This is a genomic window from Nitratireductor sp. ZSWI3 (genome assembly GCF_024655565.1).
Classification (GTDB): Bacteria; Pseudomonadota; Alphaproteobacteria; order Rhizobiales; family Rhizobiaceae; genus Nitratireductor.
Genome location: NZ_JANKOF010000034.1, coordinates 1 through 44,557 on the forward strand (window position 1 = coordinate 1; position 44,557 = coordinate 44,557).

The window sequence follows — 44,557 nt, forward strand, 5'->3', positions numbered from 1 at the left end:
GCCGGAGGCCGCGTCGTAGACGCGGCCGTCCCCGTTGGCCTCGACGCCCATATCGAAATGCAGAAACTCGTCCTGCACCACATATTCGGGCGTCGCCCCGGCCGGCGACAGGGCGCTGGCGTCGAGGATGGCGTCCTGGTTGCCGCCCAGATAGCCGGAAAAGATGGTGCGCACCTTGCCGACATTCACCTGCGGCAGCCGGCGCAGCGACTTGCGCATGTTGTGGGGCATGAAATAGACGGACGGGCAGCCCGTCGGGCGGACGAAGGAGAAGCCCTGATCCTTCAGGAAACCCGCCGTCTCGTGGCCACGGGTGAGGAAATAGTGCTCCCTCTCCTTGAGCACCCTGAGAAGCCGCTTGGTGCCTTCCGGCAACTGGTTTTCCAGATCCTTGCGGTTCTGCAGGCCGATGCCCAGCATCACCACCGGCATCTTGAGCTGCGCCAGCACCTCGGCCTCCGCGTCGGCCGACAGGCCCTTGCGCAGGAGATTGGCGCAGGTGAACACGCAGATGTCGAAATTCTTGTTGAACTCCTCCAGCCCCACGCCGTTCTTGCAGCTGTTGTGGAGATGCCAGAACGGGACCTGCCTGGCATGCGGGGCAAGCGCCCGCAGCGCCCCCTCGCCGATCAGGTAGTTGCCCGTGTTGCTGATGTTGCGGAGTTCCTGGAGGAACTCGTCCTTTGTCTCAGGCTGCTTCTGCCGCTCCGAATAGGAAACGGCCAGTCCGTGCGCGCCATTGGCGAGGCGCGTGTAGTGACCGGGGACGCCCGTGACGAGGATTCTTGGAGGCATGCAAATCGACCTTTCTTACTCTTGCTACCGGCCGGGCGCCTCAGCCTGCGATGGCGATTCCGGGGGCGGTTGTCTCGCGGTCCCGCAGCATGGTGGCGCGGGACAGGGATGCGTTGCTCACCGAGCCGTCGCACCAGGCGATGAACTCGGAGAAGGAAGAATTCCAAGAACGCCGCGCCGCCGTTCTCAGGCAGCCCTCCATGAGAGGCGCCAGCTTGCGGCGGTTGGCTGCCAGGTCCTTGATGACCGCGACGACGTCGCCGATGACCTGGGCATCGGCGGTGGAGCGGATCAGCAGCCCGTCCTCGCCGTCGGTGATCAGTTCGTCGACGGCGCCGACCGCGGTCGCGACGGGCACGCAGCCGAGCTGCTGCGCCTCGGTGATCATCAGGGGAGCGCCCTCCCAGCGTGACGGCATGATGAGGACGTCGGCCCAGCCGAGCGCCTTGATCAGGTCCTTGCTGGCGAAGACCGGCGGACGCACATCGACATCGAGGTCCTTGAGGCGGTCCGACCAGGAGACCGTCGAATCGGCAAGGATCTCGCCGCCGATCGCCCTCGCATCGAAGGGCACGCGCGCCGCCCGCAACTGAGCGATCGCCGCGGCCAGGCGGTCGATGCCCTTCTGCTGGTCGAGCCGGCCCATGTAGAGCACCCGCAACCGGTCGTCCTTGCGCTCGATGCGCCGCACCGACAGAACCTCGCTCAGCACCTTCGGCGGCACCGAGAAGCTTGCCCCGTTGGGCACCGTGAAGACCTTTTCGAAGGGAACGCCGTAACTGTGCAGATAGGTCTTGAGCTGCTCGGAGCAGGTCAGGAAGGCATCGTAGCAATGCTCGTGGGCGATCGCCGCGAAGGGCTGGCCGGCCGGCCGCTTGAAGGGCGTGTTGTCGACCACGTGGAGATAGCAGGCCGTGCGCGTGCCTTCCGACCGCAACCGCGCGATCAGCGGGTGCATCGCCATCACGTGGTTGTTGATGACCAGGTCGAAGCCGGAAAGCAGGCCCTTCAGCGCCTCCCAGTCGACCGGATGCTGCTCCGAGATGAAATCATGCCCGATGAAGGAGCCGGAACCGCCCCAGACGGGAACGCCCTCGCGCCAGAAGTGGATGTAGTCGAAGCTCGCGTCGAACTCGTCGATCACGTCCATACGCGCGTTGCCGAGCACGAACAGATGGGTTTCGTAACCGGCGGCCTTCAACTCGCGCGAGGCGGCGTAGACCACCTTTTCGGCACCGCCGAAGGAGGCGTTCGGCACCAGCAATGCGGCAGTGCGCTTGCCCGCCTCATTGTGCCCGAGCGGCAGGACGGGCGAGCCGCCCAGCTCCTTGCGCAAGGCCTTGTGCAGTTCCGTGTAGGGAACGAGCCGCGCCGGGCGCCAGGTCCAGCGCTTGCCCGCCGTGCGGCGCAACGGGCTGGTCGCAACGGCGTTCACGCAATTGATCATCGCCTGCTGCGGGGAGATGAGAGAGCGGCGCGGCAGCGTCCTTGGAAAGGGAAAGCGCACCTTCACGACACCCAGTGTCGGCCAGACCTGCTCGTTGCCGATGGAGCCGAACCAGTCCAGCGCGCCGTTCTGGATCACGTCGCGGACGAGCGAGCTCGACAGGAAGATGAGGTCGGCCGGCGCAACGTTCTGGGCGCCGGCATCGTGGAGCGTCGGCTCGATCGTGCGCTCGTTGGCGTTGTTGCGCAGCTGGACGAACACGACGTTCGTCTTCTCGCTGAGGCGCTCCAGATGGGCAAGCAGGCCGGGCAGCATGCGCGACCGCTGCAGCAGGTCGAGCGTGTTGCCGCTGCCGGCCATCATGAAAGGCGGGAAATGCACATTGTCGGGCTCGCTGATGCATGCCCAGAACGCCGGGATGACGTCGTCGAGGCTGAGCATCCTGCGCGGCTTGGTCGGATCCGTGAAGAAGGAGATCGCCGCATCCTCCGTCCGCACGAAGGCGTAGCGCGGAGCTTCCTCGTGCTCGAAATCGACCAGCATCGGGCGCTGGAACAGCGCCTTGTGCCGGCTTCGCAGGAAGCTGACGGAGGCCGCGCGGTCGCGGTTCGCCTCCTTGAAGCGGCTTTCCGCCCTCAGGCGGTACTCGAAGGTCGTGTCGTGGCAGGGAACGCCCACAAAGCCGTTTTCGATGCAGGAGAGCCAGAACTCCCAATCCTCGAAGCCGTTCTGACGGTCGTCGTTGAAGCGGACGCCGGAGCGGAACACGTCGATGGAGATCATCGAGCCCGTGTCGCAGATATTGTCGGTGATGCAGTGGACGAGGCGCGAGTAGCGATTGCCATAATGCGCGCGCCAGCTCACCGAGAAGGTGTCGATGTTGGTGTAGACCCAACCCGCACCGCTCTCCACCAGCCTGTGGTAGAGCGTCTCCACCGTTCCCGGCACCACCCGGTTGTCGGCGTCGAGGAAATAGACGGCCTTGGCCTCCGGCAAGTGCTCGAGCACATGGTCGATGGCCCTGTTGCGGGCGGCGCCCGGTCCGGCATTGGCGCCGAAGATCACGTGGATGTCGGGGTGGGCGGCCGCATAGAGCAGGAGTTGATCGAAGGTTTCCCGCCGCGGATCGCCGTCGACCGAGACGACGATGGCGATCCGGCAACCCGAGAGGTTCGAGGCGAGCGCCGATTCAATCGCCTCGAGAGCGAGAGCCGCATGGCCGTAAAGCGGCATGGCGATGGCGACGAGGTCCGGGCGCTTGTCCTTGCTAGACATGCAGCGCCTCCCGGCGATCCTGCTGCACCGATTGCTTCACCAGGCGGAAGCCCGACACCTTGAGCCAGGAGAAATCGACGGATTCGCCGACCGCACGGCTGAGGATCATCAGGTCCATGGGACCGCTCAACGGCTCGTCGAGCTGCATGTTGATGTTGACCGGACTGTCCGGCCCCACCTCCCGCCAGCCGCTGAAGAAGGTGGTGGGGCTCGCCGAATCGCGACGCGCGATTTCGGCCACTTCGGCGCGTGGATTGGAGTTGGCAGGCGCCAGAAGCAGGCTGACCGCGGCCGGCGCACCTTCGCTGTGGTCGATGACCGCGCTGGCCGAAAACGATGTGGTGCCGGGCTCCACCGCGCGGATGATGGCGCCGGCGGAAATGCCGGACGGCAGCGGATGGCAGACGACGGCGTTTTCATGCTCGAGGAAACGGATCGTCTGGAATTCGGGAACGATGGGGCTGACCGAAACGTCGATGATCTGCCTTAAGAGATCGATCGGTAACCGGTAGTCCTCGATGAACTGGCCGTCGAGCAGCGCCGTCGGCGCGATCATGTTGGGGACGGGAGACGGCTTGACGCCGGGCACGCCGGTGTAGACGCGGAACGCCAGCGGACGAAGATCGAGATCGGGATGCGGATGCTCGGAACTGGCCGTATAGCGCTCGCTGGCGATCGGATGGCCGAGCGACAGGCCGACAGTCTCCGCCCCGCCGGCGGAGATGCGCAGACGCAGCGTCTTGCCGCCGCCACCGCAGGATTGCGGCAGGGCGAGATAGTTCCAGTCCGCCGCGAGATCACGGAACGGGACCACCCATTCGGCAACCCCCTCGCCGGTCTCCACATAGGAGAGCGAGACGACGAGTTCGCCGCCGTCCTTGGGCACGGAATGCATGTGCAGCGCGATGCCAGCGACGCCATGGCTCGACACCGGGAGGAGCTGCTCGACGCCGGCAGTCGCCAGGAGATGGCCGATGCCCTCGTCGCGCGGATCGACATAGGGATCGTGGGCGAAGATCTCGGCCACCGGCTCCCAATTGCGCGCCTGGAAGGCATTTTCGAGAGCACGGTAGTTCTCGAGCAGGGTTTCCCGCTCCCGCCGCAGCATGGCGAGCTCCGACGTCACCGACGCCGTGAAGGACGAGAGACGGCCGACACCGCCCTCCAGGAGAGCGGCGATCAAGGCGCAGCTTTGCGCGCCATTCTTCGCATCGAGGCGCTGAAGGGGAACGTCCGGAATGGTTCCCAGCGAGCGGATCGCCGCCAGATCCTGCTTCAGATCGGCCTCGGCGGCATCGGAGAACGCCACGGCAAGCAGCGGAAAAATATCCTGGAGGACTGCCTTGGTCCGCGCATCGGCATCGAAGAAGAACACCAGATGCTCTATGGCGGTGCCTTCAATGCTTGACCGATCCCGCTCGGACGCCACAACCAGCCGTCGTCTCGACGGCACCTGCCTCACACCAGAAGACATTAAATCCCGCATCGTCCTTGTTAACTGAATGGTTTTGACATGAATAATCGTCACATAATTCAGAGAAATGTGGCGGATTGCGGAGAACGTAACAACGATTTTTGCAGCGCACAATCAAAAAATATTATGAAAATTTAATGACATGCCGTAACTGTACTTCAAATTTTGAAGTATCATTTGAAATCAAGCCAAGAGACTGAAATCTAACCCTTCACCACCGCTTCGATCAGGGCGCGCTGCCGCTTGAGGCAGTCGTCGAGCCGGAAATCCTTCTCGATCGTCAGGCGTGCGGCCGTCCGCATCGCGTGATGCGCCTTCGGGCTCTTCAACGCCCCCAAAACCGCCTCGGCCAGCGCGTCCGTATCGAAGAACGGCACGAGCAGGCCATTGTCGCCGGAGCGGATCACCTCCTGCACCGGCGCCGTGTCCGAGCCGATGACCAGCGCGCCGCAGGCCATGGCTTCGAGCACCGACCAGGACAGCACGAACGGATAGGTGAGATAGACATGCGCCAGCGATATGCGGAACAACTGCCGCAACACCGCGTGAGGCACCGGTCCCGGGAAAAGCACCCTCTCCTTCGGGATGTCGAGCGAAGCCAGGAGATGATCCTTCCAGGCTCCACCTCCCGGTGGCGGGCGGCCATAGCTGACGCCGTTGCCGCCGACGAAGACGAACAGCGCATCGGGATGCCGGCGCAGCACCTTGGCAGCGGCTTCCAGCGCCTGCGGAAAGCCGCGATAGGGCTCGAGGTCGCGCGCCGCGAAGGTGACGATCGGCGGATCTCCCGCCTTCAGCACGCGCCCGTCGGGCAGCTTGAGGGAGGCGGCAGGGTCGGGTCGGAAACGCTCCGTGTCGATCCCCTCGTGGCAGACGGCAATGCGCCGCCTGGCCTCGGCTGGATAGAGGCTTTTCTGCCAGCGGGTCGGGCTGATCCCGCCATCCATAGCCTCCAGCGACAGAAGTTGCGCAACGTTGCGAAGCCGCATCCGCTTGCGGGTGTCGAGATCGGCTTCCTCGCCGGAAGCAAAGCCGATGTCGGCGCCTTCCGCCCGGTAGAAGAATTCGCAATATCCAAGGGCCGGCGCCCGCGGCAGCACGTCCTTGACGAACATCATGCTGCCCCAGCCGATATGGCCAATGACGAGATCGGGCGGCTGCCCTTGTCCGCTCATGGCATCGAGCGTCTCCGCGACGCGATGGCCGATGCGGACATGATGGTCGGCGACTCCGAGATGCCTTGCCATGCGCGCGTCCGGCCGCGGGCCGGGCTCGGCCCGGTGGCGAACGACGCGAATTCCCGGTATCCGCTGATCCACCGTCTCGGTGATCAGGCTGACTTCATCGCCCGCACTGGCGAAATGGGAAGCCAAGGCGGCGAACTGGCCGTAGCCACGCCGATGAACGAACGCAACATGCATACTGACACTCTCGGCCCTGCACCGGGATCAACCGGCGGACGGCATCAGATCCCGTACCGCGCGGCATTGCCCCAGATGACCTCGAGCCGATGCAGCGTGTGGAAGGCGATCTCAAGATTGCGCCGATCCTCGTCACCTTGCGTGAGAACGCGCTCATAGGCGTTTGCCGCATCGCGCAAATCCGCGCAGAGCTTGCTGCCCTTCTTGGTCAGCCGGATGCGGGCGGACCGCTTGTCCCGCTGGGAAGCAACGCGATCGATGTAGTCGCCATCGGCCAGTTGCTTCAGATAATAGGAGATGTTGGATCCCACATAGTGACCGCGATCCAGCAGGTCTCCGACGGACAATTCCATATCGCCGATGGCGAGGAGAACCATCGCCTGAGCAGGGCCGATGTCGTCGGCGCCGAGCCGCGTCAGCTCCGCTCGTAACAGGCCTGAGAAGCGTCTGCTCGCCCGCTCCATCATGCGCGCCAGCTCGAAATAGCTCACAAGCGGATTGCTGCCGGTTTGCTTATGCCCGCTATGGTTGAGAGCTTCGCGAGAGGTCTCGCGTCCAGATCGGGGCTTTATCAAATCTTCAGAATCCATGAATGGATAAAGAAGTTTCGGACTCATCCATCTCTCCATTTAGGACATACTTCAAATCTTGAAGTAATATTTCAGACAGCTCCCCCGTCCTCAAAACCCCTAAATTGAGAAGTCACCTTTTTTATGTCATATTCGCGGAAGAAATATTTACTACTCTTCCGGAAACGAACAGATTGACCCTCCATTGACCAAAGCTGCGCTATCTCTAGGCAAATCGCCCATGCGTGATACTCGTCGAAAATCAGCAAATGGCAAGGGCGAAAATAGCCGACAAACTATTTCCGGCAACGCCCTCAATCCCAGGTTGCTCATTTTGCAGGCACGCCGTATCTTCCTGATGGCGCTTCTTTATGCGGGCCTGCTTAGCGCCTGCACAACGCTGCTGCAACTCACGGTACCTCTCTATATGTTGCAGGTGCATGACAGGGTGCTGAACAGCCAGAGCACCGACACGCTGATCATGCTCACCGTTCTGGCGCTCGGCGCGCTCGTCGTCTTCGGCGTCCTCGAGTACATCCGTGCCCTCTCCTTCCAGGCGATGGGCGGCGCAATGGTGCGCTGGCTCAACCTTCCGGTCCTGACCGCCGCGGTGCAGGCCTCCGTGGACCAGGGCCTCTCGCGCGCAACGCAGTCGCTCCGCGACCTGACGGAGCTGCGCAGCTTCCTCACCTCCTCCGCCGTCAGCGCACCGCTCGACGCGGCCTGGTCGCCGATCTTCCTCGGCGTCCTGTTTCTCCTGCATCCGGTTTACGGCCTGATCGGCTCGGTCGCCGTGGTGCTGCTCCTGTGCTGCGGCCTGGTGACCGACCTGCTCACGCGGCGGCTCATGAAAGAGGCAAATCAGGCTAATATTGAGGCAGTCTCGAAAGTCGGTGCGACATTACGTCACGCCGAAGCCATCGAGGCGATGGGCATGCTGCCTGCACTTGCCAGGCGCTGGCGCACCATGCAGGTGAACGCCCTCGGTCTCCTGGAGGCCGGCGGCAGCCGCGCCCGCGCCATGACCTCGATCACCCGCAGCCTTCGCTTCTCCATCCAGGTGTTCGTGCTGTGCATGGGCGCCCTGCTCGTCATGGAACAGGCCATCACACCGGGCACGCTGATGGCCGCCACCGTCCTCATCGGGCGCCTGCTCCTGCCTTTCGATTCGGTGATCGAGAACTGGCGGCAATGGGTAAACGCCACGGCGAGCTGGCGGCGCATCGAAGCTGCGCTCAACGAGGATCTTGCCGTGCGCCAAAGCATGCCGACCCCGCGCAGCGAGGGCGACCTGGTGGTCGACAAGCTGATCTATGCGGTTCCGGGTCTCGACGTGCCGATCATCAAGGGCATCTCCTTTTCCCTGTCGCCCGGCGAGGTGCTGGGGGTCGTCGGCCCGTCCGCAGCCGGCAAGTCGACACTGGCCCGACTTCTCGTCGGCATCGCCAAGCCCACCTCGGGCGGCGTCTTCCTCGACGGCAACAACGTCTATCTGTGGGAGCGCGGCTCCTTCGGCTCGGTGGTCGGCTATCTTCCGCAATCCGTCTCGCTGCTCGAAGGCACGATCCGCGAGAACATCGCGCGCATGGAGGAAAGCGACCCGCACCAGGTGCTCGAGGCGGCCCGCCTCGCCGACGTGCACGACATGATCGGACGCCTGCCGCGCGGCTATGATACGCCGGTGGGCGACGGGCACCTGACGCTTTCGGGCGGCCAGAGGCAGCGCATCGCCCTTGCCCGCTGCCTCTACAACCGGCCGCGGCTGATCGTGCTCGACGAGCCCAACGCAAACCTCGATGCGATCGGCGAGCGGGCGCTCATCCGCGCCATCGAGCATGCGCGACGGGACGGAGCGATCATCGTCATGATCGCCCATCGCCCAACCATCATGCAGGCGGCCGACAAGCTGCTGGTCCTGGAGAACGGCCGCATCTCGCAGTTCGGACCGCGCACCGACGTGGTGGCGTCCATCATGCCCGGCGATGCGCCGCGGGAGGTTGCAGCATCATGACGACAACCGGAAAACACGTACCGGCCCGCACCGACGCGCGACGCGGCATGGAGGCGATGCGTGGTGCCGGCGCCCGGCTGCCGGCACCGATCCCGGCCCACCAGCCGGTCGACGCGGTCGAACTGGAGCTGCGCGAGATGGGTGCCCATTCGCCGCTGCGGCGTCTGGTGATCGCCGGCGTGACGACAGTCGTCATCGCCTTCGGCGGTTTTCTCGGCTGGGCCTTCGCCACGGAACTCAGCAGCGCCGCCGTCGCCATGGGCACGGTGATTGTCGATTCGAAGCGCAAGACGGTGAGCCATTTCGAAGGCGGCATCCTCAGCCGCCTGCTCGTCCAGGAAGGCGATGCGGTGAAAGCCGGCCAGCCGCTGATGAAGCTCGACGACACGCGGGCCCGCTCGGACGTGCAATCGCTGCAGGCGCGGCGCATCGGCCTGACGGCGAAGCTTGCCAGGCTGCGCGCCGAACAGGCCGGAGCGGAGGAGATCTCCTTCCCCGAGAACCTGGCCGACGGTGACGCGGCGGCGGCGAGCGATGCCGTAACGGCCGAACGCGCCTTCTTCGACAAGCGCAAGGAATCTCAGAAGGGTCGGATCGACGTTCAGGAGAAGACCATCGAGGAATTTGCCGAACAGGCCAAATGGCTCGCCGTGCAGGTCGAGGCGACGGACCGGCAGATCGAACTGATCAACACGCAGCGCGATGCCATCTCCCGCCTCGTCGACAAGGGGTTCGCCCAGCGCTCCAAGCTGATCGAGATCGACACGCAGCTCAGCCAGCTCGCCAGCACGCGCGGCGAACTGGCCGGCGACCTGGCGCGGGCGGAAAAGGCCAAGGCCGGCGCCGAACTCACGCTGACCGGTCTTGCCAGCCAGTTCCAGTCGGAGATCGCCGGCGAGATCACCACCGCCCGCGTGGAGCTATCCGACGTGCAGGAACAGCTGATCAAGGCGCGCGACGTCCTCAACCGGCTCGAAATCCGCTCGCCGCAGGCCGGCATCGTCACCAACATCCGCCTGCGCACGCCCGGCAGCGCCGTCACGCCGGGCGAGCCGCTGCTCGACATCGTTCCGGAGAACGAGCCGATGGTCGTCGAGATGCGCGTCAACCCGCGCGACATCGACAGTGTCGGCGTCGGGTCGAAGACGCAGATCAGGCTGACCTCCTACAATCAGCGCTCGCGCCTGCCGCTCGACGGAGAGGTCGTCTATGTGGCCGCCGATCAGTCGGTGGACGAGAAGTCCAACACGGCCTATTTCGTCGCCCGCGCGCAGATCGGGCCGCAATCGATGGCAGCCAATCCGGACGTGCAGCTCTATCCCGGCATGCCCGCCGAAGTGCTGATCGTGCACAAACCACGCCAGGCGATCGACTATCTTCTTTCGCCCATTACGAGAAGCTTCAATCGCGCTTTCCGCGAAGATTGAGCGAGCTCCATTCATGATGGTAATTTATTTCAAATCTTGAATTGATTTACCGTCAGTAATGGCACATTGTTTGTTAAAGCAATATTACAGGCCATCAAAAATATCACGTTTTATGCTTCCATAATTCACTTTTTGACCAATAAGTACGATAGTTTTACGCCTCGCTGCTGTTGATTTCCTTTTTATTGCAGCGCACACTAACGGCGCATGGTGGCTGGCCCGTGCCGGTGATGCATGCATGCAACGAGGAATAGGAGAAGCAGATGGCCACTTTGGAAGGCGGCGCCTACGACGACGCTCTTTTCGGCTCCCGCTTTGATGATTTTATCCGCGGCAATGCCGGGGATGACTTTATCAACGGCGACAAGGGAGACGATGTCTTATTCGGTGACGAAGGGGATGACTACATCCTCGGCGGAAAGGGTGACGATGTCCTCAGCGGCGGCTGGGGCAACGACCTTCTTTTCGGCGGCAAGGGGGACGACGTCCTCCTCGGCGGCCGGGGAGAGGATCTCCTGGACGGCGGCAAGGGCGACGACGTCCTGATGGGCGGCGCCGGCAACGATGTGCTGAATGGCGGTGCCGGCGACGACACGCTCGTCGGCGGCCAGGGCAGCGACGTCTTCGTCTTCGACGGCGGCGGCGGCAATGACGTCATTCTCGACTTCACGGCCGGCGAGGACATGCTGCAGATATCGAAGGATATCAACGGCCTCGATATCAGCTCGGCGGAAGACCTCGCTTCGCGGGTCACGCAGGTTGGCGGCAATGTCGTGATCGATCTCGGCCACGGCGACACGCTCACCCTCGTCAATGCCGATGCCGAAGACATCCAGGCAAACCCCGACAGCTACTTCACGGTCCACTGACCCTGAAGCGGGCGCCCCGCCTCCTCCCGCGGGGCGCCCTTCCTCCTTTGCTCGTCCAGAGAGGTAGCGTGTGAGTTTCGACCGTTCGAGCGGCGCTGGCGGTGACTATCAGAACGCTCAGGCCTTCCGGCTTTGTTCGGACGTCGCCGTCGTTGTCTGGGACCTGCCCCGGCAGGCCCCCACCGCAACCCGATGCACCCTCGCCGCGCAGCGGCAGCCGGTTCCCCTTGTCAGCCTCATGCTGCCGCTCACCGACGGCCGGCGGCGCATCCTGTGGGCCATGCGCACCGGCGAGACCGCCGAAGAGCTGGAGATCCAGGCCGGCGGCGCCGACACCCTGCAGCGTCTCGTTCTCGAGCCGGTCACCGATCTGCCGCCGGTCGATCTGGACGACCTGTTCGCGTCCCTCGCGCCCGAAGGCAGAATCAAGTTTCTGAACAATCTCCTGTCGACCTGGCGAAGCGCGTTCCGCCTCTCACGGGATCAGATATTCGCCAGCGTCGTGCGCGATGCCGTCTTCACCCTGATGCCGGCGCCCCGACCGGCGCGGGTTGCCTGCCGGATGGTGGAGAAAGACTACCTCCTCGAGACCAGCGTCGATGCGGCGCTCGCCGAGATCAGCGCCGTCTACGCCGTCGCGGAGGGGTCCGTCGCGCCGCTGCCGGCCAGATATGTGATGAACGGTGGAGCGGCTTCGACATGGCGGCACTGCCACCTTCTCATCGAGGCGTCCCGCCCGCCCTCTTCCCCTTTGCTCCTGATCCTGCAGGGCAAGAAGGGAATCGCAGTCCGCGAACTGCTCGATGCTCCGGCGCGGGTTCCCGATTTCCAACAATGGTGGTCGCAGGAAAAGCGCCCGCCGGAGCTGCGCGAGTTCGTCGTCCGGCAGCTTTCGCAGCGCTCCGACAGCGGCACCGCAGCGGCGGTCGACCTGCAGTTGCGCGCGCCCCTGCCGGCGCGCCGCATCGCCAAATCGTCGGCCCATCCGGGCGCCGAGGTCGACCTTGCCGTCGCCAGCAGCGGCGGCCTCCTGGCAGGCGGCTGGACCCACGATCCGGCGTCCTCCCTCGCCGGCGTCGATTTCCTGAAGGAGGACGGGAGCACCGTCGCGCTGGACCGGCTCTGGTACGAGTACCCCGGCTGGGCGCGCATGGCGACGGATGCTCCCAAGACCGAGGTGACGGGCTTCGTCGCCTGGCTGCCGCTGAAGGAACCGGTCGGCGCCCTGCTTCAGCCGCGCTTCCAGCTGCGGCTCAAATCCGGCACGGTGAAGCCGCTGATCCCCAACCCTCAGCCTGTCGAGCCGGCGGCGCAGCGGGCGCGCATCCTGCGCGCCGTGCCGCCCCAGCACGCGATCGACCAGACGTTCAAGGACATCCTGGCCCCCGCCCTTCAGGAGACGGAGCGCCGGCTGGGCGAAAGCGTCGCCGTCCGCCGGACCAAGGATTACGGGCTGCAGCAGAAGGCACCGCTCGTCTCCATCGTCGTGCCGCTTTATCGGGTGCTCGATTTCCTGCGTTTCCAGATGTCCGCCATGGCGACAGATCCTTGGCTGGTCGCCAATGCCGAGCTCATCTACGTGCTCGATTCACCGGAGATCCAGGACGAGACGGAGCATCTCCTCGGCGGCCTGCACCTCTTGCACGGCCTGTCGATGAAATTCGTCGTCATGAACCGCAACAGCGGATATGCGCGGGCCTGCAACGCCGGTGCGCGGCATGCGCGCGGCACCATCCTGGTGATGCTCAACTCCGACGTCGTGCCGTGCGCGCCCGGCTGGCTGCAGCCGCTGTCGAACGCCCTCCTGGAGCGCAAGAAGCTCGGCGCGGTCGGGCCGAAACTCATCTTCGAGGACGGCTCACTGCAGCATGCCGGGCTCTATTTCGCCCGCGACCACCGCGGCACCTGGCTGAACCATCACTTCTACAAGGGCATGCCCGGTCACTATGGACCGGCACAGGAGGCGCGGGACGTTCCCGCCGTCACCGGCGCCTGCCTCATCACCCGCCGGGACATTTTCGAGCTCGTCGGCGGCTACACCGAGGACTACGTGATCGGCGATTACGAAGACAGCGACCTGTGCCTGAAGATCCGCCAGATCGGCTTCCAGATTTCCTACGAGCCGGCGGCGAGCCTCTACCATTTCGAGCGCCGTTCGATCCGCCGCAGCGACGACTACATGCGCGGCGTGGCGAGCCAGTACAATGCCTGGCTGCATGGGCAGCGCTGGAACGCCGACATCGGCGAACTGATGACACGTTTCCTCGGCGAAGCCGCCGACGAAACCATAGCCCCCTTCAATCCCGGCAAGACAGCGAGGAGTGCCGCATGAGCGAGGTCGTTGTCCTGCGCAAGAAGAAGCGCGAGGTCATGCCGCCGGTCGATGAGGAACGGGTGCGCTGGCTGACGCAAGCGGTGCTCAACAACCGCTTCCTGCCGCAGCCGGGCGCCGACACCGTCTTCGTCGGAGATGGCGATTTCCGGTCGATCGGCGCCGAGTATCTCGGCCATTTCATCCGCCTCGGCGGGCTGACGGCAGAAAGCCGCGTGCTCGACATCGGCTCGGGCATCGGCCGGATGGCCGTTCCCCTGACGCAGTATCTCGACCCTGAGAAGGGCGGCTATTGCGGCATCGATCCCGTCCGCTCGGGCATCACCTGGTGCCAGGAGGCGATCAGCCCCGTCTATCCGAACTTCCGCTTCGAGCATCTCGACATCGCCCATGCGCTCTACAATCCCAAGGGCGCGATCAGCGGCCGGACGCTGAAGCTGCCCTTTCCCGACCGGCAATTCGATTTCGCCATCATGACCTCGGTCGTCACGCATCTGCCGCCCGACGAGGTGATCGTCTATGTGCGCGAGGTCGGCCGGCTGCTGAAGCCCGGCGGACGGCTGTTCATGACGGCCTTCGTCGTCGATCGCGTCGCCGAGGCCAACGAGAACGGCAGGAGGGATGCGCGGCTGGCGTTCCGCCGCTACCGCAACGGGCCGTGCTGGCTCGTGCCCGAATTGCCGCCGCTTGCCGCCGTCGGTTTCGACGAGGGCTTCCTCGACCGGGTGCTTGCCCAGGCCGGCCTCGCCGTCATGCGCAAGTCGCGCGGCCACTGGCGCGGCGAGAGCGCTGCGCATTATCAGGACGTGTTCGTCGCCGAGCATCGCGGGGAGCGCAGATGAGCCAGCGGATCCTCGTCGCCGCGCACAACCACCCGTCCCTGCATCCCGGCGGCACGGAGATCTTTGCGCACGACCTGTTCCACGCCTACAAGCGGATGGGGCACCAGGGACTGTTTCTCGGCGCCACCAACCAGATCCACCGCGAGGCGCGACCGGGCACGAGCTTCCAGGGGATCGGCACGGAGGGCGACGAGGTTCTCCTGTGGTCCGGCCATTTCGACCGCTTCTACATGAGCCAGATCGACCTTTACGGCGTCGTCTCGGACGTCGTCGAGCTGCTGCGCGATTTCCGGCCGGACGTGGTCCACCTCCACCACCTGCTGCTGCTCGGCGCCGAATTTCCCCACATCGTGCGCCGAACGCTGCCCGACTGCCGCATCGTCATGACGCTGCACGACTATTATCCCATCTGCCATCATGACGGGCTGATGGTGCGCCCGGGCACCCGGGAACTGTGCCATGCGGCAAGCCCGGACCGGTGCCATGCGTGTTTCAAGGACATTCCGCTCGACCGCTTCGCGCTGCGCAAGCGCCACCTGACTGCACTGCTGAGCACGGTGGACCGCTTCGTCTCGCCGAGCCATTTCCTGCGCCAACGCTACATCGAATGGGGACTGCCGGAAGAAGCGATCAGCGTCATCCCGAACGGATTGCCGCCCCGCCCGGCACCGACCGCCGGCAAGCGCCCGGACGATGGGCGCCCGGTCTTCGGTTACTTCGGCAACCTCAATCCCTGGAAGGGAATCCCCGTCCTGCTCGAAGCGGCGCGCCAGCTGATCGACGACGGCGTCGACTTCGAGCTGCGGGTCCATGGCGGCGCACCGTTCCAGAGCGAGACCTTCCTGGAGGAGATCGAGCGCCTGTTCGCGGCGACCGCCCCGACGGTGCAGCAGCGCGGGCCTTACCGGCGCGAGGACATCGGCAATCTGGTCGCCGCCGTCGATTGCACCGTGGTGCCGTCCATCTGGTGGGAGAACGCGCCTCTGGTCATCCAGGAAGCGCAGGCGCAGGGCCGGCCCGTCGTCACCAGCGCCATCGGCGGCATGGCCGAGCTTATCGAAGACGACATCAACGGGCTGACGGTGCCGCCGAACGACCCGCGTGCGCTGGCCAACGCCATCCGGCGCCTCGCCGAGGAGCCGCAACTGCGGCAGCGCCTTTCCGGCAACGCGCGCACGCCCGACGACATCGACACGTCCGCCCGACGCTATCTGGACCTCATCAGGTCGATCGCGCGGGACCACACCGAAGCAGCATAGGAAGTTCCCGCAATGCCAGACGTTGCAGAAGCCCTTAAAACGAAGGCCGCCCCCGAGCAGGACAATGTCCAGCCCATGAAGGGGCGCGTCGACGCGATCGACCAGGGACGGCTCTATGGCTGGGCCTTCGATCCGGGCGAGCCGGGCGCGCGGCTCGGCATCCGGGTCCTGCAGGGCAGCCAGGTGATCGCCGAGACGGTGGCCGACCGCAACCGCGCCGATCTGCGCCGCAACGGCATCGGCGACGGCAACCACGCCTTCGAGATCCTGCTGCCGGAAACCGCCCTCGCCCGTCCGGCGGAGCTCGTGGTGGTTGCCCGCAACGGCAAGGGCACGGAAGAAAAGCTGCGCGTGCCCAATGCCGACGAGCAGGCCGCCGAGGCGCTGATCGCCGCTCCCCTCACCCAGGTTCTCGACAAGCTCGACCTGCTGATGGCCGCTCAGCGCCAGTTGCAGGTGTCGCAGCGCTCTTTCCTGCGCGCACAGCAGATCGACCAGACCGGAGAAGAGACCCAGACCGTCGGGCTGATGGAGATCAGCGATTCCATCGAGGGGCTGGGGACGGAGATCGGCCAGCGGCTGAACGAGCTCGACGTTCATCTGATGCGGCTCGACGGCGTCATCGGCGGCATGGAGGACAAGATAACCGACCTGCAGAAGCGCTCGGGCAGCGATCTCAAGCCCGTGCTTCTCCTGCTGTTCGTGCTCGTCGGTTTTGCGGCCGGCGCCGGTCTGGCGCTTTTCGCGACCGTCTGAAGGCAAGGAGCGCTCGTTCATGCTCGACACCAAGCGGGACAATGCGGCGACACAGCCGCCGGAGGCAGGGCCCGTTGCCCGCGCCAGGACCATGCGCCCCGGCAAGGTCGTCGCCTGTCCGATCGATGACACGCTGCTTCTCCTCCTCGGAAGCGGCGGCCCGATGCCGGATGAGGTGGCGGTCGAGTTCAATGACCGTGCCGAGACCCGCACCGCGGCCGCGCCGCTCACCTGGCACCTTTCAGCGCCGCTCGCCTCCGACACGCACGGCTTCGCGATCCCGGTGCCGACCAGTGCCCGCCAGGGCCCGCTGACGACCATGCGCATCGTGCACGGCACGCAGCAGGGGCGGCGCTATGTCTTCGCGGCCCGCGCGGCCGGCTTCACGGATGCGGCCGGCATCCTCGCCGAACTTGCCGGCGGCGATCTTGCGGTCATCCTCGACAGGCTGACGGACAAGCTGACACAGGGCCCGCTCACGCCCGGAAAGCTCGCCGCCGTCACCGCGTTCCTGCAGGCCGGCGTGCCGGTAGAGGGCCGCCTCGAACTGATCGGCGAGACCCACGGCCCCGATCTCTTCCTGCAGGGGTGGGAGCGTGAAGCCGAGCCGGGCCTCTCGCGCGCCTTCGTGTGCGGCGCGACGCCGGCCGTCGCCGAATGCGCGCTGGCCGCCTATGCCCGGCCGGACGTTCCCAAGGGCGCCTCGGGCATCATCGGCCTGCTCACCGGCAGCACACCGCTGAAGGCGCGCGACATCAAGGGGCTTCTCCTGCAACGCAGCAGCGGCTGGCGCTATCTGGCGATGCACGATGCGCGGAGCATTTGCGGCCCGCTCGAGACGCCGGGCCATATCCGCTCTCTGGTGCTGGACACGCGCGGCACACCGGACGTCCTGCTGCGGCTGCGCTCGGCGGCCAACCGGTTCGACGGCACCGAAACCGTCTCTAGCCTGCCCCTGCCCGTGCGGATGGGCATCGACGCCGCTTTCGACACCGGCGAGGCACTGCTCGTCTCCGGCTGGATGCTCGATCCGGACCGCCACGTCGAGGCGGTGAAACTGCGCGGCCAGGGCGCAGATGCGCGGCTCGACGAGCACTGGACGCGGCTCGACCGGCGCGACGTGAGCGACGCCTTCGCGGGGGAGCCGCGCTTTGCCGGAGCACTCGATCAGGCGCATCACCTGCACGGCTTCGTGGGTTTCGCGAAGAAGACCGACGCGCTCCCGGCCTCCCCGCTTCACATCGAGCTGACGCTGCGCGACACCCGCCGCGCCCATCTGCCGCTGACGCCGACCCGCCTTCCCGCCCATACCGCCGCCCTGCGGCAGATCCGCGCCGTCGATGCGCGCGACTGGGCGCTGTCCGACGTGATCGACCGGCAGATCATCCCGCTGCTTGCGGCCTCGACGAAATCGTCGCCGCAGGTGACGGACGTGGTCGATTACGGCGCGTTCCGGCGCGCCACCGGTCCGGCCATCATCATCGGCGTCGGCGAGAACGAAGAGCAGGATATCGTTGCGCTGCTCGGTCTTCTGGCGCTCGACGGCCGCACGCGGCGGGCGCCCATCGTGCTTGCCGTGCCGGCCGAACGCGCTTCACGGATGGCGGCGCGCCTCGAGCGGTTGACCCGGTTCTACGACCTGCCGCTGCGGCTGGTCTCAGCCGAGGGGGCGAGCGACGTCTACGACCTGTTCGAAGCAGGCGCCGGCGCCGTCTCCTGCGAAGCGGTGGTGCTGCTGTCCGCCGCCCTCCTGCCGCGCGATGCCAACTGGTATGCGCGGCTGGTCGCCGCCCACGGGCAGGCGCAGGACAGCATCATCGCGCCGACCCTCGTCTATGAGGATCATTCCGTCCGCTGGGCGGGAAGCTGGGTCGCCGCGCAGGGCGCCGGCAGGCCGCTGGCCGGCCGTTATACCGGCTATCCGGTGAGCGCCGTCACCGCGCTGAAGATAACGCCGATCGCCGCCGCCGCCCCCGAATGCTGCATCCTGCCGCGCGAGGCGCTGTTTCGCGTCGGCGGCTTCTCGCACGGCTATCTCGGCTCGCACGAAAAGGGCCTCGATTTCGGCCTGAAGCTCGCTCGCGACGGCGTTCCCTCCTACTGGTTCCCCTCCGTCCAGGTGCTCGGATCGGGCGAGGCGAGCGGGGCCGCCAACGGCGCGGCCGCGGCGCTGGTCGAGCGCATCGACCGCAAGATCTTCGACACACGCTGGGCGTCGGTCCTCCTGGACGACGAGGCGTCATCTGCACAGGTCCGCGCATGAGCGAGAAACTCCGGGTTCTGGTCATTTCCCACGGACACCCGTCCGTCTCGCTGGGCGGCGCCGAGATCGCCTCCCACAACCTCCACAAGGGGCTGAACACGCTGCCCGACGTGGAATCGGTCTATCTGGCGCGCGTCGGCCATCCCGTTCCCCGGCATGGCACTTCGGCGCTGATGAGCCTGCGCCTGGCCGACGACGAGATCCTGTTCCATGCCGACGACTACGATCATTTCTACCTGTCGAACAACGACACGGAGGCGATCCGCGACGATCTCCTGCGCTTCGTCCACGACCTCAACCCGCAGGTGATCCACTTCCACCACATATTGGGGCTGGGGCTGGAGACGCTTTACGCCATCCGCAGGGCGCTGCCGGATGCGGCGATCCTGGTGACCTTCCACGAATATCTGTCGATCTGCCACAATCACGGGCAGATGGTGAAGAGAGGGTCCAACCGGCTCTGCACGGCGCCCTCGCCCACCGCCTGCAACGCCTGCTTCCCCGACATCTCCGTCGCCCGTTTCCTGAAGCGGGAGCGCTTCGTGCGCGAGATGCTCGGCCTGGCCGACGCCTTCATCTCGCCGAGCGCCTTTCTCGCCGAAAAATACGCCGAATGGGGCATCGACGCCGAAAAGCTCTCGGTCATCGAAAACGGCATCGTCACCGACGAGGCGGCGCCGGTGCGCGAGGCGACGGGCGAGACGCCGCGCCGCAACCGCTTCGCCTATTTCGGCCAGATGACGCCCTTCAAAGGGGTGGACGTGCTGATCGACGCCGTCCGGCGGGTGCCGGAGGAGATCTGGGGCGAGGATTCGCGCCTGATGATCTTCGGCGGCAATCTGGAGAACCAGCCGCCCGAGTTTCAGGACCGCCTGAAAAAGCTGATCGAGGACGCCGGACGCCGCGTCCGGTTCTACGGCGCCTATCGGAATGCCGACATGCCACGGCTGATGCGCTCGGTCGACTGGGTGGTGCTGCCCTCCATCTGGTGGGAGAACTCGCCGGTGGTCATCCAGGAGGCCCTGCAGCACCGCCGGCCGATGATCTGCTCCGAGCTCGGCGGCATGGCCGAGAAGGTGCGGCCCGGGGAGGACGGGCTGCATTTCCGCGCCGGCAGCGTCGAGGACCTCGCCGACCGGCTGTGCGAGGCGCTCGGCGAACCGCGCCTGTGGACCCGGCTGCGCGACACGATGCGCGCGCCGACCAGCCATGTCGACTGCGCGCACCAGCATGCCGATCTCTACCGCCGCCTGCTGGCCGGACAAGCCGCGAGCGCCGGGATGGCGCTGTCGCGCGCGGTGTGAAAGACGCCCTGAGGAGGAAAACCATGGCACGTATTCTCGTAATGATCCCCTCGGGCGAGGTCTACGATCACGACAATGTCCGCTGGTACGCGCATCACGACATCCAGCGCAACATCAACAACTACCACAACATCGGCGACGCCTTCGTCTTCGATTCCTCGCTGAAGCTCTTGAATTTCGAGAAGCTGGGCGTGTTGGAGATCCGCACCGTCGACGAGGCGGCGATCGACCGGGCGCGCGAGGAGTATGACTACGTGTTCCTGCGCGGCTCCAACTACATCCACGAATCGATGAACTGGGAGCAGGCGGTACCGATCCTGAAGCGGCTCGGCCTGCCGGTCATCGGCTTCGGCATCGGCGCGCAGGCCCCCGTCAAGCACAAGCTGCAGCTTTCTCAGGAGACCAGGACGCTGCTGCATCTGATGGCCGATTCCACCGCGTCGATCGGCGTGCGCGGCGCCCATTCGGCGCAGGTCCTGTGGGACATGGGCATCCGCAACGTCCGCATCATCGGCTGTCCGACAGCCTTCCGGCGCAACGACCCGGACCTGCGCATCACGCTGCCGCCGCTCGACAGCGTGCGCGACGTCGGCATCACGATCCGCCGCGAGGTCTCGCCCGCCTACGCCAACGACATCGCCCGCTATCTCACCTTCCATCGCGACCTCGTCAAGGCGGCCGCCGGCCGCTTCAACACCGTGCTCATGGCGCAGGGCGAGATCGAGGAGAAGAAGCTGGTGATGGGGACAGACGAGCAGCAGGCGGAAGCGATCGCCTCGCTCAGATCCAACGACTGGGCGTCGGCGTGGTATTTCGACGCAACGATGGAACGGCTTTACCGGGAGCGGCTTTTCTATTCGGACGTGGTCGCCGACTACGAGCAACTGGTGCGCACCAGGGACCTCGTGCTCGGTTACCGCCTGCACGGAAACCTGATGGCGCTCGCCAACGGGGTTCCCGCCATCTACTTCACCTACGACAGCAGAACGATCGAATTCGCCGAGACATATCAGATCCCGAGCTTCAACATCTTCAAGAACAAAGAGTTCAGACTTGAGGAATACTGGGACCAGGCACTGTTCAACAAATACAACCGCGCCTGGTACCAGACCTATGGCGAGATGCACCGATTCCTCACGGAAAACGGCGTCGCGCACAAGATGATCGACACCGCCAAATCAATCAAAGAACCCGTCCGTAAGGTCGCTTGAACAGAAGGGTAAGCACCATGCAACAGAAGATCCGCAAGGCCGTCATCCCCGCGGCCGGTTTTGGCACGCGAATGCTGCCGGCGACGAAAAGCGTCCCCAAGGAACTTTTGACGATCGTCGACCGGCCTGTTCTGGACTACATCGTGACGGAAGCCTTCTCCTCCGGCATCGAGCACGTCATCATCGTCACCGGACGCATGAAGGGCGCCATCGAGGATCATTTCGACCACGCCTTCGAGCTGGACGTGTGCCTGCGCAATGCCGGCAAGGACCCACTCGCCGACCGGCTGACGCAGGCGACGCCGTCGGCCGGCACCATCTCCTTCGTCCGCCAGCAGCAGGCGCGCGGCCTCGGGCATGCCGTCTGGACGGCCCGCCACATCGTCGGCGACGAGCCTTTCGCGGTGCTCCTGCCCGACATGCTGATGATCGACAAGGAACCGTGCCTGAAATCGATGATCGATCTTTACGGGCGCCATGGCGGCAATGTGATCGCGGTGGAGAAATGCGCTCCCGAGGATGCGCACAAATTCGGCATCGTCTCGCTGGAGCACAGAGGCGACGGGCCTGTCGTGACAGGCCTGGTCGAGAAGCCCGCGCCGGGATCTGCGCCGAGCGATCTGTTCATCTCCGGTCGTTACCTCCTCCAGCCGGAGATTTTTGGCAAGCTCGAGCAGCAGGCCCCCGGCGCGGGCGGCGAGATCCAGCTCACCGACGCCATGCTGGCGCTGATGGACCATCAGGAGATCCGGCCATACGAGTTCCGCGGCCGCACCTTCGACTGCGGCACGCCGGCCGGCTTCGTCAACGCCAACCTGCACATGGCGATCACCCGCGCCGACCTTGCCGGAATCATCGGCATGGAGATCGACGCGCTGGCAACCGTCGAACGCGCGGTGGCCTGACGGAATTCGCCGGGGCGGTCCTTCGCGACTGCCCCGGCGATCGCACCGCCTTCCCGGCGGCAGGCACAGGCGTCTGTTTTTCTCCCGAGCCGGCGATTTGGTCTTGCGCCGGCAGGGTTGTTTCTGTAGGGCTTCTCGCGGTTCGGAGCGTAGCGCAGCCCGGTAGCGCACTTGACTGGGGGTCAAGGGGTCGTGGGTTCGAATCCCGCCGCTCCGACCATTTTTCTCTTTCTCATCGACAGGCCGCCGCCGGATTTTCGGCGGGTGAATGGCGACCCCGCCATGAGCGGGGCTGATGCGCCAAGGCACAAAAAATGCAGGCCCGCCTTACCGTCCGGCTGCCGGCATCGGCGCATCGCTCGCCGCGCGCAGCCTGGCCGTTTCGCCGATCATGTTGAACAGCACCTGCGAGCTCGGCGACAGCGGGCGCTCGGCGTGGCGGATCAGCGAATAGGGAGCAACGGCGAAATCGGCGCTGACCGGCAAGGCGACGATGCGGCCGCTCAGCCCCTCCTCGTGGGCATAAAAATCCGCCACCGCCCTCGACACCGGCGCGATGGCATTGGACTGGCTGATATAGGCGAGCGTCAAGAGCAGGGAAGACGTGCTGATGGTCTTGTCGGGCAAGGGGACGCCCCTGGCCATCAGATGATTCTCGGCGGTGCGGCGCAGCAGGCCGCCGCGCGGCTGCACCACCCAGTCATAGGCGACGCACTCCTCGAGGCTTATCTGCCGGCGCCGCGTCAGCGGATGGTCGCTCCTGACGATGAGGGCGATCGGCTCGGGCGCGATCTCGACGGAGACGAACATTTTGGGGTCGAGATCGCCCAGGATGCGGCCGATGAAGAAGTCCGAACGCGCCGCAAGCAGATCCTCGGCCAGCCGGTCGCTGGTGTCGACCGTCACTTCGATCGAGATCTTCGGATGGGTCAGCCGTGCCTGACGCAGAGCCGGAAGCACGACATCGAGCGCCGGTGCGGTGACCGCGCCGATCGACACCGTCCCCTCGCTGCCCCGCTCCATTTCCGACAGCTCGCGCGCCGCATCGCCGAGCCCCTGCAGGATGGCGCGGGCGCGCAGGGCGAGCCGCTCCCCGTAAGGCGTCAGCACGATGCCGCGCGCATGGCGGCCGTGCAGCGGCACGCCGACGATCCTCTCCATCTCGCCCACCAGCCGGGAAGCCGCCGGCTGCGAGATGGCGAGCTGCGCGGCAGCAGCGCTCATGCGCCCCGTCTCCTTGAGCGAGGCGATGAGCCGCAAATGGGAGAGCTTGAGCCCCTTACGAATGAGCGCGTCGCTGCCGATCGTCATCGGCGCATCAGGCATGGACCTTACCTCGCAATCTGTATATCAAATCTGGTATATCATGATGGTCATATTGCATTTGACCGGCATAACACAAGCCCATAGGACAGTGTCGTTCGAGAGGGTACGGCCAGACGCCATGCCCCCGCGGCAAGGGAGGAATCGGCGCGGCAACGGCGGCAACCGGGGGAGCATGCCCGTTATCCGACAGCAGTAGCCGTCCCGGCGATCCCGCCGCGCAGTTCACATGTTCCAATTTGGGAGGATTGCATGAGACTTTTAAAAGGCGCCCTGGCGGCGACCGCGATAGCCATCGCGGCGTTCGCTCACCCCGCGGCGGCACAGGACAAGGGGACGGTCGGCATCGCCATGCCGACCAAGTCGTCCGCGCGCTGGATCTCCGACGGCAACAGCATGGTGGAGCAGTTCGAGAAGGCCGGCTACGCGACGGACCTGCAATATGCCGAGGACGACATCCCCAACCAGCTCGCCCAGATCGAGAACATGATCACCAAGGGCGTCAACGTGCTGGTGATCGCCGCCATCGACGGCACCACCCTGTCCAACGCGCTCGCCAACGCCAACGCCGCCGGCATCAAGGTGATCGCCTATGACCGGCTGATCCGCGACAGCGAGCATGTCGACTATTACGCCACCTTCGACAATTTCAAGGTGGGCGTGCAGCAGGCCAACACGCTGGTCGCCGGGCTCGAGGAGCGCTTTCCGGACGCGCAGCCATGGAACGTCGAGCTGTTCGGCGGCTCGCCGGACGACAACAACGCCTACTTCTTCTACAACGGCGCCATGTCGGTGCTGCAGCCGCTGATCGATTCGGGCAAGATCGCCATCGCGTCCGGCCAGATGGGCATGGATACGGTCGGCACGCTGCGCTGGGACGGCTCGGTCGCCCAGGCGCGCATGGACAACCTCCTGTCGGCCAACTACACGGACAAGCAGGTTCACGGCGTTCTGTCGCCCTATGACGGCCTGTCCATCGGCATCATCTCCTCGCTCAAGGGCGTCGGCTACGGCTCCGGCGACCAGAAGATGCCGATCGTCAGCGGACAGGATGCGGAGGTGCCCTCCGTCAAGGCGATCCTGCGCGGCGACCAGTATTCGACGATCTTCAAGGACACGCGCGAACTCGCCCGCGTCACGGTAGGCATGGTCAACGCGGTCCTCGGCGGCGGCGAGCCGGAGATCAACGACACGAAGACCTATGACAATGGGGTCAAGGTCGTGCCGTCCTACCTTCTGGAGCCTGTGCCGGTAACGGCCGCCAACTGGGAGGAAGTCCTCGTCGGCAGCGGGTACTACACCCAGGCCCAGATCCAGTAGTCGTAAAAAGCGATCGCGGGAGGCGCACAGCCTCCCGCCTGCGAGGCAGCACGATGTCATCCGACACCATTCTCGAGATGCGCAACATCACCAAGACCTTTCCCGGCGTGGTGGCGCTCGACACTGTCAACATCGGGGTGGCACGCGGCGAGATTCACGCCCTGGTCGGCGAGAACGGCGCCGGCAAATCCACCCTGATGAAGGTCCTGAGCGGCGTCTATCCGCACGGCTCCTATGAGGGGCAGATCTTCTACAACGGCGAGGAAAAGTCCTTCCGCGGCGTCGCCGACAGCGAGCGCGAAGGGATCATCATTATCCATCAGGAGCTGGCCCTGGTGCCGCTGCTCTCCATCGCCGAGAACATCTTCCTCGGCAACGAGCGCGCCCGGCGCGGCATCATCGACTGGCGCGAGACCAGCCGCCGCACCCGCGAGCTCCTCGCCAAGGTGGGGCTGACCGAGCATCCGGAAACCCGGGTGACCGATCTCGGCCTCGGCAAGCAGCAGCTCGTGGAGATCGCCAAGGCACTGTCCAAGGAGGTGAAGCTCCTGATCCTCGACGAGCCGACGTCCTCGCTCAACGAGCGCGACAGCGACGCCCTGCTCGACCTGCTGATGGAGTTCCGCGAGCGCGGCATTTCCTCGATCCTCATCTCGCACAAGCTCAACGAGGTTTCCAAGGTCGCCGACACCATCACGGTGCTGCGCGACGGCAGCACGGTCTCGACGCTCGACTGCCGCCGCAACGCGGTCAGCGAGGATCACATCATCCGCGACATGGTGGGACGCTCGCTGTCCGACCGGTATCCGCCACGCGACCCCAAGATCGGCGACACGGTCTTCGAGGTCAGGAACTGGACGGTGCATCACCCCGTCCATTCCGAGCGCAAGGTGGTCGACGACGTCTGCCTGACCGTCAGGCGCGGCGAGGTCGTCGGCATCGCCGGGCTGATGGGGGCCGGCCGCACCGAACTGGCGATGAGTCTGTTCGGCCGCTCCTACGGCGTCAACATCAGCGGCGAGGCGCTGATCGGCGGCAAGCCTGCCGATCTGTCGACGGTGCGGCGCGCCGTTGCCGCCGGCCTTGCCTACGCCACCGAGGACCGCAAGACCTACGGTCTGATCCTCGAGGACACGATCCGCCGCAACGTGCCGCTCGCCAATCTCGAGGCCATCGCCTCCCGGTCCGTCGTGGACGAGAGGCGCGAGGCCGAGGTGGCGGAAGAATACCGCAGGAAGATCAACATCAAGTGCTCTTCCATCGCCCAGGAGACCATCAATCTGTCGGGCGGCAACCAGCAGAAGGTCGTGCTGTCGAAATGGCTGTTCGCCGATCCCGACATCCTGATCCTCGACGAGCCGACGCGCGGCATCGATGTCGGCGCGAAATTCGAAATCTACACGATCATCCGCGACCTGGCCGCGGCCGGAAAGGCGATCGTCATGATCTCCTCCGAGATGCCCGAACTGCTCGGCGTCACCGACCGCCTCTACGTCATGAACGAGGGCCGCATGGTGGGCGAACTGCCGACCGCCGAGGCCACCCAGGAACGCATCATGTCGATGATCATCAAATCCGCCGGATAGAACAATGACCGACCTCGCCTCTTCAGAACAGATCACCCCCCAGGGGAATTCCGCCTTCGGGTTCATCCGCAAGCACATGCGCGAATACGGCATCCTGCTGGCGCTCATCGCGATCATGGCATTCTTCCAGGTCGTCACCGGCGGCATCCTCCTGAAGCCGGTGAACCTCACCAACCTGATCCTGCAGAACAGCTACATCGTCATCATGGCGATCGGCATGCTTCTGGTGATCGTCAGCGGCCACATCGACCTTTCGGTGGGCTCCGTGCTCGGCTTCGTCGGGGCGCTGGCAGCGGTGATGATCGTCAACTGGGAGGTCAACTACCTCGTCACCGCCGTCGTCTGCCTCGCGGTCGGCGCGGCCATCGGCGCGGCACAGGGCTATTGGGTGGCCTATTTCAAGATCCCCTCCTTCATCGTCACGCTGGCCGGCATGCTGGTCTTCAAGGGATTGACGCTGTGGCTGCTCGCCGGCCAGTCGATCGGCCCCTTCCCGCGCCAGTTCCAGCTCATCGCATCGGGCTTCATCCCCGACCTGTTCGGCGCCGGGGGGATCAACCTCTTCTCGCTCGTCCTCGGACTGATCGTCGCCGGCGTGCTTCTCTATCTCGCCGTGCGCACGCGCCTGCATCAGCAGAAGACGGGGATCGTCGACGAGCCGTTCGCCTTCTTCGTGGCCAAGAACACCATCATCGCGCTGGCGATCGTCTATATGAGCTATCTCATGGCGACGTTCCGCGGCCTGCCGAACGTCTTCATCATCATGGCGCTGCTGATCAGCGTCTACACCTTCATCGCCGGACGCACGACGATCGGCAGGCGGATCTACGCCATCGGCGGCAACGAGAAGGCGGCCAAGCTGTCCGGCATCAACACCGAGCGGCTGACCTTCCTCACCTTCGCCAATATGGGCATGCTGGCGGCGCTGGCCGGCCTGGTCTTCGCCGCCCGTCTCAACACCGCCACGCCGAAGGCGGGCCTCGCCTTCGAGCTCGACGTCATCGCTGCCGTGTTCATCGGCGGGGCCTCCATGTCGGGCGGCGTCGGCACCATCGTCGGCGCGGTGGTCGGCGCCTTCATCATGGGCGTGATGAACAACGGCATGTCGATCCTCGGCGTCGGCATCGACTGGCAGCAGGTCATCAAGGGCCTGGTGCTGCTCGCCGCCGTCATCTTCGACGTTTATAACAAGAACAAGGCTGCCTGATCATGCTGCTGTCGCAAATCGCATCACCCGACGGTTCCGTGCGCGTCGTCGCCCGCGAGGGCACCGAGGCCTACGAGGTGCAGGGTGCCAGGAGCATCCGCGACCTGGCGCTCGACTGCGCGCGCAGCGGCGAGACCATGACCGCGATGGTCGCGCGGCTCGGTTTCGGGGCCGCCGTCGACCTGGAGCGCGCCTATGAGGAAGGGCGCATCCTGCCCCCCATCCACCATCCCGATCCCGCGCATCTGCATCTGACGGGAACCGGCCTCACCCATCTCGGCTCGGCCGCCACGCGCGATGCCATGCATCAGAAGGCCGCGGGCGAGGAGGAGACGCTGACCGATTCCATGCGCATGTTCCGCATGGGGCTCGAAGGCGGCAAGCCGGCAAACGGCGCGCCGGGCGTGCAGCCGGAATGGTTCTACAAGGGCAACGGCACGGCCGTGGTGGCGCCCGGCGGCCCGCTCGCCTCGCCCGCCTTCGCCGATGATGGCGGCGAGGAGCCCGAGATCGCCGGCATCTACGTGATCGGCGACGACGGCGCCGTGTTCCGCGTCGGCTTCGCCCTGTCGAACGAGTTCTCCGACCATGTGATGGAGCGGGTCAATTATCTCTATCTCGCCCATTCCAAGCTGCGCCCCGCCGCCATCGGGCCGGAACTCCTGATCGGCGAGCTGCCGGCCGACATACGCGGCACCTCGCGCATCCGGCGCGACGGCCGTGTCATCTTCGAAAAGCCGTTCCTGTCGGGCGAGGCGAACATGTCGCACTCGATCGCCAATCTGGAGCACCATCATTTCAAATACGGGCTGTTCCGGCACCCCGGGGACGTGCATGTTCACATGTTCGGGACGGCGACGCTTTCCTTCGCCGACGGCATCCGGACGGAACCCGGCGATGTCTTCGAGATCGAAGCGCCGCAGTTCGGCCTGCCCCTCAAAAACCCCCTCGTCGCGGCAGCAACACCGGCGCGGGATGAAGTCGTTGCTGTAAAGGCGCTTTAGAGCGAGAGAATTTCATGGTCTTCAAGAAAGCCGACTGGCCGCGCAGGCTGCGCTCGCAGGAATGGTATGGCGGCGACAGCCGGGACAACATCTATCACCGTTCCTGGATGAAGAATCAGGGCCTGCCGGCCGATCTCTTCGACGGACGTCCGGTGATCGGCATCTGCAACACCTGGTCGGAGCTCACCCCCTGCAACGCGCATCTGCGCGACCTGGCGGAGCGAGTCAAGCACGGCGTCTACGAGGCGGGCGGCCTGCCGGTCGAGTTCCCGGTCTTCTCGCCCGGCGAGCCTTCGCTGCGCCCTTCGGCGATGATGTACCGCAATCTGTGCTCGATGGATGTCGAGGAGGCGCTGCGCGCCAACCCGGTGGACGGGGTGGTGCTGATGGTCGGCTGCGACAAGACCACGCCGGCGCTGCTGATGGGGGCGGCCAGCGTCGACATCCCGGCCATCGCCGTTTCCGGCGGGCCGATGCTCAACGGCTGGTTCCGCGGCGAGCGGGTCGGCTCCGGCACCGCCCTGTGGCAGATGTCGGAAGACATCAAGGCGGGCAAGATGTCGCGCGCCGATTTCCTGGAGGCCGAAGCCTCCATGTCGCGCTCGCCCGGCTCCTGCAACACGATGGGCACTGCCTCCACCATGGCCTCGATGGCCGAGGCGCTCGGCATGGCCCTGTCGGGCAACGCGGCGATCCCGGCCGTCGACAGCCGCCGCCGTGTGATGGCCCATCTGACCGGCCGGCGCATCGTCGACATGGTCAAGGACGACCTGAAGCCTTCCGACATTCTCACCCGCCAGGCCTTCGAGAACGCCATCCGGACCAACGGCGCCATCGGCGGCTCCACCAACGCCGTGATCCATCTCCTGGCGCTCGCCGGGCGCATCGGCGTCGAGCTGACGCTCGACGACTGGGACCGGCTCGGCCGCGACGTCCCGACCATCGTCAACCTGATGCCCTCGGGCAAATATCTGATGGAGGAGTTCTTCTATGCCGGCGGCCTGCCGGTGGTGCTGAGGATGCTGCTGGAGGCCGGCAAGCTGCATGGCGAGGCGATCACCGTCTCCGGCGGGCCGATCGCCGACGAGGTGCGCGAGGCGCGCAACTGGAACGAGGACGTCATCCGCCCGGTCGACAAGGCACTGACCACGCAGGGCGGCATCGCCGTGCTGCGCGGCAATCTCGCCCCCAACGGCGCCGTCCTCAAGCCGTCGGCCGCCAGCGCGCACCTGATGAAGCATCGCGGCCGCGCCGTGGTGTTCGAGGACATCGACGACTACAAGGCCAAGATCAACGACGAGGCGCTCGACATCGACGAGACCTGCATCATGGTCCTGAAGAACTGCGGCCCGAAGGGATATCCGGGCATGGCCGAGGTCGGCAACATGGGATTGCCCCCAAAGGTGCTGCGCAAGGGCATCACCGACATGGTGCGCATTTCCGACGCCCGCATGTCGGGCACCGCCTATGGCACGGTGGTGCTGCACACCTCGCCGGAGGCCGCGGTGGGCGGACCGCTTGCGGTCGTCCGCGACGGCGACATGATCGAGATCGACGTGGAGGCGCGGCGCCTGCATCTCGACATTCCGGATGCCGAGCTCGAGGAGCGGCTTGCCGGCTGGACGCCGCTGGTGGAAGCGCCCGAAGGCGGCTACGCCAGGCTGTTCCACACCCATGTGCAGGGCGCCGACACCGGTGCCGATTTCGACTTCCTGAAGGGCGGACGAGGAAAGGCCGTGGGCCGTGACAGTCACTGAACAGACAAAAGACGCCACCGCCACCGGCATCGCCATCGTCGGCGTCGGAAAGATCGCCCGCGACCAGCACGTCCCTTCCATCGGCCGCAGCTCCGCCTTCAGGCTTGCCGCAACCGTCAGCCGCAACGCAGAGCTCGACGGCGTCGAGAGCTTCGCAACGCTCGAAGCCTTCCTCGAGGCCAGGCCGGACGTGCCGGCGGTCGCGCTGTGCGTGCCGCCGCAGGTGCGCTTCGATCTGGCCTGGGCAGCGCTGCAGGCAGGCCGTCACGTGCTGCTCGAAAAGCCGCCGGGGGCGACGCTGGCCGAGGTCGAGACGCTGGCCGGGCTCGCCGCCGAGCAGAACCTCACCCTCTTCGCCACCTGGCACTCGCGCTTTGCGCCGGCCGTCGCCCCCGCCAAGGCGTGGCTGGCGTCCAGGACGATCCGTTCGGTGCGGATCGTCTGGAAGGAGGACGTGCGCCGCTGGCATCCCGGCCAGGAGTGGATCTGGGAAGCCGGTGGCATCGGCGTCTTCGATCCCGGCATCAACGCGCTGTCGATCCTGACCGAGATCATGCCGCTGCCCGTCCATCTCAGCGGAGCGCAGCTCACCTTTCCCGAGAACCGCGACACGCCGATCGCGGCGAGCCTCGTCTTCTCCAATTCCGCCGGCGCGCCGGTCACCGCCGAGTTCGACTGGCGGCAGACCGGTCCGCAGAGCTGGGACATCACCGTGGAAACAGATGACGGCACGCTTCACCTGAGTGCCGGAGGCGCCACGATGGCGATCGACGGCAGGAAGGCCGATCATGGTCCGGAAGCCGAATATGACGGCATCTATGTCCGTTTTGCCGAGCTCCTGCGGAAGGGCGAGAGCGAGGTGGACGTTTCCCCGTTGCGCCACGTCGCCGATGCCTTCATGCTCGGGAAGCGGATCGTGACCGATCCGTTCATCGAATAGCGGCGCCTGCGCGCCTGCCAGACAGCGATCATGGGAAAGATATGACCGACAGCTACACTCCGGGTGGAAAGCACCTTATTGCCGGCGAATGGGTACCGGGGGCTTCAACCTTCCGTTCGGCGCCTGCGACGGGGCCGGCGCATGACTATGCGGCCGGCACCGGCGCCGATGTCGACCGCGCCGCAAGGGCGGCGGAGGATGCCTTCTGGTCTTACGGCTATTCGACGCGCGCCGAGCGCGCCGCTTTCCTGAATGCGATCGCCGACGAGATCGAGGCGCGCGGCGCGGCGATCACCGACATCGGCAGCCGCGAGACCGGCCTTCCGGCCGCCCGGCTCGATGGCGAGCGCGGGCGCACCACGGGCCAGCTCCGCCTGTTTGCCGCCCGCATCCTCGAAGGCGCCTATCTGGATCGGCGCCACGACGAGGCGCTGCCCGACCGCAAGCCTCTGCCGCGCCCGGATCTGCGCCTGATCCAGCGTCCGATCGGCCCGGTCGGCGTCTTCGGCGCCTCGAACTTTCCCCTCGCCTTCTCGACGGCCGGCGGCGACACGGCCTCGGCGCTCGCCGCCGGTTGCCCGGTGGTGGTGAAAGGCCATCCGGGCCACCCCGGCACCGGCGAGATCGTCGCCGAGGCGATCCTGGCGGCGATCGGGAAGACCGGCGTCCATCCCGGCGTCTTCTCGCTGGTGCAGAGCAACACGCGCGAGGCGGGCGAAGCGCTGGTGCAGCATCCGTTCATCAAGGCGATCGGCTTTACCGGATCGCTCGGCGGCGGCCGCGCGCTGTTCGACCTCGCCGCCAGGCGCCCCGAGCCGATCCCCTTCTTCGGCGAGCTCGGCTCGGTCAACCCGATGTTCCTGCTGCCCGATGCGGTGGCCGCGCGCGGCACGGCGATCGCCGGCGGCTGGGCCGGTTCGCTGACCATGGGAGCCGGCCAGTTCTGCACCAATCCGGGCCTTGCGATCATCGTCGACGGGGTCGATGCCGACGTCTTCCAGAACGCGGCGAGCGAAGCGCTCGGCGAGATCGCCGCGCAGACCATGTTGTCCGACGGCATCGCCGGCGCCTTCCGCCAGGGCCAGTGCCGGATCGCGGAGACCGGCGGCGTGACCGAGCTCGTCGGTGCGGGATCGGAGGGCCGGAACGCTGCTCCCTATCTCTACACGGTGAGCGGCGAGACCTTCCTCGCCAATCCCGCCCTGGCGCATGAGGTGTTCGGTCCGCTCGGCATTCTCGTGCGCGTGCGCGGCGAGGACGAGATGTTGTCGATCGCCCATGCGCTCGAGGGGCAGCTCACCTGCACGCTGCATCTGGACGAAAGCGATGCGCCGCTCGCCACGCGGCTGATGCCCGTGCTCGAGCGCAAGGCCGGCCGTCTTCTCGCCAACGGCTTCCCGACGGGTGTCGAGGTGGCCGATGCCATGATGCATGGCGGCCCCTACCCGGCCAGCACCAACGTGTCGACCACCTCGGTCGGCACGCTGGCGATCCGCCGCTTCCTGCGGCCGGTCGCCTTCCAGAACATGCCGCAGGCGCTGCTGCCGGCCGATCTCGTCTGACCCCGAGCCGCCGGCGGCGCATCGCCGCCGGCGCTTCGAGCGCGCCGTGCCCTCCTGGGCCGGAAGGCGCCGCCTTTGACTTGTCCATTCCGCCTGATAGAAACATCTTGTCGACAACGTGTGTTTTGATTCTCACCCAGGCTGGGCAGGTCGCATGAGCGATAACTTCTTTGGCGAACCGGACGCCGCAGGCCCCAAGCGCAAGCGCGGGCTCGGCGTGGTCACCGCCTATTCGACGCTCAAGCGCGAAATCCTCGAGCTCAAGATCCCGCCGGGCAGCCTCATCGACGAGGTGAAGCTGACGGAGCGCTTCGGCATGTCGCGCACCCCCATCCGCGAAGCCCTGGTAAAGCTGGCGAGCGACGGGCTGGTGGTCACGCTGCCGAACCGCTCGACGGTCGTCGCGCCCATCGATTTCTTCGAGCTGCCGCAGTTCTTCGACGCGCTGACGCTGATGTACCGGGTGACGACACGGCTGGCGGCGGCGAACCGCACCGACGAGGAGATCGCGGCCATACGCGCCCTGCAGGCCGAATATGCCGTGGCCGTCGCCGCCAAGGACGTGTCGGCGATGATCGAGGTGAACCGGGATTTTCACGCCGAAATCGCCCGGGCCGGCAAAAACCGCTATTATTGCGACCTGTTCGAGCGCCTGCTGGACGAGGGGCGTCGTCTCCTGAGGCTTTATTATTCGTCGTTCAACTACGAGCTCCCGCGCATTTATCTCGACGAGCATGAGGAGATCGTCGCTGCGATCGAAGCGCAGGACGTCGACAGGGCCGACCGTGTGGCCGAGGCGCATGCGGACCAGATCGTCCGCCAGATCCAGGCCTATGTCGTGACCGACCGGCGCATCAATACCGGGCTCCCGCTCCGTGGCAATGCGCGGCCGAGCGGAGCCGCATCCAAAGAGCGATAGGTCGCGAGCCGGCTTTTCCGGCGGGTGGGCATCGTCTGCGACGCGCTGCTTCTCGGCCGCTCTGCGCCTATTCGACGGTCCGGCATGGATCCTCGGGTCGGGGCCCGAGGATGACGAATTGCTGGGAAGTTTGTGTCAGCCACGCTGGCCGGCGATCTGCTTCACACCAATCCACCACTCGTCATCCTCGGGCCCCGACCCGAGGATCCATGCCTGAGCTCGCCCAAGAAGCATAGATGCCGCGGCCTTGAGCAACCCGCCCTCCTCCTTTGAAACCATTCTCCCGGCGATAAGCGGCACCCGATGCGGACCGGCGCCTCGTCGCGCCTGCCCACGCCTTCTCCACAGTTTGTATATTTACTGTCGACAAAGAATGTTTTGTGCATTAGCGTGCGCGACGGCTTTCGATCGGAAGAGATCGAAACCGGGGCAGCATTCGGGTCTGCGGGGGGAAACACACACGCCTTCTCCGTCGATCTGGCGCTGGGAAACCAAGAGCAACAGGGGATTGCGATGTTCGAGCGACTTAGGAAATGGGGGATTATCGCGCCGTTTCTGATCATGGGTACGGCAGCCACGGCCCAGGAGGTCACGTGGCAGGTACCGACGTCCGTGCCGGAGGGGTCACCCTTCTATGTCAATTTTCTTGAGCGTTTCGCCGACAATGTCGACGCCCTGACCAGCGGTCGGGTGGAGATCGAACCGTTCGGAGCCGGCGTTCTCGTGCCGGCGCTGCAGGTCTATGACGGCGTGCGCGACGGGATCGTGCAGGCCGGCCATTCCACGCCCAGCTACCGGGTGAACCAGGATCCGGTGAACGCCATCTTCGCCGGCTTTCCCGGCGGCATGGGGCCCGAAGCCTTCATCACCTGGATCTATGAGGGCGGTGGCAAGGAGGCCCTTTACGAGCTTCGCGCCAAGGAAGGCTTCAAGAGCCTGATCGTCGGCATCGGCTCGTCCGAGATCATGGCCCACTCCAACGTGCCGATCCGCGCCGCGGCCGACCTGAAGGGCCTGAAATACCGCACGTCCGGCCCCTGGGCCGAGGTGATGAGCGAGTATTTCGGCGCCGTTCCGACCGTCGTTCCGCCGGGCGAGATCTACACGCTGCTGCAGCGCAAGGGCGTCGACCTGATCGAGTGGGGGCCGCCCTCGGGCAACCTGCCGGAAGGCTTTCACGAGGCCGCCAAGTACATCATCGTGCCGGGTGTCCACCAGCCGACCTTTCTGTGGGAAGTCGTGCTCAAGCAAGAAACCTGGGACGCGCTGGCCGATGACCTGAAGCCGCTCATCGAGCGGGCCGCGGACCTCACCACCATGCAGGCATTGCTGAATTTCTACAGCGAGGACATCAAGGCGCTCGAGACCTACCGCAACGGACGCAACGAGATCATCACGCTCGATGCGGCGTTCGTCACAGAACTGTCCGATGCGGGGGTCGACTGGATCACCAAGAAGGCAGCGGCCCAGAAGGAGGAAGGCAAGCCGGAGATGGGCGACATCCTCACCGACTATATGGCCTTCAAGGATCGCTGGGCTGCCGAGAGCAGCTACCTGATCCGCAACCAGAAATAAATCGGCAATCGAGGCGGTCCGCATGAGTTCCGTGTTCAAGGCATTGGACGCCATTTCCCTGTCACTGTCCCGTGTCGCCGAACTGGTGACGCTCGTGCTGGTCGCCTCGATGATCTACGAGGTCGCGGCGCGCTACATCTTCGGCGCGCCGACCATCTGGGCCTTCGACATCTCCTACATGTGCACGGGGACCCTCTTCGTGCTCGGCGCGGCCTATGCGCTGCGCCAGGATGCGCATGTGCGCATCGATTTTCTCGCCCAGAAGATGCCGGCCGGCTTGCGGCGGGCCATCGAGGGCATCGTCTTCCTGTTCATGCTCACGCCGATCTTCGCCATCCTGTCATGGTTTGCCGTCGGCCGCGCGTGGCGCGCCTATCTGACCGGCGAGGTGGAGACGGTGAGCCCCTGGGCGCCGCTGATGTGGCCCTTCTACGCACTGCTGGCGCTCGGCCTGGTGGCGCTCACGCTGCAGATCGCCGTCCAGGGGCTGCGCGCCTTCCGCGGTGAGACCCACGCCGCGTTCGAACTGGAAGCCTGAATCATGACCGTCGCCGCCTTCATGTTTCCGCTGCTCTTCCTGCTCGTCCTGGCGGGCATTCCGATCGCCTTCTCGCTGGCCGTCGTCTCGGCGGGCGCCGGGCTGATCGCCTTCGGCTCGCACGCGTTCGGGCAGCTCTACGGCTCCTTCTATTCGGCGGCGACGAACTTCATCCTCGCCGCCATCCCGATGTTTGTCCTGATGGGCGCCATCCTGGAACGCTCCGGCATCGCCGAGCGCCTGTTCCGCGTCATGCAGATGTGGATGTCGCGCCTGCCCGGCGGGCTTGCCGTCGCCACCATCGCCATGGGAGCCGTCTTTGCCGCCGCCGCCGGTGTCGTCGGCGCCGTCGAGGTGATGATCGGCATGATGGCCATCCCGGCGATGAAGCGCTATCGCTACGACAACAGCCTCATCGCCGGCACCATCTGCGCCGGCGGCTCGCTCGGCACCATGATCCCGCCCTCCGTCATCGCGGTGATGTATGCCTCGCTGGCGCAGATGTCGGTGGGGGAACTGCTTGCCGGCATGATGCTGCCCGGGCTCCTGATGGTCGGCCTGTTCATCCTCTACCTCATCGTTCACGGCCTCCTGCACCCGCAGGAGAAGATCGTGACGGCGGACGACGACCTCACCCACATGAAGCTCTCCGAGAAGCTTCGCCTGACGGCGACCTCGCTGCTGCCGATCTTCGGCCTCATCTTCGCGGTGCTGGGCTCGCTGCTCGCCGGCATCGCCTCGCCGACCGAGGCGGCTTCCGTGGGCGCGCTCGGCGCCCTGCTCCTGTGCATCGCCTATGGCCGCTTCAGCCTCGATATGCTGCGCGAATCCCTGGCGATCACGGTGCGCATCTCGGCCATGATCCTGCTCATCGTCGCGGCGGGCACCATGTTCATGGGCACCTTCGCGGCCAATGGCGGCTCGCGCCTCATCCGCACGATGATCGAGACCGCCGGCCTCGGCGACACCGGCATGATCGCGCTGTTCCTGCTGATCGTCCTTCTGCTCGGCTTCGTGCTCGACTGGACGGCCAACGTGCTGATCTGCGTGCCGCTGTTCACGCCGTTCATCCGCGCCGCCGGCATCGATCCGGTTTGGTTTGGCACCATGGTCATCGTGGTGATCCAGACCAGCTACCTGACGCCGCCCATGGCCTCGTCGATCTTCTACCTGAAATCGATCGCTCCCCCCGACATGACCTACGGCCAGATGTGTCGCGGCGTCGTACCCTTCATCATCCTGCAGCTCGCAACGCTGGCCGCGCTGGCATTGTTCCCGCAGCTCGCCACCTGGCTGCCATCACAGATCGTGGGGTTCTGACCGGAACCGACGACGCGACCGAAGACCCCGTCGGGACGAGGCAGAAGCCGCTCCGACGAAAACAATGCCGGCACGGCATACCGTGCCGGCCGCCCGACCCTGGAAGGATAGGATCAATGACCCAGAACATCTTCACCGGCACCATTCCCGCCCTGATGACCCCCTGCACGCCGGACCGCGCGCCCGACTACGACGCGCTCGTCAAGAAGGGCAAGGAACTGATCGAGGCGGGCATGTCGGCGGTCGTCTACTGCGGCTCGATGGGCGATTGGCCGCTCCTGACGGACGCCCAGCGCATGGAGGGCGTGGCCCGGCTCGTCGCCGCCGGCGTCCCGACCATCGTCGGCACCGGCGCCGTCAACACGCGGTCGGCGGTGGCCCACGCGGCGCATGCGGCGCAAGTGGGCGCGCAAGGGCTGATGGTCATTCCCCGCGTCCTGTCGCGCGGCCTGTCGAGCATCGCCCAAAAAGCGCATTTCAAGGCGATCCTGTCGGCAGCCTCCGAACTGCCAGCGGTGATCTACAACAGCCCCTATTATGGCTTCGCCACGCGCGCCGACCTGTTCTTCGCCCTGCGCGCCGAGCATCCCAACCTGATCGGCTTCAAGGAATTCGGCGGCGCCGCGGACCTGCGCTATGCGGCCGAGAACATCACCTCGCAGGACGACGGCGTAACGCTGATGGTCGGGGTCGACACCAATGTCTTCCACGGCTTCGTCAATTGCGGTGCCAAGGGCGCCATCACCGGCATCGGCAACGCGCTTCCCCGCGAGGTTCTGCATCTCGTCTCGCTGTGCGAGAAGGCGGCGAAGGGAGACGCACTGGCGCGCGCCAGGGCGAAGGAACTCGAGGAGGCGCTTGCGGTCCTGTCGTCCTTCGACGAGGGACCGGACCTGGTGCTCTACTACAAGCATCTGATGGTGCTGAACGGCGACAGCGAGTACACGCTGCATTTCAACGAGACCGACGCGCTCACCGATGCGCAGCGCAATTATGTCGAAACGCAGTACGCGCTCTTCCGCTCCTGGTATGCCGATTGGAGCGCCCGCGCCGGCGCCTGACGTCTGCTTGCGGCAGAGCAACGAAAGACCGTGTAGATCCCGCCCATAGACGGGGCGGGATCCGCCCTTGAGCCGTTCATGACAATTATCGCTTTATCTCCCTGAAGGATTTCAATAATCACTCCCCACGAGAGGAGCCTCCGGGGGGAGATCATGAAAAGCTATGTCATCAATCTCGACCGTTCGGTCGAGCGCCTGGACTATATGCGCGGGCAATTCGACAGCCTCGGCATTGGCTTCGAGCGCATTCCGGCCGTCGACGGCAGCACGCTCGAGGCCGCGGATTTTTCCACCAGTCCTCTGCGCCTGCCCGTCATCGGCTGTCTGCTCAGCCATCATGCCGCCTGGAGAAAATTGCTGTCTTCGGAGGACGTCTTTGCGGCGGTGTTCGAGGACGACGCCATCCTGAAACCCGAGATCAAGCCGCTTCTCACCAGCTCGGACTGGATTCCGGAGGAGGTCGGGATCGTCAAGCTGGAGACCACCGATTCCCGCGTGATGCTCGGCCGTCCGGCAATTCCGGTCGCCGGAGCGCGCGCGCTCCATCGGCTGCTCAGCGATCATCACGGCACGGCGGGCTATATCATCCATCGCCACGAGGCCGAGCTTCTGCTGGATGAGACCTCGACCTTCCAGCGACCCGTTGACCTGGCGATGTTCGCAACAGGCATACTGTCGCAAAAGCGCTTGCGCGTCTTTCAGATAAACCCGGCTCCGGTGCGCCAGAGAAGCCTGATGAAAGAAGAAACCGATCCGGCCTTCCTCAGCACGATGATCTATGATGCAGGTGCCGAAGCCGAGCGGTCTGGCCGCTCGCTTGCCGGAAAGATCGTCCGGGAAGCCGTTCGTCCCGTGGCGCAATTGTCGTTGCTGGTGCGAAAGATCATAGCGCCGAGCAAACCCGTTCAGGTCAGGGTGCCTTTCAGCTAACCCGTTTCCTGATTTTGATGGAAGCGGTCGGCCGAGCGTGTGGTTTCGGCCCTCCGCACCTCTTCTAGCGCACCTGATCGAGCAGGCGTTTGCATTCCAGGAGGTCGAACAGGGCCTCCTGCAGAAGGGCGCGGTTGTCGCGGGACAGGCTTGCGCTGTCGGCGGAGACAGGCCCTTCCCCCTCGCCGCGGGCGAGCCCGAAGAAGCGTTTGTTGGGCTTCACCTTCGGCGCGCCCACCAGAACCTCGTCTTCGGAAGCCCTCTGCTCGGCTTCGGCCTGCTTGCTCTGGGCGATCGCCTCGACAGCCGCCACGTCGCCGCGCCCGACCGCGACGATGAACTGGTTGCCGTTGTCGCGCAGAAGCTTCTGCACGCCCTTGATCGTGTAGCCCTGCTCGTAGAGCATGTGGCGGATGCCCTTGATCAGGTCGATGTCCTGCGGGCGATAGTAGCGGCGGCCGCCGCCGCGCTTCAGCGGCTTGATCTGCGAGAAGCGCGTTTCCCAGAAGCGCAGCACATGCTGCGGCAGGTCGAGTTCTTCAGCCGCTTCGCTGATGGTGCGGAAGGCGTCGGGGCTCTTTTCCATCGGACGGCGCATCTCCTTCGTGAAGCCGCATCAGGCCGCCCTCTCTTCAGCGGCGGCGGGCGCATCGCCGCCTTGCCGGAAGGCGCATGGCGGGCGCTGTCGATTCGCAAGTCTAACCCAGTTTGCGGCTTTGAAAAAATCGCCGGCAGCGCGATGCACAGGTGCGGGTCACGCGCTCTTGCGGATACGCCGGGACTGATGCGCCTTGAGGATGCGCTCCTTGAGCACGTTCGAGGCCTTGAAGGTCATCACCCGGCGCGGCAGGATCGGCACTTCCTCGCCCGTCTTCGGGTTGCGTCCGACACGCTCGTTCTTGTCGCGGACCTGGAAGGTAGCAAAGGAGGACAGCTTAACGGTCTCGCCGCGGACCACGGCATCACAGACTTCCTGAAGAACCATTTCGACGAGCTGGGCGGATTCGGTGCGCGACAAGCCGACCTTGCGGTAAACAGCCTCCGCCAATTCGGCGCGCGTCAGTGTCTTTCCCCCCATCGGGCCTATCCATCCATTTCCTGAAAAATGCTTGTACTTTCAATACGCAGCGGTGACGTTACAAAACTTGCTTCCCTGCGGTCAAGGACGATGCATATGATTCGCGCGCGGCTACCAGCGCACGAGCACCGCCCCCCAGGTGAAACCGCCGCCCATCGCCTCGAGCAGCACCAAGTCCCCCTTCTTGATCTGCCCGCGCTCGACCCCGGCCATCAGCGCCAGCGGCACCGAGGCCGCCGAGGTGTTGCCGTGCAGGTCGACGGTGATGACGACCTTCTCGTCGGCGATGCCGAGCTTCTTCGCCGAGGCGTCGATGATGCGCTTGTTGGCCTGGTGCGGCACGAACCAGTCGATGTCTTCCGCCGTCACGCCGGCTTTCGAAAACACGTCCTCGATGACGTCGGTGATCATACCCACAGCGTGCTTGAACACCTCGCGGCCCTGCATGCGCAGGTGGCCGACGGTGCATGTGGTCGAAGGGCCACCATCCACATAGAGCTTGTCGCGCTGGGTGCCGTCGGAGCGTAAGCTGGCGGCCAGCACGCCGCGGTCCGAAAGCGTGCCTTCGCCTTCTTCCGCTTCCACCACCACGGCGCCGGCGCCGTCGCCGAACAGGACGCAGGTCGTGCGGTCGGTCCAGTCGAGGATGCGCGAGAAGGTCTCCGAGCCGATCACCAGGATGCGCCTGGCCTGGCCGCCGCGAATGTAGAGATCGGCCGTCGTCATCGCATAGACGAAGCCGCTGCAGACGGCCTGCATGTCGAAGGCATAGCCGCTGCGTATGCCGAGCCGCTCCTGGATCTCGACGGCGGTGGCCGGAAAGGTGTTGTTCGGCGTCGAGGTCGCCAGGATGATGACATCGATATCGTCGGGGGTGAGCCCGGCGCTGTCGAGCGCCTTGCGCGCGGCCGCCTCGCCCAGAGACGCGGTCGTCTCGTCCTCCGAGGCGATGTGGCGCTGGCGGATGCCCGTGCGCTGGACGATCCACTCGTCGGACGTGTCGACGAGCTTCTCGAATTCGGCGTTCTTCATGATGCGGCGGGGCAGAGCGGAGCCGATGCCACGCACGACGGTTCTGATCATCACAACGTCCTACTCGTTCAAGGCGGCCACGCCCGCCGAAGATTGCGGCTTGCGGGCGTGGTAGAGGTCGAGAGTGGTGCGGGTCTTCTCCAGAAGATGGCTGCGCACCATTTCATATCCAAGTTCGACGGCAGCGGCGAAGCCTTCCGCATCGGCGCCGCCATGGCTCTTCACCACGATCCCGTTGAGGCCGAGGAAAACGCCGCCATTGATCTTGCGCACATCCATCTTTTCGCCAAGGCGCAGAAACGCCGCACGGGCGAAGACATAGCCGATGCGCGCCATCAGCGTGCGCCCCATGGCCTCGCGCAGATAGGCGGCGATCTGCCGCGCCGTGCCTTCGGCGGTCTTCAGCGCGATGTTGCCGGCAAAGCCCTCGGTGACCACCACGTCGACGGTGCCCTTGCCGATGTCGTCGCCTTCGACGAAGCCATTATAGCGCATCGAGCCGAGCGCCGCCTCACGCAGCATGCGGCCAGCCTCCTTGACCTCCTCCTGGCCCTTGATCTCCTCGACGCCGACATTCAGCAGGCCGACCGTGGGCTGGTCGAGGTCGAACAGCGCGCTCGCCATGGCGGCGCCGAGGATCGAGAAATCGACCAGTTGCTGCGCGTCGGCGCCGATGGTCGCGCCGACATCGAGCACGATGCTTTCGCCGCGAATGGTCGGCCAGATGGCGGCGATCGCCGGGCGCTCGATGTCGGCCATGGTGCGCAGGCAGAATTTCGACATGGCCATCAGCGCGCCGGTGTTGCCGGCGGAGATGCAGGCATCCGCCTCGCCGTTCTTCACCGCCTCGATGGCCTTCCACATGGACGACTTCCAGCGCCCCTGGCGCAGCGCCTGGCTTGGCTTGTCGTCCATGCGCACCGCGACATCGCAATGCACGAATTCGCTGACGTCCTTCACATTCGGCATCTGCGAGAGGACCGGCAGCACCGCGTCCTCCCGACCGAAGATGGCGAACCGCGCGTCGGGCCGCCGCTCGATCACTTTGGCCAGGCCACGCAGTGTGACCTCGGGACCATGATCCCCGCCCATAGCGTCAATCGAAATGCGTACCACGCGCGAACTGCCTCAAAGGTTGATCGGATGCCGGTGCCGGCGGGAAATGTGCGGCGAAAATAGCGGTTTTACCTGACTGCACAACCTCGATTTGCCTGTCCGGACGGCAATTCAGTCTTTTTGTCCGAGCTTGCGCAACCCCTCGTAGAGGGGACCGGTGCGCTCTTCCTCGTCCTGCGGGCCGGCCGGTGCCGGCACGGTCGCGCCGGGCTTGCGCGGATAGGGATCGATCCCCAGGCCGAAGAACTCCTCGGCCAGCGCCCCGACGTCGATCAGGTCGCCCAGAAACGTCTCCGGCAGGTCAGGTCCTTCGGCATCGACGACGAACTCGCCACCCTCCATGTCGTTGCGGGCAAGGCGCGATCCTTCCGGCACGAAGGTCGCCGAGACCTCCTCGTCGATCCGGCTTTCGACCGGCTCCAGCGTGACGACGCAGGCCTGGATGATGTCGGCCTGCACGCGGCCCGACACCTTGATTCCGTCCGCCTTCCAGGGACGCACCGCAAGGTCGGCGCGGAATCCTTCCACCGACAGCAGGTCGTGCTCGCCGGCCAGGGCCGCGCGCTGCGCGGCGTCCGCCTCGATAATGACCGGCATCCCTTTGCGCGGCAGGCGATGCACGTTCACCTTGAACGACACGGGGCTCGCCCCCTGCTTCTCAGGTCTCGCAGTCATCTGCCTATCCTTCCGCTCCGGCATCCGGGAACGATACATCCGCAGCCAGCAGGCGCTCAAGCGGATGGGCGGCGAGCCCCTTTGCCGCCGCAAGCGCATAGGCAGCGATCGGCGCAGCGCCGTCCCATTCCTCGACCTGCGGCCTCACATTGCGCCGCAAAGCCTCGGCGAGCGCCGCCGCATCGCCCGCATCGATCGCCTCGCCATAGGCGGCGGCCCGTCCGTAGAACATGCGCGCCAGCTTCTTGATGCGCTTGGGAACGCCGAGGTCGCCGATGCCGAGCTCGCGAATCGCGTGCTCCACATCGCGGAAGAAGACGTCGGTCACTTCCTGGGCGACGTCGCGCGCCGTGCCCTCCTCGCCGCGGATGCGATGCAGGAACAGGATCATGTGCAGCGCGATCATCTCGAAACGGCCGAGCGGCGTGTCGGGCACCTGCCAGCGCGCGTAGAAGACAGGCTGCCGCGAGGCCGCCACGATTCGTTCATACAAGGCGTCGATAACCACACGACGCGAACGCTGCCCAAAGCCAAACAGCTTCTGGAACATGGAAAACGCCCTCCCTCGGGGCTTGTTTGGGACAGGATCAGGTTGCATCGGCGCGTAAGCTGGTTTACCCGTTTTGCCGGCGGGGACAAGGGCTTTCGACAGAAGGCCCGGCGCCGGGGACTTATGGAGATGTCGTTGCAGGTGAAGAAAATCAACAGCAATCCTGTTGGACGCGCGGTTCTGGCCGCGGGCATTGCCGGCGCCGCCGTGGCTTTATCCGGCTGCAACGTCGCCGGGACGCTCGACGCCCGTGAAACTCTGACGCAGGGCTACGTCATCGACGAACAGGCGATCGAACTCGTGCCGGTCGGCTCCAGCCGCGAGCAGGTGCTGCTGGCGCTCGGCACGCCGTCCACCACCGCAACCTTCGACAACGAGGCCTTCTACTACATTTCGCAGAAGCGCGTGCGCAACGCCGCCTTCATGCGGCCGCGCTTGGTCGATCAGCGCATTCTGGCGGTCTATTTCGGCCCCGACGAGCGCGTCGCCAACATCGCCAATTACGGCCTCAAGGACGGCAAGGTGTTCGACTTCATCGGACGCACGACGCCGACCGGCGGCAAGGAGCAGTCCTTCATCGGCCAGATTCTCGCCGGAGCCTCGAAGGGCGGACCGCCCTCCGGCCTCTTCGGCGGCAACTGACACCAAGGGAACGGAAGCGCCAAGCGCGCCCCACGAAACTCGGCTGCCTGACGCAACGCGGCAGGCGACGGGTCGGACCGACCATCGCTTCATGAAGGGATGACCGGTTCGCAAGTCTCAGGCAGCACTGAGCCCGCAGGTCCAGGACCTGCGGGCTCTTTCATGTCGGGTCTGCGCTGTAGAGCGGAATGAGGAAAAGTGTGAAGCGGTTTTCCACCCGCATCCCGCTCCAACTTTTTGAAAACGATCGCGTTTATGATCT

General features: G+C 65.5%; 37 protein-coding genes and 1 tRNA gene. 26 read left to right on the top strand and 12 right to left on the bottom strand.

Annotated features, from left to right (window positions below; genetic code table 11):
• From NUU27_RS12375 to NUU27_RS12395, 5 genes are all read right to left on the bottom strand, one after another.
• Positions 1-795: polysaccharide pyruvyl transferase family protein (locus NUU27_RS12375; RefSeq protein WP_257762419.1), on the bottom strand; the 795-nt coding region annotated here is incomplete at its 3' end.
• A gap of 40 nt (positions 796-835) precedes the next feature.
• Positions 836-3,517, bottom strand: a complete 2,682-nt coding sequence (locus NUU27_RS12380; protein WP_257762420.1) for a glycosyltransferase — start codon at positions 3,515-3,517, stop codon at positions 836-838.
• Positions 3,510-4,991 (bottom strand): DUF6212 domain-containing protein, encoded by a 1,482-nt coding sequence (locus NUU27_RS12385; RefSeq protein ID WP_257762421.1) that lies wholly within the window; start codon positions 4,989-4,991, stop codon positions 3,510-3,512. Before NUU27_RS12385 ends, NUU27_RS12380 begins: the two co-directional genes overlap by 8 nt.
• Before the next feature lie 203 nt (positions 4,992-5,194).
• Positions 5,195-6,412 (bottom strand): glycosyltransferase family 4 protein, encoded by a 1,218-nt coding sequence (locus NUU27_RS12390; RefSeq protein ID WP_257762422.1) that lies wholly within the window; start codon positions 6,410-6,412, stop codon positions 5,195-5,197.
• A 44-nt stretch (positions 6,413-6,456) separates the two neighbouring features.
• A complete protein-coding gene (locus tag NUU27_RS12395) occupies positions 6,457-7,029 on the bottom strand; it encodes a MarR family transcriptional regulator (RefSeq protein ID WP_257762423.1) in 573 nt (190 codons plus the stop codon).
• Positions 7,030-7,222: 193 nt separating this feature from the next.
• On the opposite strand from NUU27_RS12395, the gene NUU27_RS12400 reads away from it, so the two are divergent.
• The 12 genes from NUU27_RS12400 (at position 7,223) to NUU27_RS12455 (ending at position 22,380) form a co-directional block, all read left to right on the top strand.
• Positions 7,223-8,992 carry a type I secretion system permease/ATPase gene (locus NUU27_RS12400; protein ID WP_374566670.1) on the top strand — a complete coding sequence of 590 codons (1,770 nt, stop codon included), beginning with the start codon at positions 7,223-7,225 and terminating at the stop codon, positions 8,990-8,992.
• Complete coding sequence (locus NUU27_RS12405) at positions 8,989-10,419, top strand: HlyD family type I secretion periplasmic adaptor subunit (RefSeq protein WP_374566673.1); 1,431 nt, start codon at positions 8,989-8,991, stop codon at positions 10,417-10,419. Before NUU27_RS12400 ends, NUU27_RS12405 begins: the two co-directional genes overlap by 4 nt.
• Before the next feature lie 263 nt (positions 10,420-10,682).
• Entirely contained in the window at positions 10,683-11,288 is a 606-nt protein-coding gene (locus NUU27_RS12410; RefSeq protein WP_257762424.1) for a calcium-binding protein, read from the top strand.
• 70 nt (positions 11,289-11,358) lie between these two features.
• Complete coding sequence (locus tag NUU27_RS12415) at positions 11,359-13,620, top strand: glycosyltransferase family 2 protein (protein WP_257762425.1); 2,262 nt, start codon at positions 11,359-11,361, stop codon at positions 13,618-13,620.
• Complete coding sequence (locus NUU27_RS12420; protein WP_257762426.1) at positions 13,617-14,462, top strand: class I SAM-dependent methyltransferase; 846 nt, start codon at positions 13,617-13,619, stop codon at positions 14,460-14,462. Before NUU27_RS12415 ends, NUU27_RS12420 begins: the two co-directional genes overlap by 4 nt.
• Entirely contained in the window at positions 14,459-15,721 is a 1,263-nt protein-coding gene (locus tag NUU27_RS12425; protein ID WP_257762427.1) for a glycosyltransferase family 4 protein, read from the top strand. The genes NUU27_RS12420 and NUU27_RS12425 overlap by 4 nt, the downstream gene beginning before the upstream one ends.
• Before the next feature lie 12 nt (positions 15,722-15,733).
• Complete coding sequence (locus NUU27_RS12430; RefSeq protein ID WP_257762428.1) at positions 15,734-16,477, top strand: hypothetical protein; 744 nt, start codon at positions 15,734-15,736, stop codon at positions 16,475-16,477.
• A 19-nt stretch (positions 16,478-16,496) separates the two neighbouring features.
• Entirely contained in the window at positions 16,497-18,740 is a 2,244-nt protein-coding gene (locus tag NUU27_RS12435; protein ID WP_257762429.1) for a glycosyltransferase family 2 protein, read from the top strand.
• Positions 18,737-20,044, top strand: coding sequence for a glycosyltransferase family 4 protein (locus NUU27_RS12440; protein WP_257762430.1), 1,308 nt, complete (start codon positions 18,737-18,739; stop codon positions 20,042-20,044). The genes NUU27_RS12435 and NUU27_RS12440 overlap by 4 nt, the downstream gene beginning before the upstream one ends.
• Before the next feature lie 23 nt (positions 20,045-20,067).
• Positions 20,068-21,255 carry a polysaccharide pyruvyl transferase family protein gene (locus tag NUU27_RS12445; RefSeq protein ID WP_257762431.1) on the top strand — a complete coding sequence of 396 codons (1,188 nt, stop codon included), beginning with the start codon at positions 20,068-20,070 and terminating at the stop codon, positions 21,253-21,255.
• Positions 21,256-21,272: 17 nt separating this feature from the next.
• Complete coding sequence (locus NUU27_RS12450; protein WP_257762432.1) at positions 21,273-22,160, top strand: UTP--glucose-1-phosphate uridylyltransferase; 888 nt, start codon at positions 21,273-21,275, stop codon at positions 22,158-22,160.
• Positions 22,161-22,303: 143 nt separating this feature from the next.
• Positions 22,304-22,380, top strand: a tRNA-Pro gene (locus tag NUU27_RS12455).
• Between the two features lie 107 nt (positions 22,381-22,487).
• Here NUU27_RS12455 and NUU27_RS12460 read toward each other — a convergent pair.
• Positions 22,488-23,486, bottom strand: a complete 999-nt coding sequence (locus NUU27_RS12460) for a LysR family transcriptional regulator (protein ID WP_257762433.1) — start codon at positions 23,484-23,486, stop codon at positions 22,488-22,490.
• 249 nt (positions 23,487-23,735) lie between these two features.
• Here NUU27_RS12460 and chvE point away from each other — a divergent pair, with 249 nt between their 5' ends.
• From chvE to NUU27_RS12525, 13 genes are all read left to right on the top strand, one after another.
• The gene (gene chvE, locus NUU27_RS12465) at positions 23,736-24,803 is read left to right on the top strand and encodes a multiple monosaccharide ABC transporter substrate-binding protein (protein WP_257762434.1); all 1,068 of its coding nucleotides are present in this window, start codon (positions 23,736-23,738) and stop codon (positions 24,801-24,803) included.
• 53 nt (positions 24,804-24,856) lie between these two features.
• On the top strand, positions 24,857-26,389 hold the full coding sequence (gene mmsA / locus NUU27_RS12470; protein ID WP_257762435.1) for a multiple monosaccharide ABC transporter ATP-binding protein: 1,533 nt from the start codon (positions 24,857-24,859) through the stop codon (positions 26,387-26,389).
• Between the two features lie 4 nt (positions 26,390-26,393).
• Complete coding sequence (mmsB, locus tag NUU27_RS12475; RefSeq protein WP_257762436.1) at positions 26,394-27,596, top strand: multiple monosaccharide ABC transporter permease; 1,203 nt, start codon at positions 26,394-26,396, stop codon at positions 27,594-27,596.
• A 2-nt stretch (positions 27,597-27,598) separates the two neighbouring features.
• Positions 27,599-28,600 carry an AraD1 family protein gene (gene araD1 / locus NUU27_RS12480; RefSeq protein ID WP_257762437.1) on the top strand — a complete coding sequence of 334 codons (1,002 nt, stop codon included), beginning with the start codon at positions 27,599-27,601 and terminating at the stop codon, positions 28,598-28,600.
• Positions 28,601-28,614: 14 nt separating this feature from the next.
• Positions 28,615-30,357: an L-arabinonate dehydratase gene (gene araD, locus NUU27_RS12485; protein ID WP_257762438.1), complete on the top strand. Its 1,743-nt coding sequence runs from the start codon at positions 28,615-28,617 to the stop codon at positions 30,355-30,357.
• Positions 30,344-31,297, top strand: a complete 954-nt coding sequence (locus NUU27_RS12490) for a Gfo/Idh/MocA family protein (protein WP_257762439.1) — start codon at positions 30,344-30,346, stop codon at positions 31,295-31,297. The genes araD and NUU27_RS12490 overlap by 14 nt, the downstream gene beginning before the upstream one ends.
• Positions 31,298-31,338: 41 nt before the next feature.
• Positions 31,339-32,859, top strand: a complete 1,521-nt coding sequence (locus tag NUU27_RS12495; protein ID WP_257762440.1) for an aldehyde dehydrogenase (NADP(+)) — start codon at positions 31,339-31,341, stop codon at positions 32,857-32,859.
• A 154-nt stretch (positions 32,860-33,013) separates the two neighbouring features.
• Positions 33,014-33,778 carry a GntR family transcriptional regulator gene (locus tag NUU27_RS12500; protein ID WP_257762441.1) on the top strand — a complete coding sequence of 255 codons (765 nt, stop codon included), beginning with the start codon at positions 33,014-33,016 and terminating at the stop codon, positions 33,776-33,778.
• Positions 33,779-34,291: 513 nt separating this feature from the next.
• On the top strand, positions 34,292-35,353 hold the full coding sequence (dctP, locus tag NUU27_RS12505; RefSeq protein WP_257762442.1) for a TRAP transporter substrate-binding protein DctP: 1,062 nt from the start codon (positions 34,292-34,294) through the stop codon (positions 35,351-35,353).
• A gap of 22 nt (positions 35,354-35,375) precedes the next feature.
• Entirely contained in the window at positions 35,376-35,891 is a 516-nt protein-coding gene (locus NUU27_RS12510) for a TRAP transporter small permease subunit (RefSeq protein WP_257762443.1), read from the top strand.
• Between the two features lie 3 nt (positions 35,892-35,894).
• Positions 35,895-37,211 (top strand): TRAP transporter large permease subunit, encoded by a 1,317-nt coding sequence (locus tag NUU27_RS12515; RefSeq protein WP_257762444.1) that lies wholly within the window; start codon positions 35,895-35,897, stop codon positions 37,209-37,211.
• A gap of 116 nt (positions 37,212-37,327) precedes the next feature.
• A complete protein-coding gene (locus NUU27_RS12520; RefSeq protein ID WP_257762445.1) occupies positions 37,328-38,272 on the top strand; it encodes a dihydrodipicolinate synthase family protein in 945 nt (314 codons plus the stop codon).
• A 153-nt stretch (positions 38,273-38,425) separates the two neighbouring features.
• Positions 38,426-39,202, top strand: a complete 777-nt coding sequence (locus tag NUU27_RS12525) for a glycosyltransferase family 25 protein (protein ID WP_257762446.1) — start codon at positions 38,426-38,428, stop codon at positions 39,200-39,202.
• Positions 39,203-39,266: 64 nt separating this feature from the next.
• On the opposite strand, the gene NUU27_RS12530 is transcribed toward NUU27_RS12525, so the two are convergent.
• The 6 genes from NUU27_RS12530 to NUU27_RS12555 form a co-directional block, all read right to left on the bottom strand.
• Positions 39,267-39,788 carry a MerR family transcriptional regulator gene (locus tag NUU27_RS12530; protein ID WP_257762447.1) on the bottom strand — a complete coding sequence of 174 codons (522 nt, stop codon included), beginning with the start codon at positions 39,786-39,788 and terminating at the stop codon, positions 39,267-39,269.
• 168 nt (positions 39,789-39,956) lie between these two features.
• Entirely contained in the window at positions 39,957-40,280 is a 324-nt protein-coding gene (locus NUU27_RS12535) for an integration host factor subunit alpha (protein WP_257762448.1), read from the bottom strand.
• Positions 40,281-40,391: 111 nt separating this feature from the next.
• The gene (locus NUU27_RS12540) at positions 40,392-41,363 is read right to left on the bottom strand and encodes a beta-ketoacyl-ACP synthase III (protein ID WP_257762449.1); all 972 of its coding nucleotides are present in this window, start codon (positions 41,361-41,363) and stop codon (positions 40,392-40,394) included.
• A 9-nt stretch (positions 41,364-41,372) separates the two neighbouring features.
• Entirely contained in the window at positions 41,373-42,428 is a 1,056-nt protein-coding gene (gene plsX / locus NUU27_RS12545; protein ID WP_257762450.1) for a phosphate acyltransferase PlsX, read from the bottom strand.
• 111 nt (positions 42,429-42,539) lie between these two features.
• Positions 42,540-43,103: a DUF177 domain-containing protein gene (locus NUU27_RS12550; protein WP_257762451.1), complete on the bottom strand. Its 564-nt coding sequence runs from the start codon at positions 43,101-43,103 to the stop codon at positions 42,540-42,542.
• Positions 43,104-43,107: 4 nt separating this feature from the next.
• Positions 43,108-43,653 (bottom strand): ubiquinol-cytochrome C chaperone family protein, encoded by a 546-nt coding sequence (locus NUU27_RS12555; RefSeq protein ID WP_257762452.1) that lies wholly within the window; start codon positions 43,651-43,653, stop codon positions 43,108-43,110.
• 123 nt (positions 43,654-43,776) lie between these two features.
• Here NUU27_RS12555 and NUU27_RS12560 point away from each other — a divergent pair, with 123 nt between their 5' ends.
• Positions 43,777-44,295 (top strand): outer membrane protein assembly factor BamE, encoded by a 519-nt coding sequence (locus tag NUU27_RS12560; protein ID WP_257762453.1) that lies wholly within the window; start codon positions 43,777-43,779, stop codon positions 44,293-44,295.
• Positions 44,296-44,557 lie beyond the last annotated feature (262 nt).

What these genes read in the sequence shown, in the direction of transcription:
- NUU27_RS12380 (WP_257762420.1), bottom strand. Translation starts at nt 3,517, where the DNA reads ATGTCTAGCAAGGACAAGCGCCCGGACCTCGTCGCCATCGCCATGCCG.
- NUU27_RS12385 (WP_257762421.1), bottom strand. Translation starts at nt 4,991, where the DNA reads ATGTCTTCTGGTGTGAGGCAGGTGCCGTCGAGACGACGGCTGGTTGTG.
- NUU27_RS12390 (WP_257762422.1), bottom strand. Translation starts at nt 6,412, where the DNA reads ATGCATGTTGCGTTCGTTCATCGGCGTGGCTACGGCCAGTTCGCCGCC.
- NUU27_RS12395 (WP_257762423.1), bottom strand. Translation starts at nt 7,029, where the DNA reads ATGAGTCCGAAACTTCTTTATCCATTCATGGATTCTGAAGATTTGATA.
- NUU27_RS12400 (WP_374566670.1), top strand. Translation starts at nt 7,223, where the DNA reads ATGCGTGATACTCGTCGAAAATCAGCAAATGGCAAGGGCGAAAATAGC.
- NUU27_RS12405 (WP_374566673.1), top strand. Translation starts at nt 8,989, where the DNA reads ATGACGACAACCGGAAAACACGTACCGGCCCGCACCGACGCGCGACGC.
- NUU27_RS12410 (WP_257762424.1), top strand. Translation starts at nt 10,683, where the DNA reads ATGGCCACTTTGGAAGGCGGCGCCTACGACGACGCTCTTTTCGGCTCC.
- NUU27_RS12420 (WP_257762426.1), top strand. Translation starts at nt 13,617, where the DNA reads ATGAGCGAGGTCGTTGTCCTGCGCAAGAAGAAGCGCGAGGTCATGCCG.
- NUU27_RS12425 (WP_257762427.1), top strand. Translation starts at nt 14,459, where the DNA reads ATGAGCCAGCGGATCCTCGTCGCCGCGCACAACCACCCGTCCCTGCAT.
- NUU27_RS12430 (WP_257762428.1), top strand. Translation starts at nt 15,734, where the DNA reads ATGCCAGACGTTGCAGAAGCCCTTAAAACGAAGGCCGCCCCCGAGCAG.
- NUU27_RS12435 (WP_257762429.1), top strand. Translation starts at nt 16,497, where the DNA reads ATGCTCGACACCAAGCGGGACAATGCGGCGACACAGCCGCCGGAGGCA.
- NUU27_RS12440 (WP_257762430.1), top strand. Translation starts at nt 18,737, where the DNA reads ATGAGCGAGAAACTCCGGGTTCTGGTCATTTCCCACGGACACCCGTCC.
- NUU27_RS12445 (WP_257762431.1), top strand. Translation starts at nt 20,068, where the DNA reads ATGGCACGTATTCTCGTAATGATCCCCTCGGGCGAGGTCTACGATCAC.
- NUU27_RS12450 (WP_257762432.1), top strand. Translation starts at nt 21,273, where the DNA reads ATGCAACAGAAGATCCGCAAGGCCGTCATCCCCGCGGCCGGTTTTGGC.
- NUU27_RS12460 (WP_257762433.1), bottom strand. Translation starts at nt 23,486, where the DNA reads ATGCCTGATGCGCCGATGACGATCGGCAGCGACGCGCTCATTCGTAAG.
- chvE (WP_257762434.1), top strand. Translation starts at nt 23,736, where the DNA reads ATGAGACTTTTAAAAGGCGCCCTGGCGGCGACCGCGATAGCCATCGCG.
- mmsA (WP_257762435.1), top strand. Translation starts at nt 24,857, where the DNA reads ATGTCATCCGACACCATTCTCGAGATGCGCAACATCACCAAGACCTTT.
- mmsB (WP_257762436.1), top strand. Translation starts at nt 26,394, where the DNA reads ATGACCGACCTCGCCTCTTCAGAACAGATCACCCCCCAGGGGAATTCC.
- araD1 (WP_257762437.1), top strand. Translation starts at nt 27,599, where the DNA reads ATGCTGCTGTCGCAAATCGCATCACCCGACGGTTCCGTGCGCGTCGTC.
- araD (WP_257762438.1), top strand. Translation starts at nt 28,615, where the DNA reads ATGGTCTTCAAGAAAGCCGACTGGCCGCGCAGGCTGCGCTCGCAGGAA.
- NUU27_RS12495 (WP_257762440.1), top strand. Translation starts at nt 31,339, where the DNA reads ATGACCGACAGCTACACTCCGGGTGGAAAGCACCTTATTGCCGGCGAA.
- NUU27_RS12500 (WP_257762441.1), top strand. Translation starts at nt 33,014, where the DNA reads ATGAGCGATAACTTCTTTGGCGAACCGGACGCCGCAGGCCCCAAGCGC.
- dctP (WP_257762442.1), top strand. Translation starts at nt 34,292, where the DNA reads ATGTTCGAGCGACTTAGGAAATGGGGGATTATCGCGCCGTTTCTGATC.
- NUU27_RS12510 (WP_257762443.1), top strand. Translation starts at nt 35,376, where the DNA reads ATGAGTTCCGTGTTCAAGGCATTGGACGCCATTTCCCTGTCACTGTCC.
- NUU27_RS12515 (WP_257762444.1), top strand. Translation starts at nt 35,895, where the DNA reads ATGACCGTCGCCGCCTTCATGTTTCCGCTGCTCTTCCTGCTCGTCCTG.
- NUU27_RS12520 (WP_257762445.1), top strand. Translation starts at nt 37,328, where the DNA reads ATGACCCAGAACATCTTCACCGGCACCATTCCCGCCCTGATGACCCCC.
- NUU27_RS12525 (WP_257762446.1), top strand. Translation starts at nt 38,426, where the DNA reads ATGAAAAGCTATGTCATCAATCTCGACCGTTCGGTCGAGCGCCTGGAC.
- NUU27_RS12530 (WP_257762447.1), bottom strand. Translation starts at nt 39,788, where the DNA reads ATGGAAAAGAGCCCCGACGCCTTCCGCACCATCAGCGAAGCGGCTGAA.
- NUU27_RS12535 (WP_257762448.1), bottom strand. Translation starts at nt 40,280, where the DNA reads ATGGGGGGAAAGACACTGACGCGCGCCGAATTGGCGGAGGCTGTTTAC.
- NUU27_RS12540 (WP_257762449.1), bottom strand. Translation starts at nt 41,363, where the DNA reads ATGATCAGAACCGTCGTGCGTGGCATCGGCTCCGCTCTGCCCCGCCGC.
- NUU27_RS12550 (WP_257762451.1), bottom strand. Translation starts at nt 43,103, where the DNA reads ATGACTGCGAGACCTGAGAAGCAGGGGGCGAGCCCCGTGTCGTTCAAG.
- NUU27_RS12555 (WP_257762452.1), bottom strand. Translation starts at nt 43,653, where the DNA reads ATGTTCCAGAAGCTGTTTGGCTTTGGGCAGCGTTCGCGTCGTGTGGTT.
- NUU27_RS12560 (WP_257762453.1), top strand. Translation starts at nt 43,777, where the DNA reads ATGGAGATGTCGTTGCAGGTGAAGAAAATCAACAGCAATCCTGTTGGA.